The organism is Streptomyces rubradiris (assembly GCF_016860525.1).
Classification (GTDB): domain Bacteria; phylum Actinomycetota; class Actinomycetes; order Streptomycetales; family Streptomycetaceae; genus Streptomyces; species Streptomyces rubradiris.
Genome location: NZ_BNEA01000018.1, coordinates 57672 through 114627, shown reverse-complemented (window position 1 = coordinate 114627; position 56956 = coordinate 57672). Strand labels below are relative to the sequence as shown.

The window sequence follows — 56956 nt, the reverse complement described above, 5'->3', positions numbered from 1 at the left end:
CCACGCCAACTTCCTCGCCAATGTGGCCGAGACCGTCGAGCTGTGGCCGGCCGAGCCGGACGGCACCGTGGTCAACTGGCTGCCGCTCTTCCACGACATGGGGATGCTGTTCGGGGTCGTCATGCCGCTGTGGGCGGGCATCCCGTCGTACCTCATGGCCCCGGAGGCGTTCATCCGGCGGCCGGCCCGCTGGCTGGAGGCGATCGCCCGGTTCGGCGGCACGCACGCCGCCGCACCCAGCTTCGCCTACGAGCTGTGCGCGCGCGCCGCCGCCGACGGCAAGACCGGGGCGGTCGGCGACCTGTCCCGCTGGCGGGTGGCCGCCAACGGTGCCGAGCCGGTGCGCTGGGCCACCATCCGCGCCTTCACCGAGGCGTTCGCGCCGCACGGCTTCGACCCGCGGGCCATGTGCCCCGGATACGGTCTGGCGGAGAACACCCTCAAGGCCACCGGCAGCAGCCAGGACCGGGAGCCCACCGTGCTGTGGCTGTCCGCCGAGGCGCTGCGCAACGGCACCGCGCAGCCGGTCGGCGACGGCGCCGCCGACGCGGTGCCCCTGGTCGGCAGCGGCAGCGTGGTGGGCCGTACCCGGGTGCGGATCGTGGACCCCGTGACGCACCGCCCGGTGGCCGGCGGGCAGGTCGGCGAGATCTGGATCAACGGCCCCTGTGTGGCGGGCGGTTACCACGGGCGCGCCGAGGCGAGCGAGGAGACGTTCCGGGCGCGTGTGAAGACACCGCGGGCCTCCGGCGAGCCCCACCTGCGCACCGGGGACCTCGGCTTCCTGCACGCCGGGGAACTGTTCGTCACCGGCCGTCTGAAGGACGTCGTCATCCGCAAGGGCCGCAACCACTACCCGCAGGACATCGAGCTGTCCGCCGAGCTGGCCGTGCCGGGCGCGCACCCGAACTGCGCGGCGGCCTTCTCCAGCGACGACGGCGGGCACGAGCGGCTCGTGGTGGTCGTCGAGGCCGACGGGCGGCTCCTGGGCTCCCTGGGCGCCGAGGGCATCCGCCGGCGGGTGCGCAACGCGGTGCGGGAGCGGAACCGGATCACCCCGGACGAGGTCCTCGTGGTACGGCGTGGAGCGGTCCCGAAGACCTCCAGCGGCAAGGTGCAGCGCCGGGCGTGCAAGCGGCGCTACGAGAACGGTGAACTGGCCGTCGTGGACGTGCCCGCCGCCGCCCCGGCCGGCGGGCGGGCCTGAGGAGCGCACCGGCGGCACCGGCGGCGCCGGCCCGCCCGGGGCGAGCAGGTCACGCCCAGGCGCCGTCACCGGTGCGGCGCCGGAACGGGTGACCCTTGGTGGTGTGCTGCACGACCCGGTTGTGGCCGTAGGTCTCCACGCCGCTGACCAGCACCGTTCCGTAACGCTCCAGGCTCGCCCGGCCGCCGTACTCCTCGACTGCCGAGGCACCGGGGTAGACCCGTACGGACGTGGGTACGTAGCGGGCCGAGAAGGCCATGCGCATCCGGTTGGTCCGGCCGGCGTGCGGGTGCGAGGCGTGCAGCAGGCGCGACCAGAAGATGACGAACTGCCCGGCCCGCATCTCGACGGACACGGCCTTGGACTCGTCGGGCTGCCAGTCCGGGTCGATCTGCAGCTCGCGGTAGTCGTAGCCGAAGAAGCCGCGCCGGACTCCGTTCTTCACCACGGATATGTTCCGTTCCGGGTCGTAGCGCATCGGCTTGGTCTCGTCGTAGTACATGGTGCGGTGTGTGCCGGGGATGAACTGCAGGCCGCCCATGTCGGCGGTGGCGTCGGTGAACGCGCACCACACGGTGAGACAGCCGCCCGGGTCGCAGTCCCGCGGCCACTGGATCTGGGGCCGGCCGGACGCGTTGGCGAACGTGGCGGCCTGGTGCCAGTCCGTGCCCTCGTTCCCCGGGTACTTGGGGAAGAAGTCGGAACGCCAGCACAGCACGTCCGGGCCGAGCACGGAGGCGACCCGGTCGACGATGCCCGGCTGGGTGATGTGATCGGCGAGGAAGGCGTTGTCGAGGTGCCGGTCGTAGTTGGCGGAGTTCCCCGCCCCCGTGCCGTCGGACTCGTCCCGGTACACCGCGTCGCTGCGGTCGGCCAGGTCCTGGCGGGCCCGGGCCCACTCCCACTCGATCTCGTCAGGCTCGTAGAGCGTGAAGGGGCCGGCGTATCCGTTCCGGTGGAACTCCGCCAGCTCCTGTGCGGTGAACCGGAAATCGCGTGGTTGAGCGGACATGTCTCTCCTCGGTGGGGTCCACGTGCCCGCGGGGCACGTGGACCGCCCTCGCCGTCGTAGTGAACAGACTCCGGGCCCCTGACGCCGTCGGTGACACCGGTCGCGTGCGTCCGCGGCGAAAGCCGCGGCAGGGCACCCGACACCGGGGTGCCGGTGGCGGCCATGGTCTCGTGGTGTGCCGCCGGTTGCCAACGGCGGCACACCCCCGCCCCGTCGCCCGCCCGGCCGGCGCGGCACCGGCCGGGCCCCTCACGCCCCGGCGGTGCCGGTTCCGGCGGGCGGGTCCGGGGGGAAGGCGCCCGGCTGCCGCAGCTCGCCGACGAGTTCGTCGACGCGCTGCCTGGTGAGGTGGCGCATCGCGTACAGGTGGACGTAGGAGCGGGCGGTGCCGTCGGCGTGCACGGTCTCGCTGGCCAGGGAGTAGCGGTGGACGATGTCCGCGCGTGGCCGGCGGAACCGTATCGACAGCGACTGCGGACTGCGTGCCACCCACAGGTCGTCGCCCAGCTGCTCCTGCAGCGCCAGCAGCCGCTCGTGCGTGTAGGCGGCGAGACCGTCGCACTCGGCCGCGAGCCGGGCCAGGTCGTCGTAGGAGTGGCGGGCCAGGTAGTCCCACATCAGCAGCGAGGAGAAGCCGTTGCGGGAGCCGGCGAAGGTGGTGTCGGTGGCCCCGATGTACTCCGACGCCTTGGGCGGGGCCATCTGCAGTCCGGTGCGGGTCATGAACACCCCGCACGCCCACGGGGTCCCCATCCATTTGTGGCCGCTCATGGTCAGCGAGTGCACGTCGGGGAGCCGGAAGTCGAAGGCCGGCGGTGCCTGCTCCACCAGGCCGGCGTCGCGGGCCATCTCCAGGTAGGGCACGTAGCCGGCGCCGAGTGCCGCGTCGACGTGCAGCCAGAATCCCGACCGCTCGTCGTGGCCGGCGTCCTCGCCGTCACCGTGGTGGACGCGCCGGCTGTCCAGCCCGTATTCGGCGCAGATGTCGTGCACCGTGCGGGAGACCGCCTCCACGTCGTCGTACGCGCCCTTGAAGGTGGACCCGTAATTGAGGCTGACCAGGATCGGGTAGCCCCGGCTGGCGAAGAACCGCACCAGCACGGCGAGCCGGTCGATGTCGATGGCGCCGTCCTCGGTGGAGGGCACCTCCCGCGGCCACGGGGTTCCCGGACCGAGCGGGTTGTCGTCGGGGTAGCGCGTGGAGCCCAGGGCGTGGAAGGTGTCGATGTCCAGCGCCCGTACGGCTTTGGTCAGCGAGTAGTGGGTGTCCTCGGAGAAGAACGCCACCGGATGGAGGGCGTGCGGGCCGTCGCCGCGCGGTGCGTGCCCGAGGGCCGCCCGGCCCGGCTCGCGGTGCTGAGCGCGCAGCGGCTTGCCCGACAGGTAGTCCCGCGCGTTCCACAGGCCGTACAGGTTCCCCTCGCTGGAGCCCATGGTCAGCACGTAGCCCCAGTACGACTCGGGGTCCTCCGGGTCGTGCGGCCACTTCGCGTGCCACAGCGAGGCGAAGTAGTCGAGCACGGCCCGCTCCAGCACCTTGGAGTTCAGCGTGTAGGAGCTGGACTGGTAGGGGTCTCCGACGTTGTTGAGGTGCCGGTTGAGATAGTGCCCCAGGCGCTTTTCGTAGTCGAGAGCGCTGTTGACCTGGTAGCCGGCGAAGTTGCGCGTCTGGGTGTCTATGTGCCGGCGGAACAGCGCCTCGGCCTCGGCGTACTGCTCCTCGTCCAGTCCGGTGGCCGGCAACTGCACCTTGTGGTGGGGGACTTCGGGAACCTCGAGGTAGGCCGTCCGGGGGTCGGAGGACGGGGCGGTGCCGTACGGGCGGCCACCGACGACCCGCAGCCGGCTGAAGGTCTTCTGCCAGGGTGTGTCTTCGGGACCGAAGGGTATGTCTGCGTGTGTTGCGGCTTCACGAGCCATGGGAGCTGGTCCTTTCACTGCGCGGCTCCCCGGTCGAGCGGGGGTCACGGCGCTGCTTGGGAGAGGCTGCCGGAAGGGTCCCCGGCCGGGGCGCGGGGCGCCGGAGCCGGCACGGACGCGCCGCCCAGGCGCGCGTACCGGTCCGGGCGGGCCGAGCGCAGCCAGGAGGCGAGGGCGACACCGAGGACGCCGGCCAGCAGCAGGAGCCACGGCAGGGCGGTGACGGCGGGCTCGGTGGTGCCGGTCAGTACGTCGAAGTTCGACACCACCAGAACCGCCGCGGTGATCAGTCCCAGGGCTCCCAGCGCGGGCGCGACGACGGTCTGCCACCGTCCCGCGCGCCGGCGGCGGAAGTAGCCGACCACGGCCACCGAGGCCAGGGCCTGTAGCAGGATGATGCCGAGGGTCCCCAGCCCCAGCATGCTGGTCGACATGTTCACGTACGGGTCGAGGCCCGCTGCCGCGAACAGGGTGACCACCACCGCGCTGAAGACGGTCTGGACCACGCTGGCCCGGTGCACGGAGCCGTGCCCGCCCCGCGTGGCGTGCAGACCGGCCGGCATCAGCCCGTCGCGGCCCAGGGCGTACATGTACCGGTTGGCGGCGTTGTGCAGCGCCAGCCAGGAGGCGAACAGGCTGGTGCACAGCAGGACCTGCATGGCGACGGTGGCCGGGTGCCCCAGGTAGCTGTCACTGAGCAGGAAGAACAGATCGCCGAGGTGGCTGCCGGCCTGGGCGCGGACCCGCTCGGGCCCCAGCGCGCCGACGGCGACCCAGCTGGTCAGGGCGTAGAACGAGGCGACCGCCAGTACGGCGACGACGGTGGCCCGGGGCACGCTGCGGTGTGGTGCCTTGGCCTCCTCGCCGTACAGGGCGGCCGATTCGAAGCCGAGGAAGGAGGCGAAGCCGAACATCACCGAGACGCCGAGCCCGGGGGCGAACACGTCGTGCGGGGCGAAGGAGGCGGACGGCAGAGCCGCGCCGCCGTGGCGGGCCAGGACGGCGATGTCCAGGGCCACCAGGATGGCGATCTCGCACACCATGCAGACCGACAGCAGCCGGGCGCTGATCTCGGCCTCGCGGTAACCGAGCAGGGCGACCAGGAGCAGGCCGGCTCCCGCCCAGACCTGCCAGGGCAGGTCCAGCCCGTGGGCCGCGGCCACCCCCTGGGTGAAGTAGGCGAAGGCGCCGAGAACCCCGACGGTGGCGGCGTTGTAGGCGAGCACCGCGAGCAGCCCCGACCCGGCCGCCGCCCGGCGGCCGAGGCCGTGCGCGATGTGGGTGTAGAAGCCGCCCATGTGGGTGATGCGCCGGGCGATGGCGGCGTAGCCGGCGGAGAAGCACAGCAGGGTCAGGCCCGCGAAGAGGAACATGGCCGGCACACCGGGGCCGGTACCGATGGCGAAGGCGAGCGGGACGGTGAACAGCATCGCGGCCAGGGGGGCGGCGGCGGCGATGATGATGAACACGATCTTCGGGGTGGTCAGCGTGCGCTGGAAGCGTGCGCCCCCCTCGGGCAGGGGTGTGCCGGTCATGAAGGTCTCCAGATGTGGACAACCGCCCGAACCGAGCGGAGGATCGGGCGCGTACGAGGACGGGTCGGCGCGGGAGCCCGGGGCGCCTGGCCGGCGCAGGACCTCGGCGGCGCGGGCACGCCGTTGCCGACCGCGCCGCTTGCGGTGCGCCTCGTTTCCGTGAGGGTCAGAGCCGTATCGCCACGGCGAACGAGAGATCCGCCTCCGGGCGGACCCACACAGGCACCGATTCGCCGCGGTAGGACGCGGTCAGCGCGCCGCCGGACTGGCCGAGGGTGATCTGCCAGAACAGGAACTCCCCCAGTGTGCGCAGGGAGTTCATCGCCTTGAACGCGGCTTCCTTGGCGGCGAACAGGTCGCGCGCGGTGTAGGGCCCGGCCGGGACGAGCAGCCGGCGCCGCTCCGCTTCCCGCAGGATGAACGCGGCCACCCGAGGGGGGATGACCGCGGGCTCGATGTCGACACCGACCGCCGCGGCGCCGGGGACCACCGCGGCGACCGCGAGCCGGCCGGTGTGGGAGATCGAGCCGGGGAAACCCCGCGGGAAGAGCGGCCGGCCGTCCGGGGCCCGGGGCACCGTCCGCTCGGCCGACCCGGCCGCGGCCAGTGCCTCGGCGGCTGCCCGGCGGCCGGCGGTGAACTGCTCGTCCGGGCCGTGGGGCGGCGGTACCGGAGCCGTGCCCAGGGACATCTCCGGTACCACGCCCCGGAACGGGCCCGTCTGGACGCCCACCCTGACGCCCTCAGCCGCGCAGTGCCACGACGTGGCCCGCCAGCGAGTCGATCGAGCGCAACACCTCCGGCCGCACGTCGTCGTCCCACTCGAAACCGAATTCCTCCTCCATCGCGACCAGCAGAGCGACCAGCGCGGTGGACGGCACCCCGGCCTCGCGGAGCGATACCGTGTCGTCCACCTGGCTGACGAAGGAGGGCCCGCCGAACACGTCGACCAGCAGCTCGCGGATGCGCTGCCGCACCTTCACCGCGGTATCAGACATCCGCTTCCACTTCGTCGATGAACTTCCGTACGAGTTCCTGGAAGCCCTTGGGGTCGTCGAGGAAGGGCACATGACCGGCCTTCGGCATGATCACACAGCGGCCCTTGGGGAACAGCGCTGCCAGTTCGTGGCCGGCCGTCGGGCTGAGCAGGATGTCGTCGTCGCCCAGGGCGATCAGCGTCGGCGCCTGGATGCGGGTGAGCAGCTCGGGGCTGGAGTCGCCCTTCTGGGCCAGCGTCAGACCGTTGTTGAGCTCCTCCGGCGTCGACATGGCCAGGAAGCTCTCCCGCAGGCCGAGGTAGCCCGCCGAGCCGTAGTCCTCGTTCATCTCCGTGCTGACGAACTCGGGGTACATGTGGCTGAACAGCGTGGGGATGTCGTGGTCGTTCAGTGTCCGCAGCCAGGCCCGCTGGAGCTGCCGGTGGCGCCGCATACCCTTCGGGCCGAGGACCGGTCCGGCCAGCACCAGGCCCCGGACCCGGTCCGGGTGGGCGAGGGCCACGTCACGGGCGAGCTGGGTGGAGGCCGACGAGGCGATCAGATACGTCGAGTCGATCCCCAGCCCGTCGAGCAGCCCGATCAGGTCCGCCGTGTGCTCCTCCCAGGTCGGCTCCTCCTCCAGCCGCGTGGAGTGGCCGTGGTTGCACAGGTCGTAGCTCACCACGCGGTAGTGCTCGGCGAGCTGGTCGGTGTAGTCACGCCAGAACGGGGCGGAGAAGAAGAAGTTGTTGAGCGTGGTGACGGCAAGGCCCTCACCGGTGGACTCGTAGTAGAGCTCGACGCCCTCCCGGGTGCGTACCCGCGGTGCGTTCTCGCGGTAACTCAGGTCGTGGTAGTACTCGTTGTGCGCCTCGTCAGCCGACATGGCTTGCCGCCCTCTCTTCGGTCTTGGCGGCCGTGGCCCTGCCGAGGACACCCGCGAACGCGGCGACGACGTCGGCCGCCGACACCTCGTCGTGGATCTCGCCGCAGGACCGGCCGCAGTACAACGCCATCTCTTCGATACGGCCGCTGGTCGCATCGGTGGGCACCGCCGCGCTGAAACGCGGCACCAGGTACGGTTTGCCCTCGACCACCGTTTTGCCGATGAACTTCGCGGGCTGTCGCGGGTCGGCGGTGACGGGCGTGGCGAGCACGCGGTGGCGCCGGCCCGGCCAGCCGATCTCGTACACGTCGGTGATCACGGTGGAGGTCTCGTCGGCGGCGGTGACCGAGGACTTGAAACGGGGATGGGCCCGTGATTCGTGGGCGACGACGAAGGCGGTCCCGAGCAGCACTCCGTCGGCGCCGGCGGCCAGGGCCCGCTCGGCCTCCCGGGGGGAGCCGATCCCGCCCGAGGCGACCAGGCAGGCGTCGGGCAGCCGGGTCCGCAGCGCGGCCACCAGCTCGTCACGCCGTGCGGTACCGAGGAGGTGCCCGCCCGCCTCGGTGCCCTGGGCCACCACCACCGCGCCGAGTCCGGCCGCGTGCACCCCGTCCTCGACCGTCCCGACCTGGATCACCAGCCGGCGCCCCGCCGCGGTGACCCGTTCGCACACCGCGTCGTCGGGCATCCCGAAGAAGGACAGGTGCACATGCGGCGGTGTCTCGTCGAGCACCTGCCCCACCTGCCGGTCCAGCTCGTCGGGTCCGACCACCTCGGGGATCAGATTCACGCCGACAGGCCGGTCGGTCCCCTGGGCCACCCGGGCCAGCATGGCCGACAGCGCCTCGCCGGCCAGCTTGTAGCCGCCCGCGCAGCCCGCCGCCCCGGCGTTGGACACCGCGCAGGCCAGTTCGGCCCCGGCGACCCCTCCCATGCCCGACTGCAGCAGGCTCACGTCCAGACCGAGCACTTCTGCCAACGTGGCGCGCATCAGGTCAGACTCTCCACCGCGGACACCGCAGCGGCGGTGCTGCCGAACCGCTCGGTCAGGGTGTGCACCCAGCGCTCCAGTCCGAAGGCCAGGCAGCTGGTGTGCGCCGTGTCGCCGCCGGCCTGGATGTCGCACCGCTCGCCGAAGAAGTTCCGGTGGTAGTTCACCGAGCCGATCGCCAGCCCGCCCACGACGAACTCCTCCTTGACCGGGAACAGGCGCTGCATCTTGGCCTTGCCGCTGTTCTTGTCGAAGAACGGGTCGGTGGCGACCTCCAGACGCAGGTCGAGCCCCAGCTCGGCGCAGAGGGACTGCACGGCCTCCTTGGCCCGGATCAGGTGGTTCTTGGCCGTCTCCTCCGGTCCGACGCAGACGATCTCCCTCATGGAGAAGCCCAGCAGCCGCTGCAGACCCCGGTAGTGGTCCTCGTTGCGGAAGCACGTGCCGACCGTGGTGCGCAGCACGCCCTCGTCGGGCAGCCGCGAGCCGCGCAGGTCGAGGTAGACGGAGTAGCAGGCGGCCGAGGGCAGCGCGAACGCGGCCGGCTCCATCACCGTGGTCGGCATCTGCTCGACGGGCCGGGCGGTCTCGCCCAGGGCCGCGCCGAGGCGCTCGGGGTTCAGCCGGGTCGCGGCGAGCCCGAGGTGCGGGAAGTTGGCGTAGTAGTCGAAGGTGTCGAGGTCCTGGCACCGCATCAGGAACGGGAAGCGGAACTCGGGGGCCTCCCAGTCGCCGGCCAGGCGCAGGAACACCGAGTCGATCGCCCGCAGCAGACGCAGTTGAGTGCCGTCGAGGACTTCCAGCCCGTTGCTGGTCACTGTCGTCAGCATGCCGCTTCCTTCGCGAAGAATCGGGTTTCGAGTGACTTGAGGGTGCGGAAGTCGTCCAGGTTCAGGTCCTCTGGATCGACCGTTTCGCCGGTCAGCTCCTCCAGCAGGAAGATGAACTCGATGAACGCCAGCGAGTTGATGGCCCGGCTGTCGATCAGGTCCAGATCGTCGGGCAGCTCTTCCAGTTTGGGGTTGCGCTCCAGGATGAATTCCCGGACCGCCTGTATCGGCTCGGTCGTCACTTGATCATCTCCCTGCCCACGCCGGACTTGGAGAGGAATCTCCTGGTCCGCTTGAGTATCTGGTCGTGTGCCTCCACCCGTGCGGGGTGCGTCAGGGCACGCCGCCGCAGCCCGAGCGCGTCCGGGATGCCCGCGTCCCGGTACGCCGCCGGGTTGTAGAGGGTGGCGATGCTGTACTGCAGGTAGTCCTCGAGGTACTCGGCGACCACCGGGATCTCCTCCGGGTCCCGCTTGGCCACCTGGCCGAGCAGATCGGTGAAGATCATCCGGCCGAACGCGACGTGCCTGCTCTCGTCCACGTGGTGCACCCGGTTGATCTCCCGGGCGATGTGCGGCAGCGACTGGTCCGTCGCCATGTGCGCGTTGTAGTAGTCGACGATCTCCTCGAAGATCAGGATGCGGGCGAACACGATCATTTCGCGCGCCACCTTCGACAGGTGGTCGACCGACCCCGCCTTCAGCGCCGGCTGTGCCGGATACAGCTTGCCGCCGTAGCGCAGGCAGAACTTCGAGAAGAACCACATGTGCTCGTTCTCCTCGCCGATGAAGTGGTGCAGGAATTCCGAGACGTTCGCGTAGACCGGCTCGTGGATCCGCATCACCACTTCGCTCATCAGTTCACGGATTCCGTGAATGTTGAGACTGAAGAAGTTGATCGACTCGTACTTGGTCAGCGCGAGCTGCTGCTCGCGGGTCAGCTCGTCCCACATCGGCGTACCGGCCAGTGTGGTCAGGCTCTCCGACATCCACGGCAGACCGGGCTCCAGGGAGTCGGGCCAGTCAAACATCGTGTACGGATTGTAGTAACCGGACTCGGCCAGATTCTCCAGCCGGCCCAGATCGAGCACGACCGGATCTACTTCACGTACCGCCATTTTCACTCGTCCTTCCGAAGGAGTGGCGAGAGCTCGAAACAGCCACAGCGAATTACCGCTTCACCTGAATGTCCGCGCGTACATGAACCGGCAGCGCCGAGCCGCAGTCGTGGTGGGCGAGGGGCGCGTCACCGGGTGCGGTGGAGGGAATCGCCTTGTTGTAGACGGACCCGATGCACAGCTCCTGGAAGTCCCGGGTGTCCTGGGACAGGCGCGCGGCCAGCTGGGCCTTGGCGATGTCGACGGTCTTGTACACGCCGTCTTCGTCCTCGACCTCCACGCACGCGTGCGGCAGGTCGAGGGCGCCGCCGAGCACGCCGCAGAACCAGCCCCGCTTCGCCTCGGCCCGGTAGCCGGCCGCGCGGAAGCGCTCCGCCAGGAACAGGCTCGCCGCGATGCAGCTCGTCGCGCCCAGCCGGTGCACCAGTTCGTAGTCGGCCTGCATGGCGGGCGGGATCATCTGCCAGCGGTAGCCGGCCTCTAGGTAGTCCTGGGTCAGCTGCCGCAGCGCGGGGGCGACGAGCGGGCTGCGGGCCCCTGTCGTCGTGACGGTCGCCGTGTACTCGGCCGTTCGCGCGCTCGGCCGCGGCTCCGTCACATCGGCGAGGCGTCCGCCGAACCGGTCGATGTCGGGCGCCTCGAACCGCCACGGCGCGGACCCGTCGCACTCGGGGCACTCCAGCAGGACCCGGAAATCCCAGGTCTGCTCGCTCAGCAGACGCTCGACGGGGCGGCTGGCGAACCGGAACAGCATCCGGAACGCGAGCTCCGGCTGAGTGTTCGACCTGCCGGAATACATTCCCAGGTTGTACAGGTCGTTCAGGTCGAAATAGCGCACACCCGATCGGTATTCGAAGGGCAGGCCCGCGCCGACCAGAGTGTCGATGTCGACCGGGTCGCACCTGAGAATCTCCTGCGCCGCGGTCTCGGACTGGGTCTTGCTGGAATACTCGGCGGGCACGAATTCAATGGAATCCGCTACTTCCCCCCAAGGTGCTGTTTCGGTCACAGCTTTGAGTGACACGGGCCATCCCTCCCAGCAAGATACCTCGCTGACCGATCGGAGCCGACGACCCAGAAATCTAGCAGCGGGAGATTGCGGCACGGAATATCATTTGCACACGCTTCTCCATGCGTTTCACATATCCGGCCCGGGAGAAATGAACACTCGGCGCGCCGCCGTTCCCGGTACCCGGTCCCTCCGCCCCGGCCGGGAGCATGAAAAACGCCTCGCACCACCCGGCTCACCCGGGAGATGCGAGGCGGCGGCGCCTCCGGCCGGCGGACCTAGCGGCGGCCGAGGTGCTCCAGGAGGCCGTCGAGCGCCCGGGTCAGGGACCGGGCGTTGGCGGCGTCGAACCATGTGGTGCGGATGCGTTCGTTGCTTCCGTTCGGCGTCTCGTGGTCGCCCGCCAGTTGCGCCAGGGTCCGGGTGTCGTCGTCCAGCGCGCGTGCGACGCCCTGGAACAGGCCGCGGACGTAGCGATCGGCGTCCTCGCGGGCCAGGCCGTGCCCGGCGGCCCAGTCGGTCAGCGTGGCCAGGTACCAGTAGTGGGCGGTCAGGGTGCCCGTCAGCGCGGAGAAGACCGTGAAGGTCTCCTCGTCCGCGACGGGCAGCGCCCCGCCCAGTCCGTCGAAGAACGCGTCCACGACCGGGTGCGCGGGACAGGTGACGGTGACGCAGCGGCGTTCACGCACGGAGGGCAGGGGGATGGCGCGCACCACGGGGGCCGCGGTGCCCAGGGTCCGGCGCAGCTCGCCGGTGCTGACGCCGGCGATGACGCTGAGCACGACCCTGTCGTCGTCCACGCGGAGTCCCGCGAGGGCTTCCGCGCAGTCCTGGGGGCGTACGGCGAGCAGCACCAGCTCCGCGTGGTCCACCACGTCCTGGTTGTCGGCGCACACCCGCACATGCGGGTACCGGCGCGCCAGTTCGGCGGCCGTGGCGGCGCCTCGCGGGGACAGGAAGATCTCGGGCGGCTCCTGCGTGCCGTCGCTGAGCCCCTCCACCAGAGCCCGGCCGATCTCGCCGACCCCGATGATCCCGATGCGGTTCACAGTTCTTTCCCGTCGTCTCGATGGTGGGCGGCACCCTGCGCCGCACAGGGCCCGCAAGGGACTTGCAACCTATCCGTCCGGACGGGCGGGTGACGAGGTCCGATTCCGGTCCCCGGGCGCCGGGTACGCGTTTGCCTCGGACGTATGCGGTCAACAGTGAAGGAATGTTACGTCTCGCATACCGGCTGAAGCGGTGGATATACCGGGGAGACCGGCCCGGAGCGGTCGCCCGCGCGCTCAACGGCTACTGGAGATGGAAATACGCCACCGCCCGCGGACGCACCGGTGGCGTGACCCTGTGCGTGCGCGGGCGCCGCAGCGGCCGGACGATCGCGTTCCCGGTGATGATGGTGTCCCACCGCGGCGGCTGGTACGTGGTGTCGATGCTGGGCGCCGGCGCCAACTGGGTCCGCAATGTGCGGGCCGCCGGCGGGCGGGCCGTGATCAGGCGCGGGCGGCCCTTCGGCGTGCGCCTGGAGGAGGTCCCGCCCGACCGCCGTGCCTCCGTCCTGAAGGAGTACGTGCGGGCGGCCCCCGGCGCCCGGCCGCACGTGCCCGTGCCGCCCGGCGCGCCGCTGGGCCGCTTCGAGGAGATCGCCGCCGATTTCCCCGTCTTCGAGGTCATCGGTCTGCCGGCCCGCTAGCTCCCTGGACCGCCGGTCGCGGCCCGGGCAGCAGGTCCGGCAGGTGCGTGCGCCCCATCGACCTGACGAAGTGCAGGAAGGCCGCCGCGAGCAGGGCCACTGCGATCCACAGGCCCGTGCGCGCGCCGAACAGCGAGCCGAGGCCGCCCCCGAGCAGCGTGCCGGCGCTCAGCGGCCCGTAGGCGACCAGGCGAGTGGTCGCCGCGACCCGGCCGCGCAGCCGCTCGGGGGTGAGCCGCTGCCGGGTGGACGTGCTGAAGACGTTGTAGACGGTCAGGCCGAATCCGTAGAGCACGAAGGAGACGGACCAGACCGTCACGGTGAGCGCGGTGGGCCGGGTGGCGAGCGGGATCAGGACGGGCGCCGTGGAGGCGATGGCCATGCTCCCCACGACGACCCGCTTGAACCCCCAGCGCCGTTCGGCCTGTTCGGCCGCGACGGCCCCCAGCATGGACCCGACGGCGCCGAGCGTCACCGTCAGGCCGAGCAGCGCGGGCGTGACGCCGACCACGGAGGCCGCGTAGACGGTGTAGAGGGTCAGCATCGCCTGTTCGAAGAAGTTGAACAGCGCCGCCTGTCCGATCAGGGTCCGCAGGACGGGCACGGTCAGCAGGAACCGCGCCCCCGCCGCGATCCTGCCGAACGTCCCCTCCCCGGCGGCCGGGGCGGGCACCGGCGGCTCGCGCCGGGTCACGGTCATCAGGACGAGCGCCGCGATCAGGTAACAGACCGCGCCCGTCAACACCGCACCGGGCCCGCCGAGCCAGTTCATGAGCAACCCGCCCAGGCCGGGGGCGGCCACCACCACCAGGGTGAACACCGCTTCGAGCCGGCCGATCGCGGGGAGCAGGTCGGACTCGCCGACGAGGCTGGGCAGATAGGCCTGCGCGCACACCTCGGCGATCGCCACCAGCGAGCCGAAGCCGAAGGCGACCGCGTACAGCACCCCGAGGTGGAACTCGTCCAGCCCGCCGAGGACCGGGACGACCAGCAGTACCAGGCCGCCGGCGACGTCCGTGAAGAGCAGCGTGGGCCGTCGCGGCCGCCGGTCCAGCCACACCCCGACGAAGAGGGTCACCACCAGCACCGGCACGTACTGGGCGGCGGTGACCACCCCCACCTCGAACGGAGTGGCCGCGAACGAGAGCGTGGCCAGCAGCGGGAAGACCATCGTCATGCTCTTGGAGGCGACGCTGGTCAGCACCTGGCTCAGCCAGAAGCGGGCGTAGTCCCGGTTCAGCAGCAGACGGGTGATCAACAGAACTCCAGCCAGTCGTCCTCCACGACCGCCTTGGCCACCGCGGTGGAGGACTCGGTGAGTTCGCGCAGCTGGGCGGCGTTGTAGGCGCGGATCGCCGCGTTCTGACCGCCGTCGCCGAACACGTCGAGCATCCACAGGGGGCGCACCTCGGCGCCGCGCATGGCCTTGGTGTCGGTGGAGGCGATACCGGCGTGCAGCCACCGCCGTCCGTGGCGCAGCGCGTCCCGGACGGGTTCGTAGTAGACGAGGTTGAAGTACTCGGCGACGCCGACCAGGCGGTCGTAGTGGAATCCGGCGCCCTTGAGGAAGGTCGACTTCCCCCAGCGGTAGAACAGCAGGAAGCCCACGGGGTCCTCGCCGTCGCGGGCGCACATCAGCACCCGGGCCGCGTCTCCCATGGCCTCGGCCTGGACCCGCAGCGACTCGGCGAGCACCCCGACGTCCGCCGGCTGCCCGTAGCGGGCCTGCGTGCCCTGGGACATCAGGGCCGCCTCCTGGTAGCACTCCGCCAGCGGCTTCTCGATGAACCGGTAGCCGGCGGCTTCGAAGCGCCGCTGGTCCCGCCGGATCAGCTCGCCGCGCCGCTTGGACGGCAGGGTGCGCATCCAGCCGTCCCAGTCGCCGCCCTCGGTGCGGATCCACGCGTCGGCGGCGCACAGGACCGGTTCCGCGCGGACCCCCGCCGCACGCAGCGCCCGTACGTCGGCGCTGTTGAGGAACATGCCGTAGCACTGGATCCGGTCGGGCCTGCTGTCGTCGAAGAGGCGGTCCGCCGCCGACCGCTCGCGCAGCGCGGCGAGTTCGCCGAGCAGGGCCGCCGCCCCTTCGACGCGGTCCGTGCCCTCGCTGATCAACAGGTCGGTCTGGTAGCCGCGGCGCGGCCCGACGAGCAGTCCCTGCGGGGACGCCGCGGCCAGACCGGCCCGTTCCAGCAGCCGGTTCCACTGGTAGAAGCCGTTGTTCTCCTCCCAGACGGCGGTGACCGGCACGGCCGCGACGCCGCCGCCGGGCAGCCGGGCGTGCACGTTCCCGGTGAGTGTGCGTCCTCCCGGGTCATGGACACAGAAGTCCAGCCACCCGCTGCAGGCGTAGAGGTGTTCGCCCGCCAGCCGGTCCCACTCCTCGGTACCGAGCCCTTCGGTCGGGGAGCCGAAACCGGCCGGCCGGCGCGTGTGCGCAGTCGTGCTCATCATCACCCTCCGCTGCGGTGCTTCAGATGCCGGCGGACACGGCGGTGACCGCCAGCGTCCTGACCCGGCCGCCGACCCGGGTACGCAGGACGACCCGGCGCTGCCCGGCGTCCTCGACGACCTGGACGGTACGTTCGTCGGTCCAGCCCTGGAAGCGGAACTCGTTGTCCCCGACGTGCACCAGACCGGCGTAGGGCTCGCCGGCGTAGTACATGACGAGGCCGTCGTCGTGTGCCCTGATCTCGGCCGGGACCGTCGCCTGGGCGGTGAGGAACTGTCCGTCCTCCTCCTCCCAGTCGGTGAACGACTTCGGCACCTCGAAGGCGACCTGGTGCAGCGGAGCCGGTGTGAGCGGCTGCTCGGCACGGTTGATCAGGATTCTGTCGAAGGGCAGCTCGGCGCGGACCTCGGCCGGGAAGAGGTCGAAGAGCGCCTCGGTCACCTGCACGTCCAGCACGAAGTGCACCCGGTGGGTACGGCCGCTGTTCTCGATCCGGTGGGTGCGGGCGAAGTTGCCGAACCACAGCGCGCCCGCCTCCCACACATAGGGCACCTGCTCGATGAACAGCTTGGCCTCGGGCAGGGTGATCACCGGCACGTGCAGCCGCGCGATGCCCCAGGTGAGCCCGTACTTGTTGTCGAAGTGGTCGGGGCCGTAGGTGTTCGGGCCCAGCGCCATGAGACGCACCGCGCGCAGCGGGGACGGAATCGTCCGCATCACGGCGCGCAGATTCGGCGCGAGGTCGGCGTGGGAGGTGTCGGCGAAGGGCAGCAGGCCGGGGCCGCCGGGGTCGGTGCGCGTCTTGTCGCCGCCGGTGCTGCGCAACGGCATGATGTGCCAGTCGAGTTCGGTCTCGACGAGGTGGTCCTCGGTGACGAAGGTCTTCTGCAGCTTCCAGTCGGCGGCCTGCCGGGTGCGCAGCGCCCGGACGTCGCGGACCAAGGCGTCGGCGTCGAACGACGGCAGCAGCCGGACCACGTCGGGGATACCTGCCTGCGCATCGGCGATCGCTTCAACGGACACGTCTGTTCCTTCCATCGGATGGCTGAGTGTTCTGGTGGGAGAGGTGCTCGCTGAGGACGCTCGGACGGTGTGGGCTGCGCCGACGCAGCCACAGAAAACCAACCGAGCGGTTTTGTCAATGGACCAGGGGAGGCCCGCCGGGCGGCGCCCGGTTTCAGGCCAGGCAGGCGGGGCCCGCGCCTTCGCGGAACCGTGCCGTCTCCTCGAAGACCCGGGGCAGTTCCAGCGACCGCCCCAGGGCACCTCCGTCGAGTTCGGCGAAGGCACGGTAGAGGTTGCCCACGAGGCGTTCGGGGGCGTTGAGGTGACCGAACGGGCCGGGCGCCGCCTCCTCGGCGGTCTGCAGCGGTGTCAGTCCCCGCCGCCAGCCCTCCATGGCGACGGCCTGCACCCAGCGCAGGTACGCCTCCGTCTCGTCGAAGACGTCCGAGCCGCGTAGGGGACCGCGCCCGCACACGACCGTACGGGCGCCGAACGCCCGCAGCCGCGCGACGGCCCGCAGCGTTCCCTCCACCGATCCCGTCACGGTGCACGGGGTGACCCCGGACAGCACGATGTCACCGGTGAACAGCACCCGGTCCTCCGGCAGCCACGCCACCACGTCGTTGGTCGTGTGCGCCGGTCCGCAGTAGACGAGTTCGACGCGGCGGTCGCCGCTGTACAGCGTGAGGCGTTCGTCGAAGGTGACCGACGGCGGGACGAGGCGGACCTCGTCCCGTTCGCCGCCCGGCCACAGCCGGGCCAGCGCCAGAGCGGACTCCGCCATCTCGCTGCGCGCCAGTACGTGCGCCACGACGGCGGCACCGGGGAAGACGGCGTTGCCCAGGGTGTGGTCGACGTGGTGGTGGGTGTTGACGACGACACGGACCGGGCCCGCCCCCAGGTCGTCCACGAAGGCGCGCAGATCCTGAGCGCGCGCCCGGGGCGCGACCGTGTCGACGATCGTCACCCCGTCGGGGCCCGTGATGACGCCGGCGTTGCTCGGGCACCTGCCGTCGCCGGCGGACGTGTAGGCGTAGACGCCGTCGGCGATCTCGGTCGTGCGTGGCTCGAACGGTGCCGACAGGCGGCACCGCCCGGTGCGCGACAGATTCGGCTGGGTCATGAAGGGTCCCTTTCCGTGACGGGCGAAAAACACGCAAAGCTGCTGGACATGTGCGGCGAACAGTTGCGCGGGTGCCGTCGTCCGTTGCCTCGGTCTGCGGCCGCGCACGCCCGCGCGGGCAGCCCCGCCTGTCAGGCCTCGGCGCGTCCGGGTCAGGCGGGCGAGCCGACCGCGACCGTCGGCCGGTGCGCCGCACCGGGCGACCCGGGCGCGGGAAGGAACTCCTCGTGCAGGGCGGCCACGGCGCCCGCACAGTCCGCCTCGGCCACCATCACGGAGATGCGGCTGCGCGACGTGGTCAGAGCCAGCGGCTCGGTCCCCACGGCGAGCAGGGCGTCCAGCGCGCGGCCGAGGACCCGGGGGTCGCTCAGCAGACCGGCACCGACGACCGACACCTTGGCCACCGCCGGGTCGACCGTCACCTTGCGGGACGGGGACGCGAGCAGACCGGTCACGGTGGCGACGTCCGCGGCCGGCACGGTGAAGGCCCATCCGTGCCGCCCGGACGCGTCGGCGAACCGGGTCATCATGTCGACCGGCACCGACGCGCCGGCCAGCAGGACGAGGACCTCCGTCCCCGGCGGCGGGGCGTCCGGGCCCACGCCGACGACGGTGACCCGGGCGCTGCCCGGCTCGTGGGTGACGGCTGTCACGGATCCCGGGGATTCGACCATGGCGGTTTCCGCTCCCTCCTGGTCGGGGACCACGACGGTCCCCTGGCGTTGACTGAAGGTGCTGCGTACGTGCAGGCTGACACCCGCGCGGCCGGAGAGCTCCACGGAGCGCGGGTGCAGGACGCGGGCGCCGGACTGGGCCATCTCCGACATGACGCTGTTGCGGATGACCGGGATGAGGTGCGCCTGCGGCACGACGCGCGGGTCGGCCGAGAAGACGCCGTCGACGTCCGTGTAGATCTCGCACACGGCGGCGCCGAGCGCCACGGCCAGGGCCACGGCGGAGGTGTCCGAACCGCCCCGGCCCAGGGTGACGACGTCACCGGCCTCGTTCACCCCCTGGAAACCGGCCACGACGGCCACCTCCCCGCGGGCCAGGATCTGGCGCAGCCGTGCGGTGGCGATGTCCTGGATGCGCCCGTCGGTGTGTCTGCCGGACACGGTGAACCCTGCCTGGCCCCCGAGCAGGGAGACGGCGGGGACGCGGAGTTCGTCGAGGGCGATGGCGAGCAGGGCGGCGGAGCGGGCCTCTCCTGTGGCCATCAGCTGGTCCAGTTCACGGGCGGGGGGTGTCGCGCTCGCGCTGTGTGCCTCCTCGATGAGCCGGTCGGTGGCGTCACCGCGGGCGGAGACGACCACCGCGACGTCGCTGTGCCGGTGGACCGAGGCCACGATGCGCGCGATCCGGGCGAGCGCTTCAGGGGTCGTCCCCATCGAGGTCCCGCCGAATTTGAGGACGCGGACCGGCCGCGGACCGGCGGCGGGGCGCTGGGGGGTGGAGGGTGCGGCTGCCACGATGTCCCTTCCTGTCAGGTTGCGGAGTCGGCCGTGCACCGGGCCGCCGACGCGGTATCGGCGGTGTGCGCCTGGGCATCGGACCAGCGGTGGAAGACGGCCGGACCGCGACGGCACAGGCCGGTGGAGAAGTGACGGGAGCCGGGCCGCCGGCCGCCCGGCGCGCAACGGGTACGGCCCGCTCCGGGTGCAGCGGGCGGCGCGGACCGTCGGGCCGCCGGGCGGGACCGCACGCTCGCCGCTCATGTCGGCGCCACCCAGGCGGCACGGCGGGGGCCGTCGGTGGTGTGCACGACGACGGTGCCGATCTCGCGTGCCACGTCGCTGGCCGGACCGGTGAGCATGCCCACCCGGCCGGCGTCGCCGCAACCCACGGGGCTCACCCGGGCGCCGTCCGGCACGACCTGGGTGTGCAGGCAGCGTCCGCCTTCCGGCACGGTCACCGAGAGGATGCGCCCGCCCGTTTCGATGCCGTAGTAGTAGGACAGGGTGGAGCTGCCGCTGCCCTGGGGACGGTAGGCGGGTCCGGGGCCGACGCCGACGGCCGGCAGGCCGAGGAGGAGCACATGGGCGAGGATCCCGGCGGGGTCCAGGCCGTGGGAGAGGGCGAGCTGCTCGACGACGGCGGTCCGGCCGAGGTGTCCGATGTCGGCGTCGATGAGGTACGGCCGCCCGTCGTCGAAGAGGAACTCGCAGTGGAAGTAGCCCTGGCCGAGCCCGGAGCGCTCGACCAGCGTGACCACGGCCGTCTTGCAGCGTTCCTCCGCTCCCCTCGGCAGCCGCCGTTCGGCGGGCAGCAGGCTGCTCACCTCGGACCAGGCGACGCGCCCGCGCCGGGCGAAGTCGATGAACACGGTCCGGCCGCCGCAGACATATCCCTCCAGGCTGAACAGCGGCCCGCTGATGTCCGCCTGCAGCACCCACGGGTGGGCGGCGTACCGCGACAGGCCGGTGGCGGCCACCGCGTTCCACACGTCCACGGGCCCCGCCCCCCGGCGCAGCCGTGCCGCGCCGCGCGCGACGGCCTGGCCGGCCGGTTTGAGGACATGCCCGGAGGGCGCCGGCGCGCAGGCGGCCGGGTCCACCGCCAGCCGGGCGGCCTGAACCCCTGTGAAGCACAACGTCGGCGGAATGAACTCCGGTACGAGCGCGGCGACTTCGCCCTTGGAGGACAGTCGTACGGCCACCGGGTCCGGTCCGTGCAGGCCGTAGGTGGCGGCGATCTCGGCGATCAGCGGGAACTTCTCGCCGTGCAGGCCGGTGATGGCGACGGCGTCCTCGGTGATCGAGGGTTCCTCGGCCAGCAGGCGCAGGACCGCGGCCCGCTCGTCGGGGTCCACCGGGAAGCAGGCGCACTCCCTCAGGCGGTCCGCGGCCTGGCCGGCGAAGGCGTCCGGATCGGCGAGGAACACCGGTTCGTAGCCGGCCGACCGAAGAGCCCGCGGCACGTACTTGGCGCCGGTGGCATCGACGCCGAGGACAATGACCTTCTTCACGCCGTCCGCTTCCTTCTCCTGACGGGCCGCGGCTGTCACGGCGAGACGGGGAGCACCGGTCTCCTCCCGGGCTCCGAGCGTGTGGCCGGCCTCCTGCCGGGTCGTGCGCGGTGCGCCGGCGCGCCACACCGCGGGCAAAGCCCCGCCGCGCGGTCCAGGGGCAGGGCCGGGAGGGCGCGCCGGCCGACCGGCACCCCCGGCGGTCTCGTCGTTCCGTGAGGCACCAAGGCGTCCTCACCGCAGCCGTGGCCGCGGTGTCCTCGCGTCACAGGAGATCGGGCCGAGGGCATCACCGGCACTCCTTCCTGTAGCTCTCAGGGCCCCGTTCGGCCCGCGGACGCCCACAACCTAGGCGCCGCACGCCGCCCGGCCGCCGGTGCTACGACTTCCGTCACACGCGGGCACACTCAAAGGCACATCCGGGCCCGGCCCCGGCGGGCCCGCCGCGCGCGGTGTTCACCGACGTCGTGAAAAGCGCATATAGGCCCGGCTGCGAGACGCCGCTAACGTGATTGCGGTGCACCCCAGGCGGCCGGCAGGCCCCTCATGGGTCACCGTGGAGAGCGTGGACGCGCGATGCGGAGCGTTCCCGGTCCTGTCCGGCCCGGATCCGCCCCGCGGTCCCGGCCGGCATGACGCACCGCGGTGTCGACACGCACTCCCCTTCCCGAGACGTACGAAGGCTTGGCGCGCCGCCCACCCACTCGGCCCGGACACAGGAGTACTGCCTGCCATGTCCCACGCTCCCATACGCGTTGTGATCGCAGACGAGCAGCGGCTGCTGCGTGAGTCCTTGTGCGCGCTGCTGGACACGGACCCCGGCATCGACATCGTGGGGCAGGCGAGTCAGGGGGCCGAACTGCTCACCGTGATCGCGCGTACCCGTCCCGACCTGGTGGTCGTCGATGTCCAGATGGTGCCGGCGGACGACCGCGAAGCCCTCGTGAGCCGTCTGCTGCACGGCGTCCCGGCCTGCCGGGTGCTGGTGCTGTCCATGCTGGAGCAACCGCGGTTGGTCCAGGGGCTGCTGGATCTGGGCATCCACGGCTATCTGCACAAGAGCGTCGGTTACGGCACCCTCGCCGACGCCGTCCGGGGCCAGCGCTCGGCGCTCTCCTATCAGACGGTGACGCTGCCGCTGCGCCGGACGCCGCCGCGCGCCACGCGCGGCGGTCCGGCACTCGGGCCGGAACTGTCGGCACGCGAGCTGGAGGTGCTCACCCACGCGGCCGCCGCCCTGAGCAACCGTCAGATCGCGGTGCAGCTGGGGATAGCGGAGGGCACCGTCAAACGGCACCTGAGCAACATCTTCGACAAGCTGAACGCGGTCAGCCGGCTCGACGCCGTCAACAAGGCCGCGTCGATGCGTCTGATCCACCCCGCCGACGCCGGAACGGTCCGCCGGCTCCGCGTGGCGACCTGAGCGGCGGCGCGGCCGGAGCCCGAGGCGGGCCCTCGCGGGGCCCGGGCGCAAGGGAGGCGACGCTCCCGGCCCGCGGGTCCGCCGCAAGCGCTCTCCGTCCGGCCCTCTCCCCCGGCTCCGTCCGTCCCGCCGGGCGCCCGCACCGGGCCGGCCGTGTGCCTTTGGGGGGCACACCATGTGTCTCAAGTCGTATCGTCCGGCCCTCCGGCGTGCCCCGGCTCCTACGTTGCTGAACGCAAACCGCGACGACTCGACAGCGGGAGAACCCGATGACTGTGCTGAGCGTGGACACAAGTACCGAAGAACCGGCGGACCGCTCCGTGGAGGTGGTACGCAAGGCCAGGGGCCGAGCGGTGGGAGTCCTGGTCGACGCCTACGGGACGGGCAACTACCTGCCCGCGGCCTTCAACCGGCTGGGGGCCGAGGTGATCCATGTGCAAAGCTCCGCCGAGCCGATCTCCCGCATGCAGCCATGGGAACGGTCCGCCTACCTCGACTCGCTGGTCTACGACGTCGACGGCAGCACCGAGCAGATCCTGAGGGAGGTGGCGCCGCTGTTCGTGTTGCCCGGCCAGGAACCCGGCGTCCTGCTGGCGGACCGTCTCAGCGAGGCCCTGAACGTACGAACGAACGGGACCAAGCTGTCCGACGCGCGCCGTGACAAGTACAAGATGATCGAGACGGTCGCCGCGGCCGGGCTGCGTACCGCGCGGCAGCTGCTCACCGACGACGTCGAGGAGGCCGTCTCCTGGGCCGACGCCTTTGGACACTGGCCGTGCGTGGCCAAGCCGCTGGCGTCCGCGTCCACCGACGAGGTCACCATCTGCCGCAACGCCGAGGCGCTGCGCTCCGCCTTCCGGTCGGTCCTGTCCAGCACCACCGTGTTCAACGGTGCCAACACCAAGGTGCTCGTGCAGAGTTACCTGGAGGGCACGGAGTACATCGTGGACACCGTGAGCGTCGACGGCCATGCCTACGTGTGCGGGGTGTGGCAGTACGAGAAGCGCCTGCTGCCCAACGGCAAGCCCATCTACAACCGCGACATCCTGCTGCCGTCGGACACTCCGGCCGTCGAGGCGCTGATCTCCTACACCCGTTCCGTGCTCGACGCCGTGGGCATCCACCACGGGCCCGCGCACACCGAGCTGATCATCACCGACGACGGTCCCGCCCTGGTGGAGATCGGCGCCCGGGTCAACGGACACCTTCACCCCGCCTTCCACGACAAGGCCATCGGCGTCAACAGCGCCGACCTGACCGCGCTGGCCTACCTCCGCCCCCAGGACTTCCTCAGCCGCTACGGCGACGGTGTCTACGAGCGCCGTCAGCCGGCCGTCGTCTACAACGCGCCGACGGAGCTGTCCGGGACGGTGGACTCCGTCGACGAGGCGGTGGTCCAGGCGATCCGCGACCGTCCCTCCGTGGTGGATCTCGTGGTCAAGCGGCAGCCGGGCGATGTCATCGTGCCCACCCACGACCTGCTCACCAGCCCGCTGCGGGTGTTCATGACGCACCCGGACCCCGTCACGCTGGAGATCGACTACAACTTCGTCGCGTCCGTCCGCGAATCGGTCTTCCGTATCCGGTCCACGGCGCCCTAGACCGCCTGTGGTGTGGTCTGACCCCACCGGACGCTCCCCCGGCCCGGCGAACGCCCGCTTTCTGCCCCGCCGATCACCGCATCGGGCGGCTCTCGGAAGGATTCATCCCACATGCTCACACAGTCGCCTGCGCGGATCACGGCGAGGCAACTAGCCCTGGACATCCGGCGCAAGGTCATCGAGATGAGCGCCTCCCCCAACGGCGTGCACATCGGCGGCAGTCTGTCGATCGCCGACCTGCTGGCCGTGCTCTACGCCGAGGTGCTGCGCGACCCGGCGGGCCAGGGACCGTCGCAGGACCGTGACCACCTGATCCTCAGCAAAGGACAGGCCTCCGCCGCCCTGTACGCGGTACTCGCCGCGACCGGGGTCATCCCGGAGGCGGAGCTGGCCACCTATGCCGAGGAGCACAGCCGGCTCGGCGGCCACCCCATGAAGCGCCTGCCGGGTGTGGACTTCTCCACCGGCGCGCTCGGGCACGGACTCCCGCTGGGCCTCGGGGTGGCGCTCGCGGGCCGGCGCTGCGGGCACGACAAGCGGGCCTTCGTGATCCTCGGCGACGGGGAGCTGCAGGAGGGCTCCAACTGGGAGGCGGCGATGGCGGCGGCGCATCACGGCGCCGACAACCTGACCGCGATCGTCGACCGCAACGGCTGGCAGATCAGCGGCCGTACCGACGACTGCATGTCACTGGAGCCCCTGACCGACAAGTGGGCGGGGTTCGGCTGGCGCGTGCTCCCGGTCGACGGCCACGACCACGACCAGATCCGCGCGGCGCTGAACGCCCCCGTCGAACCGGGCCGGCCGACCGTCGTCCTCGCCCGCACGATCAAGGCGCGCGGCGTACCCGGTCTGGAGAACACCAAGCGGAGCCACTCGGCGACCCTCGACGCGGACGCACGCAGCCGGGCACTCGCGGAGCTGGAGGGCGCCGGGGCATGAGCACGGAGATCACAGCCCGCCGCACCGTCGCGGAAGTCCTCGACCACGTCTGGGACAACCGCTCGACGATCGAGAGCCGCAACGCGTACGCCATGATGCTGCTCGCCCTCGCGCGGGAGAACCCGAACCTGATGTGTCTGACCGCGGACATGAACTTCGAGGACCACTTCGCGCTGGAACTGCCGCGCCAGCACGTGGACCTCGGCATCGCGGAACAGAACCTGATCGGGGTGGCCGCCGGCATGACGGTGTCGGCACGCCCGGTCTTCGCCAACGCCATGAGCCCCTTCGCCATCGCCCGCGCCTTCGAACAGATCAAGATCGACGTGGCCGGCGCCAACCTTCCGGTCAAGATCGTGGGCACCCACGCGGGGCTGGCCTCGGGCCATTACGGGCCCACGCACCACTCGCTGGAGGACCTCGGGGCGATCCGCATGCTGCCCCATATGACGGTGGTGGTGCCCGCCGACGCCTGGGAGACGGCGCAGGCCACCGTCGCGATCGCCGAGGACGCCGGACCGGTGTACCTGCGGCTCGGGCGCCAGGCCACGGCCCCGCTGTACCAGGAGCGCGCCCCGTTCGTGCTGGGCAGGGCGAGCGTCCTGCGCGACCCGGGCCGGGTACTGTTCGTCGCCACCGGTCCCCACCCCAACCTGGTCGCGGCCCGGGCGGCGCGCGAACTCGCGGCGCGCGGGGTGAGCGCCGGGCACCTGAACATGCACACCGTCAAGCCGTTCGACCGGGAAGCCGTGCTGCACGCGAGCGCCAACGCCGAGGCCGTGGTGACCATCGAGGACCATCGGGCCATCGGAGGGCTCGGGAGTGCCGTCTGCGAGGTGATGGCCGAGGCCGGGGGTCCGCCGGTGCGGCGCATCGGCGTACCGGACGTCCACTACGACCTGGTGGGAGGCGAGGAGTTCCTGCTGCACCACGCCGGGATCACGGCGGAGAACGCGGTCGCGCAGGCCCTCGACGCCCTCGGGTGAGACGCGGCGTGGCGTGTTCTCCTCCGCCGGGGCGGCGGCGGCGGGCGGGCCACCGCGCCCGCGGACCGGCCCCGGGACGCTCCCGCGGAAACCGGACCGGGAACGCCACGCCCGCCGCGAGGAGCCCGCGCGGCCTTGCCCGCCGCCTCGAAGGCCGGCGGGCACGCGGCACGGGCCGTGGCACCGGACGCCGAAAAGCGGAAGCGGGCACGGCTGTTCGCAAAGGGCGCGGCGTCAACGCCGCGCCGACGGGGACTTCGCCGCGGGCGGGAATCCGGCGCGGCCGTCGGCGCGCGGACGAGACGAGAGGCTCCCCCTAAGAAGGATCGTTTCGCCTTCCCCGTCCCGTCCTTCGGCCCGGCCGCGCCCGGACGGTCAGGCGACGACCCCGTTCAGCCGGGCGCCGAACACTTCGCCGCCGTCCTGCCGGCCGGTCACCTGCACACTGAGGACGCCCGTCTGGGGGGACGGCAGCTGCACGGCCTCGATCCAGCACGGGGAGCCGAACTCGGCGTACTGGTGGAACTCGGCGGCGACCTCGACGGGCACGAAGCCCGGGAGGGCCAGCAACCCGCAAGCGGCTTGCCGTGCCGCCTCTATCAGCACCATTCCCGGTACGTGGTCACCCGCGTGCTCGAAGAGTATGGGGTGGCCGCGGTCCGGGGCGAGCAGCCAGCGATCGGGCCGGTCGGTAGCCGACAGCACGACGTCGGCGGCGCGGCAGCGGCCCACCCGCCAGGGGGCGAGGGGGGCCGGACGCGGAGCCGGCGCCGCGTCGCGCCCGTCGCCCTGCCCGGCGCGCAGGCGCCGGTAGGCGGCGGGAGCGACACAGGTGAAGTGGCCGCGGCCCATGGCCGCGTGGCGCCCGTCGCGCTCGACGGTGATGGTCATGCCGAACTGGGCAAGGCGGTTGCCTCTCCACTTCACATCGCTGCAGACGGCCTCCAGCAGCAGTTCGCTGGGCTCGGTGCCTATGCCGAGATTGGCCAGGGACACCGAGTACTCCATGTCGTGCAGCAGGAACTGATGTCCCAGCGGCACACCGAACTCCGAGTGCGCGAGCAGCAGGCCGACCTGGCGGACGGTCTCGGCCGCCAGCATGGGGTCGTGGCGTGTCTGGTTCTCGTCGGTGAAGAAGGTGTGCGCGCGCGGCCACTGACCGGTGACCTCGAACCGGGTGCCGTCCAGCCGGCGGCACCCGGTGAGGAAGACTTCGGCGTGCGCCGCACGGTGTACATATTCCCGGGGAACTGTGGTGGTGAGCTGCGGCAGGCCCTGCGCGGCCTGCCGAGCGGAGAAGCGGGGGCGCTCTTGCTGACGAACGAGCAGGGTCATGGGGGTCCCTCTTCCCGACGGTGCAGCAGTGAACAGACGGGTGGCGGTGCCGTATCCCGAAAAGCGACGGCACAAATATACAGACCCTCCGGTTTCATAGGGCCTCGAAGAGCCGTCCGAAAGCCGCCGGGCCGCCGCCCGCCCGAGGAGCTGCTCAGGAGCCCGCCGGATCGGGTCCGCGCCGGTCGGCCGTGATCCGGGGCAGCGCCAGAGACCAGAAGCGCGTCAGCATGCGTTGCGAGCACCAGCCCGGGTCCCGCCGGCCGAGCGTCTGCAGACCCACCGTGCACGCGTAGACCACCGCGGCCAGCTGCGCGGGGACCACCCCTTCCCGTAACTCCCCCGTCTTCTCCGCCTGTTCCAGCGTGGCCTGAATCCACAGACACCACAGACCGCGCACTCCCCCGATGCCCTCCGGGCAGCCGAGGTCCCCGTCGAGCTCGAAGCCGGCCCGCAGGACCGCGTCCTCCCGTAACCGCCGGGTCAGTTCGTGGCCCGCGTCGACCAGCAGCCGCAGCGCCTCGCCGGACGGCGTCCGCGCCTCGCACCCCGCGAGCAGTTCACGCAGCCGCTGTGCCGCGGCCGTGACGACCGCGGAGGCAAGCGCTTCCTTGGTGGGAAAGTGGAAGTGCAGCGCTCCCGTCGTCACTCCGGCCTGACGACTGATGGCCACCAGCGAGGCCGGTCCGTAACCGTCGTGGCTGAAGTGGTCGGCGGCGGCGGCGATCAACGCCTTGCGAGTCCGCACCGCACGTTCCTGCTTGACCATCGAGGCACTCCGTCGCTCTGATCCGTTCCATGCCCCACCTGGGAAACCTCGGGCATGAGTCCACCGCCGGAGCGGCTTCCCGATTTCCCAGCACAAGGAACAAACCGCAGTGACGGTTTGTTAATAGTAGCTAACACAGAGCGATTTTCCCGCGCGCACGACGGGGTCTCGTGCGGGAGAGCGAAGCCGTCGAGCGCCTCCCGCGGCTCACCCCCTCGGCGCCGCCAAGGATATCCATCCGGTTCCCGCGTACGTCCCCCTCCCGCCGGCGCTCCGGCCGGACAGGCGGCCGGGGAGCGCCGTGTTCGACTGTGCTTGACTGCACAGTTGAACCACCGCCCGTGCGCGCCGGCGGGCCGACGGGCCGGTACACGGACGCGGCCCCCGCGCTATCGGGCCGGGGGAATACCCGGATAGCCAGGGGCCGCGTCCGGACACGGGCGCCGAGGAAGGCGCCCATGTCGTCTCCATCCCATTGGATCGTCTGGACACCGCGAGCACAAGATCCAGCTACCCGGCTGCGGCCCGGTTCCCGGGCGCGTGCGCTCCGGGCGCGGTCCGCGGCCTGGCGGCCGGGCATGCCGGCGTCACCGTGGACGGGGGTGTGGCCCTTGCGGCGGAACGTGGCGCTTTCAGCCGACCGCCGCGGGAGCGGTGCGGACCTCAAGCAGTGCGTCCTGCGTGGATGACGACGCCTTCAGGATCGACGTCTGGAGCCGCCGCAGCGGGGCGCTGGGCTCCATGCCGAGGTTGCGCACCAGGGTGCCGCGCAGCCTCTGGTAGACGTGCAGGGCCTCGCCGCCCCGGCCCGAGCGGTACAGCGCGAGCATCAACTGGCTGTGCAGGCTCTCGTGCATGGTGTGCCGTTCGACCAGTACCATGAGTTCCGGCAGCAGTTCGCGGTGCCGCCCCAGGCAGAGGTCCGCTTCGATGCGCTGGTCGAGAGCGCACAGCCGGGACTCCTCCAGCCGGCGTGTCTCCACGCGGAGGTGGGTGCCGGTGTTGACGTCGGCCAGCGCGGGTCCCCGCCACAGGGCGAGGGCGTCACGCAGCGTCTGGGCCGCGGTCGCGTAGTCCTCGGCGTCCATCGCCCGGTAGCCGGCGGTGCTGCGCCGCTCGAACTCGCTGTGGTCACGCAGACCTTCGCCGGCTTCCAGCCGGTAGCCGCCCGGCTGGGTGGCCAGTACGTCCTTGCCCGTGCGGCCGCCGTGCGGGCCCCCGCCCGCGGTCAAGGCCGCGTTGATGTGCTCCCGCAGCTGCAGGATGTAGGTCTGCAGGGTGGTGCGCGCGCTGCGGGGCGGCTGCGCGCCCCACAACTCCTCGATCAAAGTGCGCGAGGAAACCGTGCGGTTCGCGTTGAGTGCCAACAGAGCCAGGACCTGGCGTGGTTTGGGAGCGGTCGGCGCCACCTCCACGCCCCCTAACCGCACGGAGAAACCGCCGAGCACTTCGATGTCCATGTCCCTCTCCCGGTTCGCGCAGAGCCTGCAGGGCCTACTGAACGAGGTGTACCGCCGACTGCGGAGACCGGCGAGGACCCCCTGTTAAAAACAGCGTAGTCGGTTTCTTATACCCCGCCAAGAGAACTTCTGGATTTCATACAGAGAGTTCGCCCGGCCGTCATCGGCACAATCCCAGGAAGGCGCACGCCAGTACCTGGGAATGTACCGATCCCGGGGGAACGTGAGATACCGGACACCCCGTACCCTCCGGGCCGCTCACAGCTCCTCGGCCGCACTGTCATGGCCGTGGACCACACAGGTGGGGGGCGTTTCGGCGGCGGTCACCTGCGGCAGCATCAGGAGCCAGAACGAGGTGAGCGTGGCGCGTGACGGCCAGTGGGCGTCACGCCGGCCGAGCGCCGCCAGACCGGCGGTCATCGCCACCACCACGGACGCCAGGTGATCGGGCACCACGTCCGGGCGCAGCCCACCGGCCTCCTGGGCGTGCCGCAGAAGCGAGACGACCCACCGCTGCCACAGGTCGCAGACCTTGCCGGTGCCGCCGGCCCGTTCCATGGTCTCTCCCAGTTCGAACCCGGCCCGCAGCACGGGGTCCTGAGCGAGTCTTTCCACCACCTGGTAGCTGGCGTCGATCACCAGTTGCACGGACCCGCCGGGACCCTCGTGCCTCTCGCAGTGCTCGACGATGCTGCGCAGACGGGCGGCGGCCGCCTCTTCCACCGCCGCGGCGAGGTCCAGCTTGGTCGGGAAGTGGAAGTGCAGGGCTCCGGAACTCACTCCCACGTTCCCGCTGATGACCGTGAGGGAGGCCGCGCGATATCCCTCACGGCTGAACACTTCCCCGGCAGCCGTAAGCAAGGCGTTGCGGGTGCGTAGCGCGCGTTCCTGTTTGACCACCGAGGTGCTCCATCGCTCGGGCGGCCGTCGTCCGCAGGTGCCGCGGGCGACGGAGACGACACCCCCGTCGTCGGCGCACCGCGAGGGACTGCCGACGCCCACACACGAGGAACAATAACAAACCGCCTATGCGGTTTACTACTTCTTCCCGGTGAAAGCTCGATGGCTCCCGCCGCCGAGGGCGGCCCCGTCCTCAGCGGGCGTCACCGAACCACTGCCGCAGCACCTCCTCCAGGTCCTCGCCGTCGTCGGACGTCCACAGCACATAGCCGTCGGGCCTGATCACCAGGGTTTCCGCCATCGCGTCCGGGAGCGGGCCGTCGGCGTGGGCGGGGTGCAGCACATGCGTCCATCCCCGGGCGGGGCCGGGTGGCCGGCTCCCCGGGCGCATGAGGAGGACCGGCCGCCCCCGGGCCAGCAGCCCGACCAGGTCCGCGTCCTCGGCATCCGCCAGCGCGACGTTGGGCAGAAAGCGCCCCCGCCAGACCGAGTGCGCGGTGCCGGTGGTGCCGTAGCGGGTGTCCTGTGCGCTGAGCATGCCGCCCAGGTGTCCCGCGACATCGGGCAGCGGCAGCAGGTCGGCCATCACGGCCCGCAGCGGATCGAGTTGCGGATCGGGGCGCATCAGCGCCAGCTGGGCGCGGGTGTTGTCGACGACCCGCCGCCCGGCGGGCCTGCGTTCCTCGTCGTAGGTGTCGAGCAGGTCCTTGCCGGCGGTGCCCCGCAGCACGTACCCGAGTTTCCAGCCCAGGTTCAGTGCGTCGAGCAGGCCGGTGTTGAGCCCTTGGCCCCCGACGGGGAAGTGCACGTGCGCGCTGTCGCCGGCGAGGAAGACCCGGCCCCGCCGGTAGGTACCGGCCAACCGGGAGAAGTCGTTGAACCGGGACAGGTACGCCGGTTCGGCCAGGGGAACGGGACGACCGGTGATCCGTCCGGCCTCCGCGCTCAGCTCCTCGACTGTCGGCAGGCTGTCCCGGTCGGGGTGCGGGCCCCTGCAGTCCAGGGTCATCAGCCTGCCGTACCCGCGCGCGTCGAATTTGGCGGCGGTCCAGCCCCGCTCGGTGCGCCGCCAGCCCGCTTCCAGCGCCGCCGGATCCATCAGCCGGACCTGTCCCATCAGGGCGGAGACAGTCGCACGGCTGGTCTCCTCAGGGAACGAGAAGGCGGTGCGCACCGTGCTGCGCGCGCCGTCCGCGCCCACGAGATAGTCGGCGCGCACCTGTTCCCGGCCCCCGGCCGTCTCGATTGTCACCTCCACACCATCGGGGTGCTCAGCCATCGCCACGGCCCGCCGGCCGCGCAGCACGGTGGCGCCGCGGCTGCGGGCCAGCCCCTCGAAGCGGCGTTCCAGGTCGGCCTGCGGGCACTTGACCAGGACGGGCGGCTCGGTGGCCGGTGCGGTGATGCTCAGGCCCGGGAGACCCGCGAAGTGGAACGGTGCGCTGCGCCGGCCGGTTCGCCCGGCCCGGCCCGGTTCCGGTTGCAGATAGCCCCGGCGGGCCAGGCTCTGCACGGTCCGCGCGTGCAGGGTTCCGGCCCGCGGTTCGTCGGTGGTCCGCTCCTTCGTCTCGACGACACAGACCTCCGCCCCGTACGCCGCGAGTTCGGCGGCGAGCAGCATGCCGACGGGACCCCCGCCGACGATGACGACTCCGACATGCCGGTTCAGCACGGTCGTCGTCCCCCCCTTTTTTCATGATGTCCCGACGGCCCGCCGGGCCGGGTTCACTTGAAGTGATGTGCGTGGTCCCGCGCCCAGCGCCGGTACGTGCCCGGCGGGCGCCCGAGGAGTGCGCCAAGGGTGTGGTCCACCTGCTGCTTGGCACCGTCGCCCTGCCGCTTGGCGCTGTCGAGCAGGGCCTGCGCGATGGATTCGGGATAACGCCGCGCCCAGGCGGCGTAGGCCTGCGCGAGGGACGTCCCCACACAGGACAGCGGTCGGCCGAGCACCTCGGCGAGTTGCTCGCACTGTTCGACGGCCGAGATCGACTCCGGACCGGTGAGGGGGTAGTGCCGCCCCTCGTGGCCGGGCTCGGTCAGCGCGAGCACGGCGGCTTCGGCGACGTCCCGTGGGTCGACCGAGGCGTTCCGGGACCGCGCCTGGGGAGCTGCTACGACGCCACCCGAGCGGATCGTGGCGGCCCAGGCGAGCGTGTTCGACATGAAGGCGCGCGGACGCAGGATGGTCCAGGCCAGACCGCTGCCCCGCAGAAGGTCCTCGTTCCGGCGCTGCCAGCGAGTGATCAGGTCGTCGGCGCCGTGGTCGGTGACCGCGAGCGCGGACAGCTTCACCACGTGCCGGACGCCCGCGCTGCGCGCCGCGGCCAGCAGGTTCTCGTCGTGCCCGGGTTCCAGCGGATTCACCGTCACCGCGAACAGTGCGTGCGCGCCGGCCAGTGCCCGCTCCAGAGAACGGCGGTCGCCGAAGTCGGCGCCGACGGCCTCGGCGGCCAGCCCGAGTGCGCGCAGACGCTCGGGCGAGCGGCCCAGCAGCCTGAGCGGATGACGACCGGAGAGGAGACGGGCCACCTGCCCGCCCACCGTCCCCGTGGCACCTGTCACGGCAATCACCCGTCGTCCTCCGGCGACAGCAGCACGGGGATCTCCCGGAACCCGTTGGTGATGAACGAGGGGGTCGGCTCCAGGTGGTGGACCTCCCGGGCCAGCCTCATCCGGGGGAAGCGGGCGAACAGAGCGGGCAGGGCCACCGCGGCTTCCAGCCTCGCCAGCGGCGCTCCCGGGCAGTGGTGGACTCCGTACCCGAAGGCGAGGTGGTCGCGCCGGTCCGGGCGGTCCGCCTGGAACTCCTCGGCGTCCGGGCCGTGTTGCTCGGGGTCCAGGCCCGTCGCGGCGAAGGAGATCAGCACCGGGTCCCCCCGCCTGATGACGACGCCCTCGCCCAGTTCGATGTCCTCGACGGCGAATCTCAGCGGCACGTACGCGGCCGGGCCTCGCGCGCGGAGGGTTTCCTCGATCACCGCGTCCCAGCCGATGGCGCCGGCCTGCACCTGCTGCAACTGCTCGGGGTGGGCCAGCAGTTCGACGATGGCGTTGCCGAGCAGATTGACCGTCGTCTCGTATCCCGCACCGATCATCAACAGCAGGGTGTCGATCAGTTCCTGCTCGGTCAGCCGCGTCCCGTCGGTGTCCCGTATCGAGATCAGGGCGGAGGCGAGGTCGTCGGCCGGTGCCCTGCGTTTGGCCGCCACCAGGTCGGCCAGCACCTGGTGCAGGCTCGCCTGGGCCACGCGTACCTCCTCCGCCGTGGCGGAGGTACGGAACGACTCGCTGAGCCCCTGCCGGAGCTGGTGCCGCTCGGAGTCGGACACACCGAACAGCTCGCAGATCACCTGGATCGGCAGTTCCAGGGCGAAGTGCGCGACGAGGTCCACCGGCCGGTCGCCGGGGCGACGGCCGAGCGACTCGAGGAGCGCCTCGGTGTACTCCTCGACCCTCGGCCGCAGGCCTTCGCTGCGCCGGTGGGTGAAGGCGCCCGCGATGAGCCTGCGCAGCCGGGTGTGCTCCTCGCCGTAAGCGGACAGCATGTTCTTGGCCGTGACCCAGTGGTACAGCGGCCAGGTCTCGTCGAAACGGTCTTCCCGCAGCCGGGGCCAGTGCAGTTCGGCGTTCTTGGACACCGCCGGGTCGCTCAGCAGGCGTTTGGCGGTGGCGTGCCGGGTCACGGCCCAGGCGGTGACCCCGCCGGGGAGCAGCACCTGGCAGGCCGGGCCTTCGCCGCGTAACAAGGCCGCCTCCGCGGCGAGATCGCTTCCCGTCAAGTCTATGGCGTACGGGCAGGCGAAAGTAGCCATAGTTGCGCTCCGTCCTGTGAGTTGACGCGCTGCCGGGGAGATGCTGCCGTGCAGTGGAGCGTGCGATCAGTGGCGGTGCCTCGGCGGTCGTTCACGATACGTCGCCGTCCAGCCACGGTCCACGGGGAAAGGCTAACCCACCTGGATCACGGGGTACGGACGTAGTCGTCCATGATCGCGTGCACCCGCGCCCCGCGGTCCGCGGCGACATCCAGCTGGACCAGCACACCGGGCATGGCCACACTCGCCATCAGGACGCGGTACAGCACGGCGGCCCGCTCGCACAGGTCCTGCCGGTCGCACATGGCCTGGGACATCAACTGGATGCCGGCGAAGGCCCCGACGACCAGGTTGGCCAGTTCCGCGGTGTCCACGTGCGGCTGCAGTTCTCCGGCGAGGCGCGCCTCCTCCAGCAACGCCTGGCTCTCCCGCGTCCATGCCTCGAAGGGCACCCTGCGATCGAGGGTGTCGTGGACCGGCCGCTCCAGCGCCAGCCGCACGCTGCCGCGGAGCAGGGGGTCGTGGCCCATCCGGTAGGCGAGCACCATGCCGCGGTCGACCGCCTCCTGCAGTTTCAACTGCTGTGGCGGTACGGGCGGAACGGCCCGGGCGTTCTCGTGGAGGACTCCCCGGGCGAGTTGCTCCTTGGACTCGAAGTGGAAGTACAGGGCGCCCTTGGTCACTCCTGACCTTGTCAGGATTTCGGAGACCTTGGCGGCTTCGTAACCGACCTCGTCGAAGACCTGGGCCGCGGCGAGGAGGATCGCTTCGCGCGTGCGGACTGCGCGCTCCTGCTGGGCCACGTCATACCTCCAGGACGGGAACTAGCCGGGCGGAGCCACTCGCTCCCTCACAAACAAACCAACGAGTCTGTATAATATCACCGGCGCCGAGTAATGGGGCAAGAACAGAAAGCGCCTCCGGCGAGGGAGCGGAAAAGACCGCCCCGGGGGACACACGCGATGTCGAGCATACGGACAACGGCCGTTCAGCGCCTTGTTCCTGACCGGACACACACCTGCGGGCCGCTGCGGTGCGACGGGGAACTGCCGCCCGCGCCCGCAGCCGTCGCTTGGGCCCCGGCTCCCGACAGGTCGGGGCGGCGAGCCCCGGTCGCTGGGACAGCTACCCGGGCCCGTCGTCGGTCGCTCCCTCGGTAGCTCAGGAAAACGGCAGGTCAGATGGGTTGTCACGGGCCCGGGAGCGACTGAAGCGACCTAACCCCCCGATATATGACTCCGTTTCACGGTCCTCGTGCGCGTCATATATAGAAGCCTTTAGTCGCTTCGGTAGCTGTTTGGCATATGCGTAGTGGCTGACCTGCGGGTTCGTTGAACTACCGAGGAGCGACCAAAGGTCGTTGCGTCGCTGCCGCCCGGCTTCGGTCGCTTCCCGGCGCCCGGCCCGCGCCGGGGCAGGGCTCATCCGCTGCCCCGCCGGCCCGGCGGGGCAGCGACCGAGCCGCTCGCCCGTGGGAGGACGCACGGCCGGATGCGGTCCGGCCCCGATGTGCGCGACAGCACCCCCTCCCCAACGGACCCGTTCGCTAGTCTGTGTCTGTTGCTCAGTCGCTTGGGTCGCTGGCAGGGGGAAAGCATGCCTTCTGAGCTGTCGTGTCCGCGTGGCACTCCGTGGCAGCCTGTGGAGGAGGCGACTTCGACCGACGCCGAGCCGGTGGCCGTGGCGTTATGGTGCGTCCGACGCGGCTGGCCCGTACTTCCCCTCCTACCCGGCCGTAAGACCCCTGCGGGCAACTGCCCCGACTGCCGGGGAAGTTCGCATCCGCCCGCGCAGTGCGCCTGTCCCGGCCTGGGACGCTGGTGCCACGGTTTCCACGCGGCGACGCTGGACCTGGACCGCGTCAGACGCTGGTGGGCGGCGCAGCCCGGTTTCGGTGTCGGGGTCTCCTGCGGTCCGGCGGGACTGGTCGTCGTCGACGTCGACGCCCACCCCGCTCCCCCGCCGGCGCGCGAGCGCGTCCTCCCGGGCATCCCCATCGGCGACCAGGTGGATCTCACCGGCCTCGCCAACGGCTTCCACACCCTCGGCGTCCTGGCCGCCCTGCACGGCAAGACACCCCCCGACAAGGACACCACCACCCTGCGGGTGCGCACCCCGTCGGGCGGCATGCACGTCTGGTACCGCTCCAACCGCCGCTGGCAGTCCTCCGTCGGCTCCGGCACCGGCCGGTCCCTCGCCTGGCAGGTGGACATACGTGCCCACGGCAGCTACATCGTCGCGCCCGGGACCCGCGTGGGCGCCACGTCCTACACCCCGCTCGGTGCCGTCCGCGATCCCGCGCCGCTGCCCGGCTGGCTGGCGTGGGAACTCGAACGCACCGGCCACCTGCCGCCGGCCGGGCCCGCGTCCAGACCGGTGCCGCCGAGGGCCCCCCGGGCCGTAGCCGCCGACGGCACAGGACTGTTGGCCGGAATCCTCGAACCCGTCCGAGCCTGCGGCCGGTTCGAGGAGAACGCGGGATTCTCCGACGCCCTCAACCGTGCCGCCTACACCCTCGGCGGACTTCTCGCCGCCGGCCGCCTCCCGTCGGGAGCCGAGCGGCTGCTGCGGGAAACCGCTCTCGAAGCACGTCCCGGACAGCAGCGGCGCATCGACGGCATCATCCGCAGCGGGCTCGCCGCAGGACGCAGACGGCCTCTCCACGACTCGGGCAGGCTGCCGTGACCTCCCCCCGGCTCGAGACGCTCTTCGAGTTCGACCCGGCGGCGGTCGCCGCCCAGATCCGCGCTCAAGGAGGTACGGCTGTTCCCGCTCCCGCCCGCCCGGCCGGCCAGGTCCCGGACCCGGACGCCGGGGTGAGCGGGGACGGCCTGCTGCCCGACACCCTGTCCGACCGCGGCAACGCCAAGCTGTTCGTCAAGCTGTACGCCAACGACTACCGGCATGTGCCGGGCATCGGCTGGTACCGGTGGGACTCCACCCGTTGGCAGATCGACGAGGACGACAGCGTGCAGTGGGCGGCGGGCGACCTCGCCGAGGCCATCGCCTCCCACGACCCCCGCGGCATCCACACCGCCGGCGCCCTGCAGAGTCACCGCCGCCGGTCCCTGTCGACGGCCGGCATCAACGCCATGCTCAGCCAGGCCAAGACCGCCCCCGGCATGGTCCTCAACGCCGCCCGGCTGGACGCCGACCCCTACGCCCTGTGCACGCCGGACGGGATCGTCGACCTGCGCACCGGCGTGAGCCGGGCCGCGGACCCCCGCAGGGACCTCCACTCCCGCTCCACCTCGGTCGGTCCGCAGCCGCAACCCACGCCCCGCTGGCGGCGGTTCCTCACCGACACGTTCGGCGACGACGCCGAGGGCCACGAGATGATCGATTACCTGCAGGTGCTCCTCGGGTACTCGATCACCGGTGACGTGGGAGGACAGATCCTGCCCTTCCTCTTCGGCTCGGGCAAGAACGGCAAGTCCGTCCTGCTCGACGTCCTCATGAAGCTCCTGGGCGACTACGCCGACGCGGCTCCGCCGGGTTTCCTCATGGCCCGCCCCTACGAGGGCCACCCCACCGACCTGGCCGAGCTGCACGGGCGGCGGGTCATCGTCTGCTCCGAGGTCAAGCCCGGGGACAAGTTCGACGAGGCCCGGGTCAAGCTTCTCACCGGCGGTGACCGGATCAAGGCCCGCCGGATGAGACAGGACTTCTTCAGCTTCGAGCCCACGCACAAGCTCTGGCTGCTCGGGAACCACCGTCCCGAGGTGGGCACCGGCGGCTTCGCGTTCTGGCGGCGTATGCGCCTGATCCCCTTCGAACGCGTCGTCTCCGACGACCGGAAGATCGACAACCTCGCCGACATCCTCGTCACCGAGGAGGGAGCGGGCATCCTGGGCTGGCTCATCGACGGCGCCCGCCGCTACCTCGCCGGCGACCGCGACCTGACCGGTCCGGCCCGCGTGCGCATCGCCACGACGGCCTACGCGGAGACCGAGGACCACACGGGGCGCTTCTACGATGAGGCCTGTGTCCTGCGCCCGGACCTGCGTGTGGAACAGACGTCGCTCTACTCGGCGTACAAGAGCTGGTGCCAGAATGAGGGAGCACCGGTCATGTCGTCACGGGCGTTCGCCGCGCGGACCCGCGAGTTGGTGGGCCTGGCCTCGCCCAAGCAGATGGTTCTGTCGAACCAGCGCAAGCACTACCCCGGTATCGGACTGCTCACCGACCAGGAAAGGGAAGCGCCCCTATGAGCTCCCTGATCACTGAGGACGAGATCAGCCACGAGACCGCGTTCGTCTGGCTCGAGGACATCGACCGGCTCGACTACGTGCGCCAGAGCCTGGACCGTCTGCCCACGCGCAAGTCCAGGCCGGCCTATCACCGTGATGGACGCATGGTCGGCTACGCCGTCCTCGGCCCCACCGCCAAGGCATCCCGGGCGTCCGGCACGTTCCGGCGGCGAGTCTTCTGGCTCCTGCCCCATGACCGCGACAGCCAGCCCGAGGGCCTGTACGCCACGGGCGCCCCCGCCGAAGCGATCGACCCACGCACCCTCAGGCCGTGTGTCAAGGGCTACAAGACCGAGCGCTCCGAAGGGGGGCCGCCGTCCACGGCCATGGAGGAGATCGGCAGAACGCTCCCGTTGTGACCGCTCCTTGGCGCCGGCCGGCCCGCCGGGGACCGGCCGAGTCCGCTGATCGATTCCTTCGGTGAGTGAGCAGCTACCCGGCGGCGGCATCGAGCTGTCACCCGACCAGATCGAAGCCCTCCCCGCCAGGTGGTCATCATGCTGGACCCCGAGTGACGACCGGGCAGCGGCCGGCGATCCGGCCACCGGAAGCTACCTGCTCGGCGTGTTCCGCGAACCGCACGACTGACCGAGGTCCGGCCCGATCCTCATAGGAACACGAGGCGTCGCGTTCACCACGCGACCGGCAGTTCGAGCAGACCGTCACTCGTCGGGTTCGCCGGCTTGGAGCGGATCTCCTCGGCGGGGACGGCCAGCCGCAGGCCCGGGAACCGTGTGAAGAGGGAGCCCAGCGCGATCTCGAGTTGTGCGCGTACCAGGTTCCGGCCCAGGCACTCGTGCACACCGGAACCGAACGCGAGGTGGTGTCCGGCGGGACGGTCCCAGTCGAGGGTCTCCGGTTCCGCGAAAACCGTCGCGTCCCGGTTGATGAGCGCCGTCACGAAGACGACGCACTCACCGGAGCGGATGGTGCGCCCGGCGATCTCCACGTCTTCCACGGCCACGCGAAGTATCCCGTTCGGGGTGGCGAGACAGCGCAGGAGTTCCTCCGCCACGGCGGTCATCGGCGTCTTCCCGGCGCGCAGGACGGCGAGATGCTCCGGGTGACGCAGCAGTGTGAACGCCGCGAGCGCCACCAGGTCGGCCGTCGTCTCGTGTCCCCTCGCCAGGAGCGTTCCCGGCAGGGTGACCAGTCGGGCGCGGTCCAGGGAGCCTTGTCCGTCCTGGCGCATGAGGTCATCCAGCAGTCCGTCGCCCGGCTCGTGCCGTTTGCGGTCCAGCAACTGCCCGGTGTACCGCTCGAGTTCCGCGCGGGCGGTGGCGGCTTCCCGCACCGTGCGGCCGCGTAGCAGGCGTCCGGAACACCCCTCGAAGAAGTCGTGGTCCTCGTATGGCACGCCGAGCAGCGTGCCGATCGCCAGCGCCGACATCGGCAGGGCGAAGGCCGAGACCAGGTCCGCCGGGGGACCCTGCCGCTCCATCCCGGTGAGCAACCGGTCGGCGATCCGCTGGAGGTGCGGGCGCAGGGCGGCGGTGCGCCGCGGTGTGAGGTACGGGAGCGGTGGCCGGTGCGGGGCTTCGTCCCCGGGGTCGGCCACGAGGGCGGGCGACGCGCCGTGGGTGCCCACCTCGGCGGACCACTCCTCGGGGGCCAGGAACCCCGGGTGGCTGCGGTCGCGGGACAACCTGGGGTCACTGAGCAGTTCCCGGGCGAGGGCGTGTCCGGTGACGGCCCAGGCCGACCGCCCGTCGCGGAGCATGACCCGGCCGAGGGGGGCGGAGCCGCGCAGCGGTGCGTATCCGGAGGGCGGCAGCTCGGGGCACTCGCGAGCCTGGGGGAAGACGACCAGGGCGTTCTGGCCCGCGGGAGGGGAGGGGGTGTACACAGTGAGGTCGTCCATGATGCATTTCACGATGGTGTCTCCTCGCGATCGCCAGGCAGCGGGGACGGAGCCGGTGGCCAGGGGACGCCGGCTCCCCGGGGCACGGCCGGCCGACTCCCTTGGCTACGGGGAACTGCCCCGGCCACTTGTGACTATGGCGGGGAGGACCGTGAAGCCGCACGCCGCCGTGGCCTTCGCTGGAGCGGTTGTCCAGGGCGACTCAAGCGGTTTGCGAGGGAAGGGCCCCCGCAGGAGTCAGGGAAGGGCCCCCGCAGGAGTCACTGCCCGCGTCGACGGCCGGTCGGCCGGACCGACGGGGCCGGACTCCACCACGCTCGCGTGCCCGGCCGCCCGGCGGGGCCCGGTGGCCGGGGTGGCGTTCGCCGGTGAACGGTCCACCCCCTCCCCCTCCTTGGCGGACCTGCTGCGCGACCGCCGCCGCCACCGGACGAGGCCCGCAGGCCGCACCCCGGTCCTCGGGGCCGCGGACGCAACCGCAGTACGAGGGCCACTCCCCTGTCGGCCAGACATATCCGAGGCCAGCCAGCCATCCCGCTCGCGCGCCATTGTGGGGCGGCTGAACGGCAGGTGACAGCGGCCGGGACCGGTCATGCCGTCCGGTCCCGTTCTGGACGTGGGTCAGACCTCCCCGGCCGTCATGGCGATAGGCCAGCCGACCCCATGGTGTCCAGCCATGCGTCCCCGCACCGAGCTGTCTCGCACGCCTCATCACCCGGCCAGAGTCGCTGACCCGTCTTCGAAAGACACCAGCTGGCTGCTGGCTCCCCCGGTGACGGCGTTTCGGGCTCTTCGGCGTGGGCGCGCGCCGGGTCGGTTGCTCCTCAGCCCTGGCGGGCTTGCGGTGCCCCGCCGGGGTGGTTGTCCGCCGTGGGCGTCGACAGGGTCCGTCGGGGCCCACAAGACAGAAGGCGTGGCCGAGACCGGGACGGGGTTGCTGTGGCATACGCGCGCCTGATCCGTCGGCGCACCGCATCGGCGTGGCGGGCTTTCGGTGGTGCGGGTCGGACAGGCGGGAAGGTGGCACAAGGTCGGGTTGAAACGACTGCGTTGCCTTAGTGAAGATCCGGGACCTCGCTGCCGCGTCACCGCCTGAAGCGAGCCCCTTTCGTCGCGGACCGTTCGGGCGGGAGTGAGCCGGGCCGGGCCGGTCGTCCGTGGGCCGGTTCCCGGGTCGGGCATCGAGGCTTTCAGCACCTGATGGCAGTGCGGGTCCAAGGCGGCGGATCGTGGTCGGGGTACCGAGACGGCGGGTCGCTTGTAAGGGAAGAGAGCGCGGTCCTCAAAGGGCCTCTGACCTGCGAAAACATATGCACCGACCACGATCGCCGGAACTGGCAGGCAGTTCCGGCGATCGTGGAGGGCGATCGTGGGAACCGAGTGCCCAGATCTTGTGGACCCGGACCCGGTTCGAGGAACAGCGGACCACGATCCTGGGAACCGCCACAGCGGTCGAGGGAACTGCCACCACGGTTGTAGGAACTGGGTACCCAGTTCCTACAACCGTGGCAAATTGACGTGACGTACATGAGTAAGGGCGGGGAGGGGGCGTTCGCGAGGGAGAAGGGTCTGAGCGGGGAGGCAGGCGACACGGCTCATAGGCGGAGCTGATTGACTTCCCGCTCATGTACGTTAAGTTCATCTGGTCGGCTTCGCCGCCGTCCTTCATGAACCGGTAGTTACCCCCCTTGCTCGGAGGGCTCATTGGGAGCAGTACGCAGGCTGGTCGACGCCGACACAGGCGAGCCGATCCCCTATGCGCCGTACGCCTTCTCCGGCAGACACACTCAGGTCGACAAGGCGCGTGTCGAGGCGATCACCGAATCCAGGGCGTTCACGCCCAGCCAGAAGTTCCTCGTTCTGTGGTGGATCGGAGTGTCCCCGGAGGGCATGGAGCCGCTACGAGCGACCGGCGCGGACATCGCCAAGCGCGTGGGGATGTCCACTGACGCGGTCGGGAAGATCAACAGGAAGCTGGCGAAGCACCGCATCCTGATTGTCCGAGGGCGCGTCGGTAACTACAACTTCTACCGAATCAGCCCTTACATCGCGTTTCATGGAACGGGGCTTGAGCAGCGTGAAGCTGTGAAGACGTGCAACCCGCCGGACATCCCCGGATTTGACGAGAACATCCCTGCGCGGTGGGAGGCCCAGTGATCAGCAGTGATGACAAGCAGAAGAACCTCGAACTGCTCGAGAAGACAGTCGGCATGACCGCTAACCAGCGGCTCGTCGTCATGCTGTACGCCCTGCATCCCACCGATCGGTCCGGTGCCGTACTCGAGACGGCCGCCAACCTGGCCAAGCTGGTCGGTATGGCCGCACCCGTCTTCTCCCGCACGCGCAAGCAGGTCATCGAGGCCGGCTGGCTGGAGGAGACCGAGAGGATCGGCCACATCAGGTACTACCGGCTCGACCCCAAGCGCATGGGCGAGAACGTCGTCATCCCGCTCCGCCGTGCCACATGACGCTCTGAAGACCGCACCTCATGTACGTGACGTCAATGAGGTGCGGTTTCCAGGACGTCTTCCTTGACTTCACAGCAATGTGTGGCGCCCGCGCCCCGAAGGGGGGCGGCCAACGGCCAGGACAGAGGCTGGATGCGCCCCTCACCACGCGTCCACCCGGACGGCGAGCCCCTGGCCACGAAGGGCGACGCCGGGACGACCCGGCTCTGAGCCACGCCCACCACGCGCCCCCTCGTTCCATGACCGACCGAGTACCTGTCACCCGGCTGGGGCTCAGCTGGTTCTTCAAGGTTTCAGTACGAGGCGAGACCCCGCGACGGCCGCAGGGCCGAGACCCTGCCCTGGACCGTGATGCCGCTCAGGCGCTACGCCGTAGTGCGGCCGCCACTGCCTTGACCTCGTTCAGTGCTTCCCTGAGATTCAGCAGATCCTTCGGGTAGGAGCTGTCTGGTCGGCCGTCATCGTCATGGTCGATCCTCACGCAGGACCTCCGCACATCGGTGCATGCGGCCAGCACACGGCGCACATGACTTTCCAGGCCAGGCATCAGCGTTGCTGTGCGTTCTGCGTCCGCCCGAACTCCGACCAATGCGCGGTCGACCTCGGCCAGCGCCTCCACATCCTTGGGATCGGCAGGTACGGGCCCGACCGGAACATCGAAGGACCAGCCATCTGCCGTCGTCACTGTCTTCGTCGGGTAGGCACGACGCGGGGAAAGTTCGTATCGTGCGACGGCATCGAACACCCTGTCTGCTTCCCGCATGAACTCCCCGGCCTGGGTGACCAGCCTCACGACCGGGTCCGTCTCCCCGATGCGTACGTCGCTTGAGGGAGCAGAGCTGCCGAAGCCGGCGCGGCGCTGCTCATTGTCCGCTGCTTTCCGCATCGCCTGCCATGCGGGAAGGCCGCGCTTGGGAGTGCCAGATTTTTGCTGGGCACGGGCCTCGAGCAGCTCGACGAGTACGGTGAAGGGCCGGCCGGAGGTGGGCACGCTGATGCCGTTGAACCACGCGCTGAGTTTGCTCTTGCCCAAGTTGACGGCGGGGATCTGCTGCTGACCCCATGCCGCGATCGCGGCGTACGACGGGCAGCCGGCCTTCTGCTTGAGCTCCTTCAGTGCGCGCACCAGCTGCTCGGCCGCGGGCCGGTCGTTCATGCGCCCCCCCGTTCAGTCTGAACCTCCGCTGAACCCCCATTCCACCAGGTGTGGCCTGCGTCGACGTCCCCTTCGGCGGGCCTGGGGATCGCTGAACCCCAGGCCGAAGGGGATCAGTGGTGCTCGGTCCGGCCAGCGGAGCCGGGGTCCGAGAAGGGGCAGACGATGAAGAAATTCCCAGCGAAGTGGCGTGACCGGGCCTGGTGGCACGAAGCGCTGAAGACCACCGCCAGGTGGGTCGTGTCGGGTGCGGTGAGGGAGCTCGGACGCTGGGCCCTGGACATGTGGCTGCGGTAACTCCGCTTCCTCCCTGAGGGCCTGAGGTCGAAATAGGTCTTGAACTAGGCGCTCAGCTGGGTGTTCGCCGGTCGCTTGAGCGGCCTTCGTCTGATCATGTGCTCCGACCGGAGTTCACCGATCGAGACGCCCGTAGAAGTCGCCCAGGACGTGCGCGGCGAGATCCCGGACCGTCCAGCTTCCTTGCGTCACCGCGCCGACTGGCCGTACCCGGGGCGCCGTTCGACGTCGATCCGGCCGTGCAGCCGGAGCCGGGCAGAGACCAGCCGGCCCTGTGACGATGGTGGTAGCGCCCTCGGTGTGGATGAGCCACGCAGGGGCGGATCGGCTTCGTGAAGGCGTCGGAGATCGGGCCCGGACGTCGGCGTCCGGGTTCGGCGCGGTCTGCGGCCGGAGCGGGTGTTGTGCGGTTCTCGCCGTGGCCAAGCGCAGCAGAATCCGGCCGACGGCGGTCCCCCGGCCGACGGGCATGCCGGTGCTGGGGTCGGCGACCAGGCGCGTCGTCTATTACGGCGTAATAGACCGGGCACGCATACCGCTGCGCACAGGTCGGCACACCTGCTCCGGCCCCCGGTCCCCCTCCCTGATCCCGAGGCGGGTCGTCGTCGCCGGAGACCCGCTTACGGCGCCGGTAGGCACAACAGTGTCGGGTGGGACGGCCCGGTTCTTATTACGCCGTAATAGGTGCCCGGTCGGCTCGGTGGAAGCTGTCTCGTGTGCTGAGCCGGCGAACTCCCCCGCCCTACCGGACCATGTCCGAGGGTGAGCGTCTGGTACCCGGCCGAGCACACCACCGCGGACGACGGGCCCCGGGCGCCCTACTCACCGACTACCGGACCGTCCTGCCCGGTCTCGCCGAGCGGCTCGCACTGCCGCAGGGGCTGCTGGTCCGGATGACCGGCACCGTCGACCCGGTACGGTTCACCGCGAGCCTCCGCGCCTGCCTCACCGTCTTCTTCGATCAGCATCTGCGCGGCCGCCACCCGCCGCTGCCGGACGGTCCCTCGCCGCTCCACCCGGACGTGCGGTTCATCGGCTGAGGCGCGCCGCGGTAGCGTCCCGCGGCCTGTTCATCTTCCGCCCGTCGGCACAGCGCTGCGTCTGCTGGACCGTTACCCGCCGGACATGACGGAAGGGCCGCCCCAAGAGGCGGCCCTTCCGTTGATGCCGTCTGCCTCAGTCGGCCTGGACGGCGGCTTGCTCAGCGAAGGAGCGTGCCAGTTCACCGAGGCGGTGGGGATCGCGTTGCAGTCCCTTCGTGCCCAGGATCCGGAGGAGGCCGAAGAAGGTGTCGTCGTTGTCGATGTTCCGGTCCAGGAGCATGGCGAGGGTGCCGGGTTCGTCGTACGGCACTCTGCGTGGCTGCGAGCGATGCTCGGTGCGCTCCTGTGAGTCGGCCGAGGGGGAGGGATCTGCCCGTTGTTCGGGCACGGGCTGGTGCTGGGCCGGCCCATCGGCTGCCACCGCCGAAGGGGCTGCCGGGGAGGGCGCGTCGGCTTCGTCGTCTCCTATTACGCCGTAATAGCCGTCCGGTCGGCTCGGTGCGGAGTCGCCGGCCGGTTCGGCAGGAAGGGGCACCGCGGGGCCACGCGGTTCTTTGTCCTCGCTTGCGCCGTCCCGGTGTGTGACCGGGTGGGTGTCGCCTCGGCGCGCCTTCGCGTGGCTGCGCTTCTCCTCTTCCTCGCGGGCCCGTGCGGCCTTGAGCTCGTCCAGGGCTTCCTGCTGCTGCGCGGGGGGCTTGCTGGCGACCGCTCGGAGCAGGTCGATGGGCTCATCGCCGATCTTGGCCTGTAGTTCCGGAGTGAGTTTGAGGAGTGCCAGGCGCTGTGACACCCAGCCCTGGGACCGGTGGAGACGCTTGGCCAGCGCGGTCTGGCTGCCATGGATGGCCAGGAGGCGCTGGAGGGCTCTGGCCTCGTCCAGCTCGCCGAGATCCTGGCGGTGGATGTTGGCGACGAGGGCGGATTCGAGGAGCTCTTCGGAGTTGGTGCCCTGGTCGTCGCTGACCATGACCTTGACGGTGGGGAGCTGTGCCTCGCGGGCGGCGGCGAGGCGGCTACTGCCGTCGATGACCACATGGGTGGTGTCGGGTTCGAGGTCGGCTTCGCGCTCCGGGTTGGCCCTGAGGTAGGCGTCACGGTTCATGACCGTGATCGCCTGCTTCTGACCGTGAGTCTTGAGACTGCCCGCGAGATCGGTGAGATCACCGAGGCTGGAGCGGGGGTTGTCGGGGTTCAGGCTGATGCGGTGGGGAGCGAGTTCGGTGGGTGGGGGCACGGCGTCGGTGGGCACACCGGTGGCGGCGGCGACAGCCTGGCGACGTGCGCTGATGGGACGTACTCCCCCGCCGAAGCGGCCGGCTCCCAGCTGGTCGGCCTTGCTCATGCGATCTCCCGGGCCAGTGCGCGCATGCCGATCGCCTGCTGTGACTTGGGTGCGTAGGCCAGCAGGGGCCGCTTCATACGGACTGCTTCTTTCTGTTCTTTGAGGTCGCCGATGAGCCCGACGACCCGCGGATCCTTTATGTCGACCCACCCTTGGAGCGAGGACGTGGCGATGAAGCCGCGGCGGGAGTCGTAGAGGTTGACGACGATGCCGAGGTAGTCGATGTCGACCTGGAGGTCGTTACGCAGGTCGTCGATCTGCGTGGTGAGCAGTTCGTAGGCGTCGGCGGAGCTGTCCTCGGCCTGGACGACGATGAGGGCGCCCGACTGACCGGGCTTCTCGCCGTCGCGGCGGCGGCCGTAGTAGGCGGCGGCATCCATGCTCAGGCCGAGGCTGGGCGGGCAGTCGACGAGGATGACGTCGTAGTCGGCCTCAAGCGGGGCCAGCGCGCGCTCCAGGGCTGCTTCTCGGGCTCGTACGGCGGAGAGGCGGACGTCGAGCAGGAAGGCGTCGTTGCAGGCGGGCAGGAGATGAAGCCGTCCTCCGAAGGTCTCGTCCTCGATGGAGACGATGAGGTCGCGGAGGTCTCCCTTGGGGTCGCCTGCCATGTGGTTGGTGAGGCTGTCACCGTTCATGGGCAGGGGAGCCGCGCCGAGCTGGTTGGTGAGGTGGCACTGCGGATCGAAGTCGACCAGGAGGACGCGGAGTCCGAGGCCGGGCAGGTTCTCGACTTCCAGCGGATCGTCGTTGGCCGGTTCTTCACCGGAGGGGGCTTCGCTCGCACGCAGGGCCTTGGTCAGCGCCTTCGCGACGCGTACGGCGTGCAGCTTGTTGGTGTCCTCGGCGAGGGCTTCACCGAGGCCGGCAGTGATCGCCGTCTTGCCGACGCCGCCCTTCTGGTTGCAGACGATGATGCGGCGGGTGATCTCAGGGCGTTTGACGTCGGGTGCGGGGTTGGCGTCGAGCCACAGTTGCACGGACTGGGCCAGTCCCTGAATGAGGGACACACGGCGATCCGCGGCGATCTCGCGGAACTCCTCCCACTGTCCGAGCGGAAGGAAAGTGGAGAACGACTCGGCGCCCGACGTGTCGACGGTCGCGGTGGCGGAGGCCAGGCTGCACCAGTCGCGGATGCCCTGTTCGACGGCGGCCTGCATCTCGACGCCGTACTGGGCGGCTCTGATCTTCAGGGTGTGCCGGAGTCCTTCCGGCAGCTTGGACACGACCTTTTCACGGTCGCTGGAGGTGGCTGACGAAGTCATGGCGACACCTTACTAACGTTCTTGATCCTCCATCACGTCGACACGTTAGTTAACCCTCTCGGCGCATCACGATACGACGCCGCGACCGCGCCGCGAGCTATTACGCCGTAATAGACGTGTACGAGGTGTACGACGTGTACTACGGCACGGCGAAGCGGTGGGTGAAGGCCGCGGCGTTTGCCGTGCGGGTCAGCCATAGGGCGGGTCCGCCGAGCAGCCGCAGCCGCAGCCGTGGGACCGGGTGCGGGTGCCGTTGGAAGACGCCGTGCGTGTCGACGGTGAAGTGAAAGGGAACGGTGGGTCGTCGGGCTGGTCGACGGTGCCGGGGTGCGCAGGGGGCCACCGGTGCGGATCTCGCACAGCAGCACGTCGGCGATGCACGGGTCTGCGGTGGTGCAGGCGTACCCGGTGTCCGGCGTGCCGGGTGTCGGGGTGTCCGTGTCGGCGGGGGAGTGGGCCAGGTCGAAGCTGACGCCGATCCCGCCGGTGCCGGGGTGGGGATCGCGGCGGCGGACGCCTGGAGGCGTGCGGGCTGGAGGGCGGAGGCGAACCGGCCGAGGCGGCCCTCAATCGGCTTCGCGGTGATCCCGTTCTCCGCGCACGCCTTGTGGACGGGCTCTCCGTAGTGCGAGCACCTCGGCGTGGGCTGGCCGCACAGCACGCATGGGCGGTCCTGCCAGCCGGCGAGGTGCTGGCTGTCGCGCCATTCGAGAAGTACGCCGGGAGTCGGGATCAGGCCCGGCTCCCACAGCGGCTTGCTACGGCTGCGGCCGGTCACGGCCGGAAGCCAGGCAGCTGCTGGAACAGTGTCCCGCGAGGACATGCCGCGTGGTCTGAAGGGTCTGCACATCGGGTTGAACGCCGGAGCCCGGCCTTCCCGGTCTCGGTCTGGTCATACGCCAGTCAGGCGTGGTTGAGGCGGTGAGGACGTTGTGGGCCTGCCGGTGGCCGGCCGCTCCCCGTCACGCCGCCGGCCCGGTCCGACGCCAGGCCGGCGATCTTGGCGCCGCGAGGCTGTCGGACCGGGCACGGACTCGACGGCTGGACTGCCTGTCGGCGTTGACGTGCGCTCTCCTTGTCGCTCTGTCTCGCCCAGGGTCCGGCATTCCGCGGTGCCGGTTCAGTCCGTCTCCGGTTTGGCCACGGTCCAGGAGAAGGGGTCGATGTCGGGCTCCGGGAGCGCGTCGGAGGGGTGGGGGAGACCTGGGGTGCGGCCGGGGCGGATGACTCCTTCCTGGACGACCGTTGCCGCCAGCGTGCCGTCGGCCGTGTAGATCCTGGCGTGGACCAGGGCCCGGCCATCGGCGGAGGTCGGACTGCGCTGCTCGTACAGCAGCCACTCGTCCGCGCTCAAGGGACGGTGGAACCACATGGCGTGGTCGAGACTGACCGCGATCCCGTTGCCCTCGTTGGGCCGGCCCGTGCGATGGTGCGGGGATGCGGAGTCCAGCAGGGTCAGGTCCGAGAGATAGGCGAGGAGGCAGTGGTGCAGCGCGGGGTCGGCGGAGTCCGTTCCCGGCGGCAGCCCGCGGACCCGGAACCAGACGCGAGTGACGGTGCCGGACGTGTCCGCCCGCACACCGGCGGGGGCACCCGCGGGACCGTGGACGTAGCGCACGTCGATGACGTCGCGCAGGTCGGACAGCAGCCGGATGACCCCGGGATGCACCTGGGCCGGGGGCTCGTCGACCGCGTGCGGCAGGCGGTGCGGGGACGGCGCCGGCGGCATGCCGATCTGGTGGTCCTCGCCCGGCCGCGAGGTCCTCTTGAAGGAGGCCGTCAGATGGAAGATCTCCTGTTGCGCACGACCGCCGGTCTGCACCGCCACCACCCGCCGGCTGCTGAAGGAGTGGCCGTCTCTCAGCCGCTCCACGCGGTAGGTGATCGGCTGGGCGGGGTCGCCGCGGAAGAGGAAGTAGCCGTGCAACGAGTGCGGTTCGCGGCCCTGCGGCACGGTGCGGGCGGCGGCGCTCAGCGCCTGGGCGACGATCTGGCCACCGAACACCGCGGACACACCTGCCGGGACGCTGCGGCGCGAGCGGAAGGTGTCCGGGGCCGTCGCGTCGAGGACCAGCGAGTCGGTCAGCAGCCGGGCGGGCGCGTCCGCGAGGGGAAGTGTCGTCGTCATCTGCATCACTGCCAGCTGGCGTGGAGCGGGCGGACGCCGATCGCGATCCGGTCCGGGGCGTCGCCGGGCAGCGCCCCGTTCAGCTCGCGGCCGTAGCGCTCGGCCAGGGCTGTGAACAGCCTGCACTCCGGATCCGGGTCGACGCGTTCGACGACTCCGCGCACCTCCAGGTAGCGGTAGGGCTGATCGGGGTCGTTGACCGAGACGGCGACCCGCGGGTCGGCGGCGATGTTCCGGTACTTCCGCCGCCCGGTCGTGCTGGTGAACCACAGCAGCTCACCGTCCCAGCGGGCCCACATCGGGTTGGACTGGGGTGTGCCGTCCGGCCGTAGGGTCGCCAGATGCACGAACAGGGGGCGTTCGAGCAGGTCGAGACGGTCGCCGGGAAGAATGGACAACGCAGGCCTCCAGGGTCGGTCGGAATCGGGTGCGCGCTGGGCGGGCCGTCAGGCCCGAGTGGTCACGGCTTCCAGGAACGGGACGGCGGTGTGCAGGAAGGAATTCCTTTCCGGTACCGCCAGCAGAACGTCCTGGTGCAGCATCGAGAAATCCGAGTGCAGACTCAGGTGCGGAATTTTCGTGTCGGCCGCGAGTCGCTGTGCGGCCCGGCCCACGGTGCCCTTCGCAAAATTCGACTGGAACACGTAGAGGGGGATGTCCAGCTCGGCCGTGTGCGTCAGCCTGAGGCCCAGGAACCGTGCCGTCTCGGAATTCCGGAAGCCGATGACCGCGTGATAGTCGAGCATGGCGCGGGCGGGGGAGTACCACTCGCGGGCCGACCTGAGCTCGTCGCCGGCGTAGACCTCGGCGACGCGGGCCAGCGGGCTGGGGCCGGTGTCGAGCCAGTCGCCGCCGTCGGTGAGCCGCCCGGACTGCACGGCGTGGCCGAGCTGCGGAGTGAGAGTGTCGATCAGCAACCCGAACAGGCCGGCGTTGGTCAGCGGCCGGCCGATGGCGAAGGGGGCGGGCAGCGCGTCGGCGAGGGCCGCCGGGTCGTGCGGGTGCGCGAGGGCGTACCGAGCGGCGAGCTGCCACCAGACGGCGCCGGCCTCGGGGGCCGCACCGAGTCCGAGGGCCGCGCTCATGCCGGGCTCGAACACCGCGCCGGCCTCGATGCCCGCGAGGGCCGTGCGCGCCTGGTCGAGGGTGACGCCGGTGGGGATGCCCGCTCCCTCGTACGCGTCGTACGGGCCCCCGTCGACCAGCATCAGGCCGGCCAGGCCGGCGGCGCCGGGGCGGCCCGCGAAATCCCAGGCCGCGTAAGCCAGGGCGGTCAGCCCGCCGAGGGAGTGCCCGCCGAGGACGACCTGCCGTCCGCCGGCCCGGGCCTCGGCCACGGCCAGGGCGAGGTCCTCCAGCAGCCCCGCCAGGCCCCAGCCGGCCGCGTCCACGGGGGCGGGGTCGGCCCTGCGGTGGTGGCCGCCGAGGTAGTAGTCGCGGGCCGAGGCCGGATCGCCGGCGAAGCCGGAGAGGTCCGACAGCTGCTGCTGGCGACGGTCGAAGGCCCACACCTGCAGGCCCGGCACGGCCTGTACGAGGTCCCTGGCCACGTGCAGGAACACGTTCGCCCCGTAGCCACGCGGCGGCACCAGCAGCAGTACCCGCGGCGCGCTCGGCGTACCGATCCGCAGCAGGCGGGAGCCCCGCCCACCGGCGAGCGGTTCGTACACCTCCGGGACACCGTCGGGGGTGGTCGCGGCCGCGGGCGGCACGTCGGTGATCGTCACGGGCTCTCCTGCTTTCGGCGCGGTCGTTGCACGGGATGTGCTGTCGTGCTGCACCTCGGCAGCGTCGCAGCGCCGCATGAAAGGCAAATAAAAGCTGAATTGAAATCCCGGGCGATTTCCGGTTTTTCCGCGGAACGCATTCCCGGACCCTTGTCACGAGCGTAGTCCGCGCATAGTTTTTCTCCGCGTGCTGACCCCTGCGAGATTACGGAGACGATGTGCGGAATTCACCGGAAATCCTGGTGGTGGGTGCCGGTCCCACGGGGCTGACGCTGGGTATAGAGCTGCTGCGCCGAGGCGTCCCGGTGCGCATCGTGGACCGGGAGGACCGCCCGCATCCGCACTCCAAGGCGATCGTCCTGTGGCCGAGGACCCTGGAGGTCTTCCGCCGGCTGGGCGTGGCGGAGGGGATCACCGAGCGCGGTCTCGCGCTTCCGGCCGCCAACTACTACTCGGGGGGCAGGCGGGTCGCGCGGATCGACTTCCGCACCCTCGCGGGTTCCCGGTACGGCACGCCGTTGTCGCTGCCCCAGCAGCAGACCGAGGCCGTGCTGCGGGCCGAGCTGCGACGGCTGGGCGGCGAGGTGGAGTTCGGTGTGACGCTGAGGTCGCTTCAGGCGTCGGCCGAGCGGGTGCGGGTCGGGCTCGACGGGCCCCGCGGCCCGGAGCAGGCCGAGGTGCCCTGGGTCGTCGGCTGCGACGGGGCGCACAGCACCGTACGGAGCCTGGCGGGGATCGGCTTCCACGGGCTGACGTACCCGCAGACGTTCCTGCTCGCCGACGGCGCCTGTGACACCACTCTCGCGCACGACGAGGCCCACTACTTCATGACGGACCGCGGTGTGCTGGTCGTGGTGGGCCTGCCGGACGGGCAGTACCGGGTGTTCGGGGGTGTCGGCTCCTACGACGGGTCGGCCGATCCGCTCGCCGTGCTGCGGCGGGCGGCGCAGGAGCGCAGCCCGGTGCCGGTGCGGATGGACGCGGCGGCGCGCACCGGCGTCTTCCGGGTGCACGCCCGCCAGGCCGACCGGTTCCAGGCCGGCCGTGTCCTGCTGGCGGGCGACGCGGCACACATCCACAGCCCGGCGGGTGGCCAGGGACTCAATACCGCGGTGGAGGACGCGCACGCGCTCGGCTGGCGGCTTGCCCTGCCCGACGCGGACGCGGTGGAGCGGGAACTCGACCGCTGGGAGCGCGAACGGCGGCAGGTCGCGGCGGAAGTGGTGGGCGACGCCCACCGGCAGACCCGGATGTGGATGCTTACCGGGTGGCGGGGGCAGGCCCGGGACGCGGCCCTCGCCATCGGTCAGCGCACCGGACTGCTCAACCGGTTGCTGCCGCCCCGCATGGCCCGCCTGCACCACACGCATCCGGGCCACGACGCGCCGGTCGGCCGTCTGGTGCCGGGGCGGCGGGTCCCCGACGCACCGCTCGGTGGACTTCCGCTCGTCCACGTCCACGATCTCCTCGAAGCGGGACGCCCGGTGCTGCTCGTCCTCGCCTCCGACGGCTCCTCGGCAGGCCGGGACCGAGCGGTGGCCGGGCTGCTCGACACGACGGGGGCGTCGGCGCAGCCGTCCCCCGCGGACGCCCCGGGGTGCCTGCGGGTGCTGACGGTGCCCGGCCCGGCCGCGGCGGAGTCGGTGCGGGCGGCGGTCCACGACCAGGTGCGGCTGGTCGTGGACCCGTCCGGGCAGGCCCACCGGCACGTCGGGGTGCCCGGCCCGGTCGCCGTGCTGATCCGGCCGGACGGAGTCGTCGACCGGGTGGTGCGCCCGGGGCGGGAGTACGCGGACACCGCCCGCCGGGCTAAAGGACCGCTGTGGGGACCAGCATCCGCCGGTACCAGCTCTCGTACCGGGGGAAGCGCTCGCTGAAGGCCCCCGGTGCGCAGTCGAGGTCGGCCCACAGCGGGGCGCCGTCGAACCAGTGGTCGGTGATCACCATGTCCAGGTCGTGCGGGGAGCCCCCCTTCGCCCGCAACCGGTCGTACGCCTCGTCGAGGGTCAGGTCCCGCTCCGGCGGGGGGACGGACGCGACATCGGCGACCGCCCGCAGGAGTGCGTGCCAGGGCACGGGTTCGGGGTGACAGGCGTGGTAGACCGGCGCGGTGAGCCGTTCGCCGGGTGCCAGGGCGAGGGCGACGAGGGCCCGGGCGAGATCCTCGGCGGTGACCGCGGACACCCGTGCGGGCCAGCCCTCCACCGTGCCGGGCAGGGTGCGCAGCATCCGGGCCAGCGCGGGCACCACCCGGGTGTCGCCCTCGCCGTAGACAAGGTGCGGGCGGATCACCGTGCCGCCCGCCGCCAGCACGGCGTCCTCGCCGGCCGCCCGGGTCCGCGAGGTGGCCGAGACCGGCGCGCGGCCCAGGTCCTGCGGCCGGGCCCGGCGGAAGGTGCCCCGCCCGTAGACGGCGGCCGTGCTGAGGTGGACGATGCGGGCGACTCCGGCCCGGCGGGCCTCGGCCACGAGCGCGGCCGTGCCGCGGGCGTTGACCGCCTCGCACAGCGCGTCGGTACCGCCGATCTGCGAGGCGCAGTGCAGGAGCGCGTCGGCGCCGTCGCACAGGCCGTGCAGCGAGCCGGGATCGGTCAGGTCCGCGGGGACGACCGTCGTGCCCGGCGCGCTCGCGCGCACCTGGCGGTGATGGGCCGTCAGCCGCAGCTCCAGGCCCCGGCGTTCGGCCTCGCGGACGACATGGCGGCCGATGAAACCGCCGGCGCCGGTGATGACCACGGTGGGCATGTGCCGACTCCTCACCGGGCCCGGTGCGGGCCCAGGGTCACCGTCGCGGTGAAGACCGTCTCGCCGTGCTGTGTGCCGCGCACGGTCGTCGGGGTCCGGCCGTAGCGGTCCGGTCTGCCGGGCTCCGCCTCGATCCAGCAGGGCGCGTCGAGTTCGGCGTACCGCTCGAAGGTGCTGTCGAGTCCGACGGGCAGGGCGTCGCGCATTCCGGTCGAGGCGTGCGCGGCCTGCCGTGCCGCCTCCAGGAGCACCATGCCGGGCACATGGTCGACCGGGTGGTCGAAGAAGATCGGGTGCGCCGTGTCCACCCGCAGCTGCCAGCGGCGCGGGGTGCGCGGGTCGCCGGCGGCCAGGACGACATCGCGCGAGCCGGCTCTGCCGACGGTCTCCGGCGCTATGCCGACCGGTAACGGCACGCTCGGTCTGACCGGCATGTCCCCGCGCAGCCGTCGGTAGACGGCGGGGCTGGTGCAGCTGAAGGCGGCCGAGGCCACGCCGAGCGGCATGCCGTCGCGTTCCACCGTCACCCGGTACCGCATGCCCGCCAGGGTCGCGCCCCGGCGGACGAGGTCGTGGCATTCGGCTCGTAACACGACCTCGGTCGGCGTCGCCCCGGCCGCGAGAGCCTCGGGGTCGGCGGAGAACGACATGTTCCACATCAGGAACTGGTGGCCGAAGGGGACGCCGTACTCGGCGTGGGCGAGCAGTGCCCCGGTCTGCCGGACCGATTCCACCAGCAGCAGCGGGTCCTGGTAGCCGCCGACGGGGATGAACAGCGCGTGACCGCGGGGCCACTGGGCCGTGACGGAGAAGCGGTCAGGGCTGTCTGTTTCCCACTGGGTGAGGAAGACCTCGGACACTGCGGCGCGGTGTACGTACTGGCTGGGCACCGTGGTGGTCAGCCGAGCACCTGTCATGGTGCGCTGATCAAGAACATCGTCGCTGGCAGTGCGCAACATAAGACACCTGTCTCTCTGCGGGCAGGGCGGGACGACCGCTCCGGCGCAAAGCCCCCCCTGCGCTGGTCCACATCACCTTGACGCCCCCTAAGATACAGACAGGTCGGTTCGGTTTTTAGTAACTTTCACGAGAATCTTGAGGGTTGGGATGGCTGTTCAGGACCGTGGTGAGAGATCGAGGCGTTCGATCCTGGAGGCGGCCGCGAGCGTCTTCGACGAACGTGGCTACGACGCGGCGAGCACGACGGAGATCCTGGCGCGCAGCGGGCTGACGCGGGGCGCGCTCTACCACCACTTCCCCTCCAAGGAGGCGATCGCCGCGGCCCTGGTGGCGGCGCAGAGCGAGGCCCTGATGGTCCCCGAGCACCCGGTGAGGCTGCAGGCGATGGTCGACCTCACACTGGAGTACGCCCGTCGGCTGCGGAGCGATCCGGTGCTGCGGGCGAGTGTGCGGCTGACCGTCGAGCAGTCCTCCTTCAACCGCCCGGGCATGACGCCGTACCGGCAGTCGGCCGATGCCATCCTCGGCCTGCTCCGAGAGGCCGAGCGGCAGGGCGAGATGCTGCCGGGGGTGGACCTGGAGGAGCTCACGCAGTTCATCGTGGGCGCGTTCACCGGCGTCCAGTTGATGTCGCAGGTCTACTGCGGGCGCCAGGACCTGATGGCGCGGGTGTCGACGATGTGGCGGCTGCTGCTGCCGAGTATCGCCACCCCGGGCGTGCTCATGAGGCTGCGGACGACGCCGCCGCCGTCGGTGGCCGGCGCGGAGGGTGACGGCGTACGGGAAGGGGACGCGGAGACGGACGGGACGGCGCGGCCGCCCGTCACTCCCCGGGCTCCCTGGGGGTGACGGTGTCGTCCGGGGCGGACGCGGGATCGGTGAAGAGCCGGCGCAGGGTCCGCCACACGCGGTCGGAGGTGCCGGGCGACCACCAGGCCGGGTCCGTGCGCCCCAGCGACTCCAGGCCGGCCACGACCACCATGGCGAGGTCGGCGAGGTCCTGCCCCTCGGGCCCGGGAGCACCCGGGGCGTCGGGCGGCAGCAGTCCGCTCACCCTGCGGTGGACCGCGCTCAGTACCTCCTGCCGCAGTCTGCGCGCGGGGTCCGCGGAGCCGTCGGGATCCAGCTGCAGACCGGCCCGCACGGTGAGATCGTCGCTCAACGCCCGGCCGAGCGCGGAGCCGAAGCGGGACAGCGCCGTGAAGGCGGCCGTATCCAGGGGGTCGCTCAGGGCGTCGCCGAAGGCCGCGTCGACCAGCGCGGTGGCCTTGCGGCGCGCCTGGGTGTGCACGGCGACCACCACGGCCTCCTTCGTGGCGAAGTGGTGGTAGAGGGCTCCCCTGCTCACCCCCGCACCACGGCAGATGTCGACCAGCCCGGCCGCGCCGGGGCCGTCGTCGCCGATCAGTTCGGCGGTGGCGCGGACGATGGCCTGGCGGGTCTGCTCAGCTCGCTTCTGCATCGGGGGATGCGTGTCCTTCCTCAGGAGAGGGGGGCGGGCGGTCCGCTGCGGCGGGCGGCGTCGCCCGCTCGGAGGAAACCCCAGTCAATCACCGGAGCCCTCTCCGTACAAGTCTGTCTGTTTTGGCAAGGGCCAGGTTCCGTCGGGTTTCCGCAAGTAGCCGGTGTGGGGCCGTAGTTACGGGTGATCTTCTGGGAGGCGGTGCGTGATGTCTCGCATTCTGGACAATTGACAAACAGACAAGTTTGTTTGTTACTGTCCAGCGGTCTGGTATCCGAGCGTGAGGAATCCGATGGACAATCCGA

At 71.2% G+C, this 56956-nt stretch carries 52 protein-coding genes (2 of these 52 only partly in view); 16 read left to right on the top strand and 36 right to left on the bottom strand.

Annotated features, from left to right (window positions below; genetic code table 11):
- A protein-coding gene (locus tag Srubr_RS39765; protein WP_189997961.1) for a fatty acyl-AMP ligase crosses the window boundary here: on the top strand, positions 1-1207 show its 3' portion. It extends 566 nt beyond the left edge of the window; 1207 of the gene's 1773 nt are visible here — the last part of the coding sequence; its start codon lies beyond the left edge, outside the window; it ends in the stop codon at positions 1205-1207.
- A gap of 49 nt (positions 1208-1256) precedes the next feature.
- On the opposite strand, the gene Srubr_RS39760 is transcribed toward Srubr_RS39765, so the two are convergent.
- From Srubr_RS39760 to Srubr_RS39705, 12 genes are all read right to left on the bottom strand, one after another.
- A complete protein-coding gene (locus Srubr_RS39760; RefSeq protein WP_189997962.1) occupies positions 1257-2219 on the bottom strand; it encodes a chlorinating enzyme in 963 nt (320 codons plus the stop codon).
- A 249-nt stretch (positions 2220-2468) separates the two neighbouring features.
- Positions 2469-4139, bottom strand: coding sequence for a pyridoxal-dependent decarboxylase (locus tag Srubr_RS39755; RefSeq protein ID WP_189997963.1), 1671 nt, complete (start codon positions 4137-4139; stop codon positions 2469-2471).
- Positions 4140-4183: 44 nt separating this feature from the next.
- Positions 4184-5674 carry an APC family permease gene (locus tag Srubr_RS39750; protein ID WP_189997964.1) on the bottom strand — a complete coding sequence of 497 codons (1491 nt, stop codon included), beginning with the start codon at positions 5672-5674 and terminating at the stop codon, positions 4184-4186.
- 166 nt (positions 5675-5840) lie between these two features.
- Entirely contained in the window at positions 5841-6407 is a 567-nt protein-coding gene (locus tag Srubr_RS39745) for a 4'-phosphopantetheinyl transferase superfamily protein (protein WP_203855105.1), read from the bottom strand.
- Positions 6408-6417: 10 nt separating this feature from the next.
- Positions 6418-6672: a phosphopantetheine-binding protein gene (locus Srubr_RS39740; protein ID WP_189997966.1), complete on the bottom strand. Its 255-nt coding sequence runs from the start codon at positions 6670-6672 to the stop codon at positions 6418-6420.
- The gene (locus Srubr_RS39735) at positions 6665-7537 is read right to left on the bottom strand and encodes an alpha/beta fold hydrolase (RefSeq protein ID WP_189997967.1); all 873 of its coding nucleotides are present in this window, start codon (positions 7535-7537) and stop codon (positions 6665-6667) included. Before Srubr_RS39735 ends, Srubr_RS39740 begins: the two co-directional genes overlap by 8 nt.
- Positions 7527-8528 carry an NAD(P)H-dependent flavin oxidoreductase gene (locus Srubr_RS39730; protein WP_189997968.1) on the bottom strand — a complete coding sequence of 334 codons (1002 nt, stop codon included), beginning with the start codon at positions 8526-8528 and terminating at the stop codon, positions 7527-7529. Before Srubr_RS39730 ends, Srubr_RS39735 begins: the two co-directional genes overlap by 11 nt.
- Positions 8528-9358, bottom strand: coding sequence for an aminoacyl--tRNA ligase-related protein (locus tag Srubr_RS39725; RefSeq protein WP_189997969.1), 831 nt, complete (start codon positions 9356-9358; stop codon positions 8528-8530). The genes Srubr_RS39730 and Srubr_RS39725 overlap by 1 nt, the downstream gene beginning before the upstream one ends.
- On the bottom strand, positions 9352-9600 hold the full coding sequence (locus Srubr_RS39720) for a phosphopantetheine-binding protein (RefSeq protein ID WP_189997970.1): 249 nt from the start codon (positions 9598-9600) through the stop codon (positions 9352-9354). Before Srubr_RS39720 ends, Srubr_RS39725 begins: the two co-directional genes overlap by 7 nt.
- A complete protein-coding gene (locus Srubr_RS39715) occupies positions 9597-10475 on the bottom strand; it encodes a diiron oxygenase (protein WP_189997971.1) in 879 nt (292 codons plus the stop codon). The genes Srubr_RS39720 and Srubr_RS39715 overlap by 4 nt, the downstream gene beginning before the upstream one ends.
- Before the next feature lie 52 nt (positions 10476-10527).
- Positions 10528-11484 (bottom strand): hypothetical protein, encoded by a 957-nt coding sequence (locus tag Srubr_RS39710; protein ID WP_203855104.1) that lies wholly within the window; start codon positions 11482-11484, stop codon positions 10528-10530.
- A 278-nt stretch (positions 11485-11762) separates the two neighbouring features.
- The gene (locus Srubr_RS39705) at positions 11763-12533 is read right to left on the bottom strand and encodes an NAD(P)-binding domain-containing protein (RefSeq protein ID WP_229926888.1); all 771 of its coding nucleotides are present in this window, start codon (positions 12531-12533) and stop codon (positions 11763-11765) included.
- A 164-nt stretch (positions 12534-12697) separates the two neighbouring features.
- Here Srubr_RS39705 and Srubr_RS39700 point away from each other — a divergent pair, with 164 nt between their 5' ends.
- A complete protein-coding gene (locus tag Srubr_RS39700) occupies positions 12698-13177 on the top strand; it encodes a nitroreductase family deazaflavin-dependent oxidoreductase (protein ID WP_189997973.1) in 480 nt (159 codons plus the stop codon).
- Here the strand turns inward: Srubr_RS39700 and Srubr_RS39695 are convergent.
- The 6 genes from Srubr_RS39695 to Srubr_RS39670 form a co-directional block, all read right to left on the bottom strand.
- The gene (locus tag Srubr_RS39695; RefSeq protein ID WP_189997974.1) at positions 13155-14435 is read right to left on the bottom strand and encodes an MFS transporter; all 1281 of its coding nucleotides are present in this window, start codon (positions 14433-14435) and stop codon (positions 13155-13157) included. The two genes, Srubr_RS39700 and Srubr_RS39695, sit on opposite strands and share 23 nt — an antisense overlap.
- Positions 14432-15628: a GNAT family N-acetyltransferase gene (locus Srubr_RS39690; protein ID WP_189997975.1), complete on the bottom strand. Its 1197-nt coding sequence runs from the start codon at positions 15626-15628 to the stop codon at positions 14432-14434. Before Srubr_RS39690 ends, Srubr_RS39695 begins: the two co-directional genes overlap by 4 nt.
- A 22-nt stretch (positions 15629-15650) precedes the next feature.
- Positions 15651-16652, bottom strand: a complete 1002-nt coding sequence (locus Srubr_RS39685; RefSeq protein WP_189997976.1) for an aspartyl/asparaginyl beta-hydroxylase domain-containing protein — start codon at positions 16650-16652, stop codon at positions 15651-15653.
- 154 nt (positions 16653-16806) lie between these two features.
- Complete coding sequence (locus tag Srubr_RS39680) at positions 16807-17757, bottom strand: MBL fold metallo-hydrolase (RefSeq protein WP_189997977.1); 951 nt, start codon at positions 17755-17757, stop codon at positions 16807-16809.
- A gap of 152 nt (positions 17758-17909) precedes the next feature.
- Positions 17910-19226, bottom strand: coding sequence for an aspartate kinase (locus Srubr_RS39675; protein ID WP_189997978.1), 1317 nt, complete (start codon positions 19224-19226; stop codon positions 17910-17912).
- Positions 19227-19468: 242 nt separating this feature from the next.
- Complete coding sequence (locus Srubr_RS39670; protein WP_189997979.1) at positions 19469-20722, bottom strand: ATP-grasp domain-containing protein; 1254 nt, start codon at positions 20720-20722, stop codon at positions 19469-19471.
- 757 nt (positions 20723-21479) lie between these two features.
- On the opposite strand from Srubr_RS39670, the gene Srubr_RS39665 reads away from it, so the two are divergent.
- From Srubr_RS39665 to Srubr_RS39650, 4 genes are all read left to right on the top strand, one after another.
- Positions 21480-22145 carry a response regulator transcription factor gene (locus tag Srubr_RS39665; protein ID WP_229926889.1) on the top strand — a complete coding sequence of 222 codons (666 nt, stop codon included), beginning with the start codon at positions 21480-21482 and terminating at the stop codon, positions 22143-22145.
- Positions 22146-22429: 284 nt separating this feature from the next.
- Entirely contained in the window at positions 22430-23746 is a 1317-nt protein-coding gene (locus Srubr_RS39660) for an ATP-grasp domain-containing protein (RefSeq protein ID WP_203855103.1), read from the top strand.
- A 111-nt stretch (positions 23747-23857) separates the two neighbouring features.
- Positions 23858-24688 carry a transketolase gene (locus Srubr_RS39655; RefSeq protein WP_189997982.1) on the top strand — a complete coding sequence of 277 codons (831 nt, stop codon included), beginning with the start codon at positions 23858-23860 and terminating at the stop codon, positions 24686-24688.
- Positions 24685-25674, top strand: coding sequence for a transketolase family protein (locus Srubr_RS39650; RefSeq protein WP_189997983.1), 990 nt, complete (start codon positions 24685-24687; stop codon positions 25672-25674). Before Srubr_RS39655 ends, Srubr_RS39650 begins: the two co-directional genes overlap by 4 nt.
- Before the next feature lie 375 nt (positions 25675-26049).
- On the opposite strand, the gene Srubr_RS39645 is transcribed toward Srubr_RS39650, so the two are convergent.
- The 8 genes from Srubr_RS39645 to Srubr_RS39610 form a co-directional block, all read right to left on the bottom strand.
- Positions 26050-27009, bottom strand: a complete 960-nt coding sequence (locus Srubr_RS39645; protein ID WP_229926890.1) for a ScbA/BarX family gamma-butyrolactone biosynthesis protein — start codon at positions 27007-27009, stop codon at positions 26050-26052.
- A 154-nt stretch (positions 27010-27163) separates the two neighbouring features.
- Entirely contained in the window at positions 27164-27778 is a 615-nt protein-coding gene (locus Srubr_RS39640; protein ID WP_203855102.1) for a ScbR family autoregulator-binding transcription factor, read from the bottom strand.
- A 632-nt stretch (positions 27779-28410) separates the two neighbouring features.
- The gene (locus tag Srubr_RS39635; RefSeq protein ID WP_189997985.1) at positions 28411-29238 is read right to left on the bottom strand and encodes an AfsR/SARP family transcriptional regulator; all 828 of its coding nucleotides are present in this window, start codon (positions 29236-29238) and stop codon (positions 28411-28413) included.
- Between the two features lie 258 nt (positions 29239-29496).
- Positions 29497-30138, bottom strand: coding sequence for a ScbR family autoregulator-binding transcription factor (locus tag Srubr_RS39630; RefSeq protein ID WP_189997986.1), 642 nt, complete (start codon positions 30136-30138; stop codon positions 29497-29499).
- Between the two features lie 193 nt (positions 30139-30331).
- Entirely contained in the window at positions 30332-31810 is a 1479-nt protein-coding gene (locus Srubr_RS39625) for an FAD-dependent monooxygenase (RefSeq protein ID WP_189997987.1), read from the bottom strand.
- 53 nt (positions 31811-31863) lie between these two features.
- Positions 31864-32700, bottom strand: a complete 837-nt coding sequence (locus Srubr_RS39620) for an NAD(P)H-binding protein (protein WP_308439940.1) — start codon at positions 32698-32700, stop codon at positions 31864-31866.
- 5 nt (positions 32701-32705) lie between these two features.
- On the bottom strand, positions 32706-33917 hold the full coding sequence (locus tag Srubr_RS39615) for a cytochrome P450 family protein (protein ID WP_229926892.1): 1212 nt from the start codon (positions 33915-33917) through the stop codon (positions 32706-32708).
- Between the two features lie 179 nt (positions 33918-34096).
- A complete protein-coding gene (locus Srubr_RS39610; RefSeq protein ID WP_189997990.1) occupies positions 34097-34753 on the bottom strand; it encodes a ScbR family autoregulator-binding transcription factor in 657 nt (218 codons plus the stop codon).
- A gap of 838 nt (positions 34754-35591) precedes the next feature.
- Between Srubr_RS39610 and Srubr_RS39605 the strand changes: the two genes are divergently transcribed.
- The 4 genes from Srubr_RS39605 (at position 35592) to Srubr_RS39590 (ending at position 38788) form a co-directional block, all read left to right on the top strand.
- Entirely contained in the window at positions 35592-36635 is a 1044-nt protein-coding gene (locus tag Srubr_RS39605) for a bifunctional DNA primase/polymerase (RefSeq protein ID WP_229926893.1), read from the top strand.
- Entirely contained in the window at positions 36632-38161 is a 1530-nt protein-coding gene (locus tag Srubr_RS39600; protein ID WP_189997992.1) for a DNA primase family protein, read from the top strand. The genes Srubr_RS39605 and Srubr_RS39600 overlap by 4 nt, the downstream gene beginning before the upstream one ends.
- A complete protein-coding gene (locus tag Srubr_RS39595) occupies positions 38158-38559 on the top strand; it encodes a DUF6009 family protein (RefSeq protein WP_189997993.1) in 402 nt (133 codons plus the stop codon). The genes Srubr_RS39600 and Srubr_RS39595 overlap by 4 nt, the downstream gene beginning before the upstream one ends.
- Before the next feature lie 61 nt (positions 38560-38620).
- Entirely contained in the window at positions 38621-38788 is a 168-nt protein-coding gene (locus Srubr_RS39590) for a hypothetical protein (RefSeq protein WP_189998048.1), read from the top strand.
- 43 nt (positions 38789-38831) lie between these two features.
- Here the strand turns inward: Srubr_RS39590 and Srubr_RS39585 are convergent, their stop codons facing one another.
- Complete coding sequence (locus Srubr_RS39585; RefSeq protein WP_189997994.1) at positions 38832-40061, bottom strand: cytochrome P450; 1230 nt, start codon at positions 40059-40061, stop codon at positions 38832-38834.
- Positions 40062-41765: 1704 nt separating this feature from the next.
- Here Srubr_RS39585 and Srubr_RS39580 point away from each other — a divergent pair.
- Positions 41766-42218 (top strand): MarR family transcriptional regulator, encoded by a 453-nt coding sequence (locus Srubr_RS39580; RefSeq protein ID WP_189997995.1) that lies wholly within the window; start codon positions 41766-41768, stop codon positions 42216-42218.
- Positions 42218-42529: a replication initiation protein, RepL2 gene (locus Srubr_RS39575; protein ID WP_189998043.1), complete on the top strand. Its 312-nt coding sequence runs from the start codon at positions 42218-42220 to the stop codon at positions 42527-42529. Before Srubr_RS39580 ends, Srubr_RS39575 begins: the two co-directional genes overlap by 1 nt.
- 358 nt (positions 42530-42887) lie before the next feature.
- Here Srubr_RS39575 and Srubr_RS39570 read toward each other — a convergent pair whose 3' ends face one another.
- Positions 42888-43685, bottom strand: coding sequence for a hypothetical protein (locus tag Srubr_RS39570; RefSeq protein WP_189997996.1), 798 nt, complete (start codon positions 43683-43685; stop codon positions 42888-42890).
- A gap of 1049 nt (positions 43686-44734) precedes the next feature.
- Here Srubr_RS39570 and Srubr_RS39565 point away from each other — a divergent pair.
- Entirely contained in the window at positions 44735-45022 is a 288-nt protein-coding gene (locus Srubr_RS39565) for a hypothetical protein (protein WP_189997997.1), read from the top strand.
- Between the two features lie 136 nt (positions 45023-45158).
- Here the strand turns inward: Srubr_RS39565 and Srubr_RS39560 are convergent, their stop codons facing one another.
- From Srubr_RS39560 to Srubr_RS39540, 5 genes are all read right to left on the bottom strand, one after another.
- The gene (locus Srubr_RS39560) at positions 45159-46367 is read right to left on the bottom strand and encodes a ParB/RepB/Spo0J family partition protein (protein ID WP_189997998.1); all 1209 of its coding nucleotides are present in this window, start codon (positions 46365-46367) and stop codon (positions 45159-45161) included.
- The gene (locus tag Srubr_RS39555) at positions 46364-47629 is read right to left on the bottom strand and encodes a ParA family protein (RefSeq protein WP_189997999.1); all 1266 of its coding nucleotides are present in this window, start codon (positions 47627-47629) and stop codon (positions 46364-46366) included. The genes Srubr_RS39560 and Srubr_RS39555 overlap by 4 nt, the downstream gene beginning before the upstream one ends.
- A gap of 1120 nt (positions 47630-48749) precedes the next feature.
- Complete coding sequence (locus Srubr_RS39550) at positions 48750-49757, bottom strand: acyl-CoA thioesterase (RefSeq protein ID WP_189998000.1); 1008 nt, start codon at positions 49755-49757, stop codon at positions 48750-48752.
- A gap of 5 nt (positions 49758-49762) precedes the next feature.
- Complete coding sequence (locus tag Srubr_RS39545; protein ID WP_189998001.1) at positions 49763-50155, bottom strand: PPOX class F420-dependent oxidoreductase; 393 nt, start codon at positions 50153-50155, stop codon at positions 49763-49765.
- Between the two features lie 48 nt (positions 50156-50203).
- On the bottom strand, positions 50204-51484 hold the full coding sequence (locus tag Srubr_RS39540) for an alpha/beta fold hydrolase domain-containing protein (RefSeq protein ID WP_189998002.1): 1281 nt from the start codon (positions 51482-51484) through the stop codon (positions 50204-50206).
- 218 nt (positions 51485-51702) lie between these two features.
- On the opposite strand from Srubr_RS39540, the gene Srubr_RS39535 reads away from it, so the two are divergent.
- The gene (locus tag Srubr_RS39535) at positions 51703-53361 is read left to right on the top strand and encodes an FAD-dependent monooxygenase (protein WP_189998003.1); all 1659 of its coding nucleotides are present in this window, start codon (positions 51703-51705) and stop codon (positions 53359-53361) included.
- Here the strand turns inward: Srubr_RS39535 and Srubr_RS39530 are convergent.
- Positions 53294-54229 carry an NAD-dependent epimerase/dehydratase family protein gene (locus Srubr_RS39530; protein ID WP_189998004.1) on the bottom strand — a complete coding sequence of 312 codons (936 nt, stop codon included), beginning with the start codon at positions 54227-54229 and terminating at the stop codon, positions 53294-53296. The genes Srubr_RS39535 and Srubr_RS39530 overlap by 68 nt on opposite strands.
- Before the next feature lie 11 nt (positions 54230-54240).
- A complete protein-coding gene (locus Srubr_RS39525; protein WP_229926894.1) occupies positions 54241-55146 on the bottom strand; it encodes a ScbA/BarX family gamma-butyrolactone biosynthesis protein in 906 nt (301 codons plus the stop codon).
- Between the two features lie 190 nt (positions 55147-55336).
- On the opposite strand from Srubr_RS39525, the gene Srubr_RS39520 reads away from it, so the two are divergent.
- Positions 55337-56038: a ScbR family autoregulator-binding transcription factor gene (locus Srubr_RS39520; RefSeq protein ID WP_189998006.1), complete on the top strand. Its 702-nt coding sequence runs from the start codon at positions 55337-55339 to the stop codon at positions 56036-56038.
- On the opposite strand, the gene Srubr_RS39515 is transcribed toward Srubr_RS39520, so the two are convergent.
- Positions 56013-56651 (bottom strand): TetR/AcrR family transcriptional regulator, encoded by a 639-nt coding sequence (locus Srubr_RS39515; protein ID WP_189998007.1) that lies wholly within the window; start codon positions 56649-56651, stop codon positions 56013-56015. The genes Srubr_RS39520 and Srubr_RS39515 overlap by 26 nt on opposite strands.
- Positions 56652-56943: 292 nt before the next feature.
- Between Srubr_RS39515 and Srubr_RS39510 the strand changes: the two genes are divergently transcribed.
- Positions 56944-56956, top strand: partial view of a sensor histidine kinase gene (locus Srubr_RS39510; protein ID WP_189998008.1) — the beginning only. Its footprint extends 1175 nt past the window's final position; only the first 13 of its 1188 coding nucleotides appear in the window; its start codon is at positions 56944-56946; its stop codon lies beyond the right edge, outside the window.

What these genes read in the sequence shown, in the direction of transcription:
- Srubr_RS39750 (WP_189997964.1), bottom strand. Translation starts at nt 5,674, where the DNA reads ATGACCGGCACACCCCTGCCCGAGGGGGGCGCACGCTTCCAGCGCACG.
- Srubr_RS39645 (WP_229926890.1), bottom strand. Translation starts at nt 27,009, where the DNA reads ATGACCCTGCTCGTTCGTCAGCAAGAGCGCCCCCGCTTCTCCGCTCGG.
- Srubr_RS39715 (WP_189997971.1), bottom strand. Translation starts at nt 10,475, where the DNA reads ATGGCGGTACGTGAAGTAGATCCGGTCGTGCTCGATCTGGGCCGGCTG.
- Srubr_RS39555 (WP_189997999.1), bottom strand. Translation starts at nt 47,629, where the DNA reads ATGACTTCGTCAGCCACCTCCAGCGACCGTGAAAAGGTCGTGTCCAAG.
- Srubr_RS39735 (WP_189997967.1), bottom strand. Translation starts at nt 7,537, where the DNA reads ATGTCGGCTGACGAGGCGCACAACGAGTACTACCACGACCTGAGTTAC.
- Srubr_RS39525 (WP_229926894.1), bottom strand. Translation starts at nt 55,146, where the DNA reads ATGACAGGTGCTCGGCTGACCACCACGGTGCCCAGCCAGTACGTACAC.
- Srubr_RS39530 (WP_189998004.1), bottom strand. Translation starts at nt 54,229, where the DNA reads ATGCCCACCGTGGTCATCACCGGCGCCGGCGGTTTCATCGGCCGCCAT.
- Srubr_RS39760 (WP_189997962.1), bottom strand. Translation starts at nt 2,219, where the DNA reads ATGTCCGCTCAACCACGCGATTTCCGGTTCACCGCACAGGAGCTGGCG.
- Srubr_RS39690 (WP_189997975.1), bottom strand. Translation starts at nt 15,628, where the DNA reads ATGAGCACGACTGCGCACACGCGCCGGCCGGCCGGTTTCGGCTCCCCG.
- Srubr_RS39740 (WP_189997966.1), bottom strand. Translation starts at nt 6,672, where the DNA reads ATGTCTGATACCGCGGTGAAGGTGCGGCAGCGCATCCGCGAGCTGCTG.
- Srubr_RS39595 (WP_189997993.1), top strand. Translation starts at nt 38,158, where the DNA reads ATGAGCTCCCTGATCACTGAGGACGAGATCAGCCACGAGACCGCGTTC.
- Srubr_RS39700 (WP_189997973.1), top strand. Translation starts at nt 12,698, where the DNA reads ATGTTACGTCTCGCATACCGGCTGAAGCGGTGGATATACCGGGGAGAC.
- Srubr_RS39730 (WP_189997968.1), bottom strand. Translation starts at nt 8,528, where the DNA reads ATGCGCGCCACGTTGGCAGAAGTGCTCGGTCTGGACGTGAGCCTGCTG.
- Srubr_RS39755 (WP_189997963.1), bottom strand. Translation starts at nt 4,139, where the DNA reads ATGGCTCGTGAAGCCGCAACACACGCAGACATACCCTTCGGTCCCGAA.
- Srubr_RS39585 (WP_189997994.1), bottom strand. Translation starts at nt 40,061, where the DNA reads ATGGACGACCTCACTGTGTACACCCCCTCCCCTCCCGCGGGCCAGAAC.
- Srubr_RS39680 (WP_189997977.1), bottom strand. Translation starts at nt 17,757, where the DNA reads ATGACCCAGCCGAATCTGTCGCGCACCGGGCGGTGCCGCCTGTCGGCA.
- Srubr_RS39550 (WP_189998000.1), bottom strand. Translation starts at nt 49,757, where the DNA reads ATGACGACGACACTTCCCCTCGCGGACGCGCCCGCCCGGCTGCTGACC.
- Srubr_RS39725 (WP_189997969.1), bottom strand. Translation starts at nt 9,358, where the DNA reads ATGCTGACGACAGTGACCAGCAACGGGCTGGAAGTCCTCGACGGCACT.
- Srubr_RS39635 (WP_189997985.1), bottom strand. Translation starts at nt 29,238, where the DNA reads ATGGACATCGAAGTGCTCGGCGGTTTCTCCGTGCGGTTAGGGGGCGTG.
- Srubr_RS39515 (WP_189998007.1), bottom strand. Translation starts at nt 56,651, where the DNA reads ATGCAGAAGCGAGCTGAGCAGACCCGCCAGGCCATCGTCCGCGCCACC.
- Srubr_RS39640 (WP_203855102.1), bottom strand. Translation starts at nt 27,778, where the DNA reads ATGGTCAAGCAGGAACGTGCGGTGCGGACTCGCAAGGCGTTGATCGCC.
- Srubr_RS39520 (WP_189998006.1), top strand. Translation starts at nt 55,337, where the DNA reads ATGGCTGTTCAGGACCGTGGTGAGAGATCGAGGCGTTCGATCCTGGAG.
- Srubr_RS39655 (WP_189997982.1), top strand. Translation starts at nt 23,858, where the DNA reads ATGCTCACACAGTCGCCTGCGCGGATCACGGCGAGGCAACTAGCCCTG.
- Srubr_RS39570 (WP_189997996.1), bottom strand. Translation starts at nt 43,685, where the DNA reads ATGAACGACCGGCCCGCGGCCGAGCAGCTGGTGCGCGCACTGAAGGAG.
- Srubr_RS39565 (WP_189997997.1), top strand. Translation starts at nt 44,735, where the DNA reads ATGTCCGAGGGTGAGCGTCTGGTACCCGGCCGAGCACACCACCGCGGA.
- Srubr_RS39560 (WP_189997998.1), bottom strand. Translation starts at nt 46,367, where the DNA reads ATGAGCAAGGCCGACCAGCTGGGAGCCGGCCGCTTCGGCGGGGGAGTA.
- Srubr_RS39650 (WP_189997983.1), top strand. Translation starts at nt 24,685, where the DNA reads ATGAGCACGGAGATCACAGCCCGCCGCACCGTCGCGGAAGTCCTCGAC.